Source organism: Pseudomonas sp. LARHCG127, assembly GCF_052871455.1.
This window is the reverse complement of sequence record NZ_JBIXJT010000017.1, coordinates 78037-119686: the sequence shown is the minus strand read 5'-3', so window position 1 is coordinate 119686 and position 41650 is coordinate 78037. Positions and strand designations below refer to the sequence as shown.

Sequence of the window (41650 nt, the reverse complement as noted above, 5' to 3'; positions counted from 1 at the left end):
GGCCGGCCCCCCCGGGCGCCGGCCTCTTCACTTCCAATTACAAGCTGGGGAAAGCGAATTGTGAAGCCTCATGGCTGGCACGCTGCGGCCAACGCTGGGTAATGGCCTTGCGACGGGTATAGAAACGCACGCCGTCCGGGCCATAGGCATGCAGGTCGCCGAATAGCGAACGCTTCCAACCACCAAAGCTGTGATAAGCCACTGGCACCGGCAATGGAACGTTGACGCCCACCATGCCGACTTCGATCTCATCGCAGAACAACCGCGCCACTTCGCCATCGCGGGTGAAGATGCAGGTGCCGTTGCCATACTCGTGATCATTGATCAGTTGCATCGCCTCTTCCAGGCTATTGACCCGGACGATGCACAGCACCGGTCCAAAGATCTCTTCCTTATAGATACGCATCTCGGGGGTCACGCGATCGAACAGGCAACCGCCGAGGAAGAAACCTTCTTCATGCCCGGCCACACTCAAGCCGCGACCATCAACCACCAGTGAAGCGCCTGCTGTCACACCCTCTTCTATATAGCCACTGACCTTGTCCCGATGCTGACCGGTCACCAGCGGCCCCATGTCCAACCCGCAAGACGTACCGGCGCCAATCTTAAGCGCCTTGATTTGCGGCACCAATTTGGACACCAGCGCATCCGCCACTTGGTCGCCGACACACACCGCCACCGAAATTGCCATGCAACGCTCACCGCATGAACCGTATGCCGCGCCCATCAGCGCGCTGACGGCATTGTCCAGGTCGGCATCCGGCATCAGCACCGCATGGTTCTTCGCCCCGCCCAGCGCCTGGACACGTTTGCCACGTCGAGTGCCCTCGGCATAGATGTACTCGGCAATCGGCGTCGAACCGACAAAACTCAGCGCCTTGACTTCCGGCGCTTCGATCAGTGCATCCACCGCAGCCTTGTCGCCATGGACGACGCTCAGTACACCCTTGGGCAAACCCGCTTCCAACAACAACTGGGCGATCAGCAGCGTCGAACTCGGATCACGCTCGGACGGCTTGAGAATGAAGCAGTTGCCGCAGACGATCGCCAGCGGATACATCCACAGCGGCACCATCGCCGGGAAGTTGAACGGGGTGATGCCCGCCACCACGCCTAAAGGTTGAAAGTCTGACCAAGCGTCGATGTTCGGTCCTACGTTACGGCTGTATTCGCCCTTCAGGATCTCCGGCGCTGCACAGGCAAACTCGACGTTTTCGATGCCGCGCTTGAGCTCACCGGCCGCGTCTTCCAAGGTCTTGCCGTGTTCCTCGCTGATCAACTGGGCGATACGCGCCTCGTTCTGCTCCAGCAATTGCTTGAAACGAAACATCACTTGGGCGCGCTTGGCCGCTGGTGTATTGCGCCAGGCCGGAAAAGCCGCCTTGGCGGCATCGATGGCCTGCTGGATAGTCGCGCGATCAGCCAATGGCACCTTATGAATGGCCTGGCCAGTAGACGGGTTGAACACATCGGCGGTGCGAGCGCTGTCGCTCAGCAGTTCGCCATTGATCAAATGCGGGATGAGGCTCATGGGGACTCCAGAATTATCCACAGGCGCCCATGGCCGGGCGCCCGTTGTTAAAGAATGCGTCAGTCGAGTTTGTTCAGCACTTCACCGACTGCATCGAACAGGCGATCCAGGTCCTGTGGCTTGCTGTTGAACGTTGGCCCGAACTGCAGAGTGTCGCCGCCGAACCGCACATAGAACCCGGCTTTCCACAACGCCATGCCGGCTTCGAACGGACGCACGATGGCATCGCCATCGCGCCCGGCGATCTGGATCGCGCCGGCCAGGCCATAGTTGCGGATGTCGATGACGTTCTTCGCGCCCTTCAGACCGTGCAAGGCATTCTCGAAATGCGGGGCTATTTCGGCCACGCTCTGCACCAGGTTTTCCTTCTGCAGCAGGTCCAGCGCCGCCAGGCCCGCCGCGCAGGCCACCGGGTGTGCCGAGTAGGTGTAGCCGTGGGGGAACTCCACTGCGTACTCGGGCGTTGGCTGGTTCATGAAGGTCTGGTAGATCTCCGAGCTGGCAATCACCGCGCCCATGGGGATCGCGCCATTGGTGACTTGCTTGGCGATGCACATCAGGTCCGGGGTCACGCCAAAGCTGTCGGCACCAAACATCGAACCGGTGCGGCCGAAACCGGTGATCACTTCGTCGAACACCAGCAGAATGCTGTGCTGGTCGCAGATTTCCCGCAGGCGCTTGAGATACCCCTCAGGCGGCACCAGTACGCCGGCCGATCCTGCCATCGGCTCGACAAACACCGCAGCGATATTGGACGCATCGTGCAGTTCGATCAGCTTCAACAGCTCATCCGCCAAGGCGATGCCACCCTCTTTCGGCATGCCACGGGAATAGGCGTTGCTGGCCAGCAAGGTGTGGGGCAAGTGATCGACGTCCATCATGGCCTGGCCGAACAGCTTGCGGTTGCCACTGACACCGCCGAGGCTGGTGCCGGCGATGTTCACACCGTGATAACCACGGGCACGGCCAATCATCTTGGTCTTGGTCGCCTGGCCCTTGAGACGCCAGTAGGCGCGGACCATCTTCACTGCGGTATCGGCGCACTCGGAACCGGAATCGGTAAAGAACACATGATTGAGGTTGCCTGGGGTCAGGCTGGTGATCTTTTCCGCCAGTTGGAATGACAGCGGATGGCCGTACTGGAACCCCGGCGAATAATCGAGAGTACCCAGTTGCTTGGCGACCGCTTCCTGGATTTCCTTGCGGGTGTGCCCGGCGCCACATGTCCACAGGCCCGACAGCGAGTCGTAGACCTTGCGCCCCTTGTCATCCACCAACCAGCTGCCTTCGGCAGCGACGATCAGGCGCGGATCGCGCTGGAAATTTCGATTGGCGGTGTAAGGCATCCAGTGGGCATCCAGCTTGAGCTGGCTAGCCAGGGAACCGGCAGCGTGTTCGGGCATGTTCATCGACAAAACCTCGCAGGTCATAAGCGACAGGGGATCGAAAGGCGTTCTTGCAGCTAAGTTGCCACGACGATAAAGTCAATGAAATCCAACTTTTGTAACCTTCAGTCGGCGGATCACTAAACTATGAGCGCTCGTCGTCCCGATCCTCTGGCCCAGGTCAGCGACTTTGATATTCGCCTGCTGCGCATTTTTCGCAGCGTCGTGGAGTGCGGTGGATTCTCCGCCGCGGAAACCGTACTGGGAATCGGTCGCTCAGCCATCAGCCAGCAGATGAGCGACCTTGAACAGCGCCTCGGCCTGCGTCTGTGCCAACGTGGGCGCGCGGGGTTTTCCCTGACCGAAGAAGGGCGCGAGGTCTATCAATCGGCGTTGCAGTTATTGAGCGCACTGGAAAGCTTTCGCACCGAGGTAAACGGGCTGCACCAGCATCTGCGCGGTGAGTTGACCATCGGCCTCACCGACAACCTGGTCACCCTGCCCCACATGCGCATCACCCACGCCCTGGCGCAATTGAAAGAGCGCGGGCCTGACGTGCAGATCCAGATTCGCATGATCGCCCCCAACGAAGTCGAGCAAGGCGTGCTCGACGGTCGCTTGCATGTCGGCGTGGTTCCCCAGGCCAGTGCCCTGTCCGGGCTGGAATATCAACCGCTCTACAGTGAACGTTCGCTGCTGTACTGCGCGGTCGGGCATCCACTGTTTTATGTCGATGACCAACAACTTGAAGACGCACGCCTCAACAGCCAGGACGCCATCGCCCCGACGTTCCGCCTGCCGGCCGAGATCCAGGCCCATTACCAGGCGCTTAATTGCACCGCGAGTGCATCGGACCGCGAAGGCATGGCGTTCCTGATTCTTACCGGGCGCTATATCGGCTACCTGCCCGATCACTACGCCAACCTCTGGGTCCAGCAGGGTCGGTTGCGGGCCCTTAAGCCTGCGGCACGGTTCTATGACTTGAGCCTGGCGTCGGTCACGCGCAAAGGGCGCCGGCCTCACTTGGTGCTGGAGAGTTTTCTCGAGAGCCTGGCGGCCACCCGCTGACCTTTTTACACCCTGTGGGAGCGAGCTTGCTCGCGATGGCGGTGTATCAGTCACACCTAATGCTGAATGACCCTCCGCTATCGCGAGCAAGCTCGCTCCCACAGGTGTTTAGCCGGCTTTTAGTGTGATGACACTTGTCGGATCGATGCCGGTGCGCTATCAACGCATTTGCTTGCCCACAGACCCAGCCCGGAAACGCCCATGACCTTTGAAGTCCCTGCCCACGGTGGCAAGCCCACCAGCCGCATTCGTCAAAAGAACGAAGAGACGATTCTCAAGGCCGCCGAAGATGAATTCGCTCGCCACGGGTTCAAAGGCACCAGCATGAATGCCATCGCCCTCAAGGCCGGGCTGCCCAAGGCGAACCTGCATTATTACTTCACCAATAAACTCGGCCTGTACGTGGCGGTGCTGAGCAACATCATCGAATTGTGGGACAGCACCTTCAACACCCTCACCGCCGAGGATGATCCGGCCGAAGCCTTGACCCGCTACATCCGTGCCAAAATGGAGTTCTCTCGTCGCCAGCCCCAGGCCTCGCGACTGTTCGCCATGGAAGTGATCAGCGGGGGCGAATGCCTGACCGAATATTTCAACCAGGATTACCGTGCCTGGTTCAATGGCCGGGCCGCCGTGTTCCAGGCCTGGATCGACGCTGGCAAGATGGACCCGATCGACCCGGTGCATCTCATCTTTCTGTTGTGGGGCAGCACCCAGCATTACGCCGACTTCGCCACCCAGATCTGTCGCGTGACCGGTCGCAGCAAGTTGACCAAACAAGACATGATCGACGCAGGCGACAACCTGATCCGCATCATTCTCAAGGGCTGCGGCCTGACACCCACTCTCTAAGATCGCCATGCCCTTTACCCTTGCCGGTTTTTGCGAGCACCGCGAAGAAATTCGCAAAAGCCGCTTCATTACCTTCGCCGCGCCCATCACCAGCCCCGCCGATGCCCAGGCTTTTATCGAGCAGCACAGCGACCTGGATGCCACCCACAATTGCTGGGCCTGGAAACTCGGCGACCAGTACCGCAGCAACGACGATGGCGAGCCGGGTGGCACCGCCGGGCGGCCAATCCTGGCCGCGATCGAAGCCCAGGCCTGCGATCAGGTCGTGGTGCTGGTGATTCGCTGGTATGGCGGGATTCAACTGGGCACCGGCGGGCTGGCCCGAGCCTACGGTGGCGGCGCGAACAAATGCCTGCAAAACGCTGAGAAAATCGAATTGATCAGCCGCGTGCCGCTGCACTGTAGTTGCGGGTTCGCCGAACTGCCCCTGGTGAAACTGCGCGTCGCCGAGTGCGGCGGGCTGGTGAATGAAGAACGCTTCACCGCCAATGGCGTGGACCTGCAATTGGCCGTAGGCGAAGCCCACATCGAAACCTTGCAAACGCAACTGGCCGACCTGAGCCGTGGACGGATCCTGTTAGAGCGTTGAGTTCGCAGGCTGCAATCTTTCAGGGCATCGCGCAATCGTTCAACTTGCCCACATCCACTGTGCACCCGACTGTGGATAACCTGAGCACATCCCTCTGTAACCCTTCTGTCATGCGGGTTTCAGCGGGTTGCTCATTTTTCAGCCAAAGTCCTTCCCAAGGGCCAAATCCATCCACAAAACAACCGCTTGCAGCGGTTTATCACCTTTAGAAGAAAGCCCCGTAGTGCTTATGCCCGAGTTTCCGGCTTGCACACAATAACTGTGGAGCAACCTGTGGATAACCCGTTCATGGCTCCTTCCGCCCCGTGAAGGACATAGCTCACAGCCGCTTGTTCAATTTTTGACCACCCATTTCAGGGCAAACCGCTGCCTGGGCCAGACCCGTGCGCGCCAAGGTAGTGCAGAATTTCCCCACTACAGATGCTCAGGCCCGACGCGGAAGGCCTCAGTAACGGGACTCAAGACAATTTCCTGACCTGATGGCCAGGAAATTGCTTTATCCACAGGCATTCCTGTCCATCGGCCCGAGCCTGTCATGTCCAACCCCGACTCCATCGCGCGCCTGCAATTGCGCAAGATCAGCAAACGCTACCCCGGTTGCCTGGCCAACGACGCCATCGACCTGAGCATCCAGCCCGGCGAGATCCACGCCTTGCTGGGGGAAAACGGTGCGGGCAAAAGCACCCTGATGAAGATTATCTACGGCGTCACCGCTGCCGATTCGGGTGAGGTGATCTGGCAGGGCCAGCGCGTCAACCTGCGTAACCCGGCCCAGGCCCGCAGCCTGGGCATCGGCATGGTGTTCCAGCATTTCTCGCTGTTCGAAACCCTCACCGTTGCGCAGAACATTGCCCTGGCGATGGGCGCGGCAGCCGGTACGCCAGCGCAACTGGAGCCCCGGATCCGCGAGGTTTCCCGGCGCTACGGCATGGCCCTGGAACCACAGCGGCTGGTCCACAGCCTGTCGATTGGCGAGCGCCAGCGGGTAGAGATCATTCGCTGCCTGATGCAAGACATTCGGTTGTTGATTCTCGATGAACCGACCTCGGTACTCACGCCCGCAGAAGCCGAAGAACTGTTCGTGACCTTGCGCCGCCTGGCGAGCGAGGGCTGCAGCATTTTGTTTATCAGCCACAAGCTCGGGGAGGTGCGCGCGTTGTGCCACAGCGCCACGGTGCTGCGCGGCGGACGCGTCTCAGGGCATTGCACCCCGGCGCATTGCTCGGACCGAGAGTTGGCGCAACTGATGGTTGGCGAGGCCGCAGGACTGATGACGGATTACCCCAAGGTCAGCGCAGACAAAGCCTTCCTGCACATCAACAAGCTGTCCTGGCACAACCCCGACCCGTTCGGCTGCTCGTTACGGGACATTGACCTTGAGGTTTGCAGCGGCGAAATCGTCGGCATCGCCGGGGTGGCGGGCAATGGCCAGGACGAATGGCTGGCATTGCTCAGTGGGGAAACGCCGCTTCCCCGCCAGCAAGGCGAAACGATTCGATTCGGCGACCAGCCCGTAGCGCACCTGCGCCCCGACGCTCGTCGCCAGCTCGGCCTGGCATTCGTCCCCGCTGAACGCCTGGGCCATGGCGCCGTGCCGCAATTGAGCCTGGCGGATAACGCCCTGCTCAGCGCCTTCCAGCAGGGCCTGGTCAGCCATGGGCTGGTTCGACGCAGCAAGGTCGAACACCTGGCCGAGGAGATCATCCGTCGTTTTGGCGTGAAGACGCCCGACACCAAAACCCCTGCGCGCAGCCTTTCGGGGGGCAACTTGCAAAAATTCATCCTGGGCCGGGAAATCCTGCAACAGCCAAAGCTGCTGGTGGCCGCGCATCCGACCTGGGGCGTGGACGTCGGCGCGGCGGCGACCATCCATCGTGCCCTGATCACCCTGCGCGACGCGGGCGCGGCGATCCTGGTGATCTCCGAAGACCTCGATGAACTGTTCCAGATCAGCGACCGTCTCGGTGCCTTGTGCGGCGGGCGCCTGTCGGCCTTGCGTCCTACCGTCGAGACCCGCCTCAGCGACGTCGGCGCCTGGATGGCCGGCCAGTTCGACGCCCCTCAATCCCCTGCCCCCGCGCCGGTTTAACGGAGTTCCACATGCTGCTTTCTCTCGAACCCCGCGGCCAGCAATCGCGCCTGATGCTCTGGTGCTCGCCGCTCTTGGCCGCCGTGTTGACCCTGGGCAGCGGCTCGCTGCTGTTTATCGCCCTTGGGCATGACCCGTTGCAAACGTTGTACACCCTGTTGATCGCCCCGATCAGCGACCTGTACGGTATGTCCGAATGGCTGGTCAAGACCTTGCCGATCCTGCTCTGCGCCCTCGGCCTGGCAGTGGCCTATCAGGCGCGGATCTGGAACATCGGCGCCGAAGGCCAATTGCTGCTGGGCGCCCTGGCCGGCAGTGCCGTGGCGGTGAACATCATCGACGTGCAAAGTCGCTGGGCATTGGTGTTGATCCTGCTGGCCGGCACCCTGGCCGGGGCGGCTTGGGCCGCGCTCACGGCGTGGCTGCGCACGCGCTTCAACGCCAACGAGATCTTGACCAGCATCATGCTCAACTACATCGCCCTGAACCTGCTGCTCTTTTGCGTCCACGGGCCGTTGAAAGACCCGGCGGGGTTCAACTTCCCCGAGTCGGCGATGTTCGGCGAGGCCAGTCGCCTGCCGTTGCTGCTGGAGGATGGCCGCGTCCATGCCGGGCTGTATTTCGCCCTGCTGGCGCTGGTAGCGGTGTGGGTCTTGCTGCAGAAAAGCTTTGTTGGTTTTCAGATCAAGGTGCTGGGCCTCGATGCCCGCGCCGCTGGTTTTGCCGGCTTTCGCCAGAAGCCGCTGGTGTGGCTGGCGCTGCTGATCAGCGGTGCGCTGGCCGGTCTGGCCGGCGTCTGCGAAGTCGCCGGGCCGATCGGCCAACTGGTGCCGCAGGTGTCGCCGGGCTATGGCTATGCGGCGATTACCGTGGCGTTCCTCGGGCGCCTCAATCCCATCGGCATTCTGTTTGCCAGCCTGTTGATGGCCCTGCTGTACATCGGCGGAGAGAGTGCGCAGATGTCGCTGAACCTGCCCCAGGCAATCACCCAGTTGTTCCAGGGGATGATGCTGTTTTTCCTGTTGGCCTGCGACGTGCTGATTCTCTACCGGCCACGCCTGAATCTGCGCTGGACCCGGCGCGCCCGAACTACCGCGGTACAGGCAGGAGCCTTGTGATGGATATCGACCTGTTGAGCAATATTTTCTATGCCATGGTTCGCTGCGGCACACCGCTGCTGCTGGTGGCCCTGGGTGAGTTGGTTTGCGAAAAAAGCGGCGTCCTGAACCTGGGCCAGGAAGGCATGATGCTGTTCGGCGCGGTGATTGGTTTTATCGTCGCGTTCAACAGCGGCCACCTCTGGCTCGGCGTGCTGTTGGCAATGGCTGCGGGAATGCTGTTGTCGGCATTGTTCGCGCTGGTGGCGCTGGTGTTCAACGCCAATCAGGTCGCCACCGGACTGGCGCTGACGATTTTCGGCGTGGGCCTGTCGAGCTTTGTCGGGGCGGCCTGGGTCGGTAAACCGCTGGCGGGCTTCGAGCCGTTGGCCATTCCCTACCTGAGTGACATCCCCTTGATCGGGCGGATGCTGTTCGCCCAGGACCTGCTGGTGTACCTCTCCTTTGCGCTGTTTGCGCTGGTGGCGTGGGTGATCGTGAAAAGCCGCGCCGGACTGATCATCCAGGCCGTCGGCGAGAACCCCGATGCCGCCAGTGCCATGGGCCTGCCGGTGTTGCGGGTGCGGACCCTGGCGGTGCTGTTTGGCGGCGCCATGGCCGGGTTGGCCGGCGCCTATCTGTCACTGGCCTACACGCCGATGTGGGCCGAGAACATGAGCGCCGGGCGCGGCTGGATCGCCCTGGCGCTGGTGGTGTTCGCCAGTTGGCGGGTGTGGCGCCTGCTGCTGGGCGCCTACCTGTTCGGTCTCGCCAGCATCCTGCACCTGGTAGCCCAGGGATTGGGGTTGGCGATTCCGTCGAGCCTGCTGGCGATGCTGCCCTATGCCGCGACCATTTTGGTGCTGGTGCTGCTGTCCCGGGATGCCGTGCGCACGCGGCTGTACGCGCCGGTGTCCCTGGGGCAGCCTTGGCAGGCGGGGCATTGAGACAGACCGCGGCGGGCCTATCGCGAGCAAGCTCGCTCCCACACTTGACCAGGGTGAACACTGAATTCAGGTTTGACTCAGCTCCCCCTGTGGGAGCGAGCTTGCCCGCGATGAGTCCCGAACAGGCAACACCTGAACCAAGCCCCACACCACCTCGAAAAACAGGAAAACCCACAACACCGCACTGGCTCCATGAAGCAGCGCATACAGCATCCAGGCCGAGAACAGAAACCGCCCCACCGCGTCATAACGCCCGTACAGCGCCTGGGGATCACGAATCCGCAACACCGACCACACGCAGACAATCGAGCCCATCAGATTCACCATCAGCACATGCGCCGGCGCAAACGGTGGCAGGTCCCCAGGCAGGTCAAAGAGCTGAGTCATGCTCACCAATACGCCATGCACCGCCGCAAAGCTCCACGGCGTGGCCAGCGCGGCCGACACGATCAGGTCGTACCAGGCGCTGCCAAGCACCACCCGGCGATATTGCATCGAACTCCACATACACGTTGCTCCAGATAATCGAGGAGCAAAGAGGCTAAAGCCTGGGGTATGCTCCAAGGTCAAGTCCTCTGGAGCTTCGCAATGCGTATCGGTGAATTAGCCCAAGCCTGCGCCGTCAGTCGAGACACGCTGCGTTTCTACGAGCAACGTGGCCTGATCGCAGCATCGCGCAGCGCCAATGGCTATCGCGACTACCCCGCCGACATCGTCCAACTGGTGCTCTATATCAAGACCGCCCAGCGCCTGGGCTTTACCCTGGGCGAGATCGGCGCGAGCGTCGCCGCCCTGTGGAACGCCCCCGACCCGGACTGCGCCGTGACGCAATTGCTGCAAGACAAGCTGAACCTGATCGAAACCCGCATGACCGAACTCGACGCGTTGCGTCAAGAGCTGAAACAACGGCTCGGGCAACGTTGTCCATTAAACCCGTGACCTTTTTCTTTCAAGGATGCCCCTCATGACTTCGGCAAGAAACGCATTGATCATCGGCGCCTCCCGGGGCCTGGGCCTCGGCCTGGTGAAGACGCTGCTCAGCGATGGCTGGAACGTGACCGCCACCGTGCGCAACCCGCAGAACGCCGAGGCTTTGAAGGCGCTGGGCCCGGTGCGGATCGAAAAACTCGACATGGACGACCAGCAAGCCGTCATCGCCTTGAGCCAGCAGCTCAAGGGCGAGACCTTCGACCTGTTGTTCGTCAACGCCGGGGTCAAGGGCCCAGATAACCAGAGCCCGGGCGGCGCGACGCTGGCCGAAGTCGGCCAGCTGTTCTTCACCAACGCCGTGGCGCCGATCAACCTGGCCCAACGCTTCGTCGGCCAGATCCGCGAGGGCAGCGGCGTGCTGGCCTTCATGAGTTCAGTGCTGGGCAGCGTGACCATGCCCGACGCGCCGGAACTGGCGCTGTACAAGGCCAGCAAGGCAGCGCTCAACTCCATGACCAACAGCTTCGTCAGCCAACTGGGCGAACAGTCATTGACGGTATTGTCGCTGCACCCGGGCTGGGTGAAAACCGACATGGGCGGCGAAGGCGCGGACCTCGATGTCGAGACCAGCACCCGTGGGCTGATCGACCAAGTGAATGCCTTCGCCGGCAAGGGTGGGCATCACTTCGTCAATTACAAAGGCGAAACAATCCCCTGGTAACCACCCGATACCCTGTGGAACCCCCTAACCCTGTGGGAGCGAGCTTGCTCGCGATGGCGCCAGATCAGTCGACATTGATGCTGAATGTCAGGCCGCTATCGCGAGCAAGCTCGCTCCCACCAAGCCCTCTCCTACATTGAAACCTGGGTCAGGCACTGGAAATGTGTCCGGCAACCTGAGTAAACTCCGCACCTTGCCCTATCCAATGGGCGACCCTGGATCAGCAGACAGGGCATCACTGAGCTGGCTAACCTGAACCCACTTTCAGAGGAGCCGGCCACCATGCCTGCGACCCGTACCTGGTTAAAAAATCCCCTCGCCATTTTCACGGCTAACGACCTCGATGCCCGTGGCGGTCTCGTCCTGCAGGACGGTGTGATCGTCGAACTGCTGAGCGTCGGCCAACAACCCGCCCAGCCCTGCGACCACGTCTTTGACGCGCGCGAGCATGTGATCCTGCCGGGCTTGATCAACACCCATCATCACTTCTACCAGACCCTGACCCGCGCCTGGGCGCCGGTGGTGAACCAGCCGTTGTTCCCCTGGCTGAAAACCCTCTACCCGGTGTGGGCGCGGCTGACCCCGGAAAAACTCGCCCTGGCGAGCAAAGTGGCCTTGGCCGAGTTGCTGCTGTCGGGCTGCACCACGGCGGCCGACCATCATTACCTGTTTCCCCAGGGCCTGGAAAATGCCATCGACGTGCAAGTGCAAAGTGTCCGTGAGCTGGGCATGCGGGCGATGTTGACCCGTGGCTCCATGAGCCTGGGCGAGGCCGACGGTGGCTTGCCACCGCAACAGACCGTGCAGCAGGGCGAGGTGATTCTTGACGACAGTCAGCGCCTGATCGCCGAATACCACGAGCGCGGCGACGGCGCACAGATCCAGATTGCCCTGGCGCCCTGCTCGCCGTTTTCGGTCACGCCGCAGATCATGAGCGCCAGCGCCGAGCTGGCGGAAACCCTCGACGTTCGCTTGCACACCCACTTGGCCGAAACCCTCGACGAAGAAGCGTTCTGCCTGCAACGCTTCGGCCTGCGCACCGTGGATTACCTGGACAGCGTCGGCTGGCTCGGCCCACGCACTTGGCTGGCCCACGGCATTCACTTCAACCCGGACGAAATCGCCCGACTCGGTGCCGCCGGCACCGGTATCTGCCATTGCCCCAGTTCGAACATGCGCCTGGCCTCGGGTATTTGCCCGACACTGGAGCTGACCGCCGCCGGCGCTCCCGTGGGCCTGGGTGTCGACGGCTCGGCATCCAACGATGCCTCGAACATGATCCTCGAAACCCGCCAGGCGCTGTACATCCAGCGCCTGCGCTACGGCGCGCAAGCGATCACGCCGGAGCGCGTACTGGGCTGGGCGACCCGGGGCTCGGCGCAACTGCTCGGGCGCAGCGATATCGGCGAATTGGCCGTGGGCAAACAGGCCGACCTGGCGCTGTTCAAGCTCGATGAGCTGCGCTTCTCCGGCAGCCATGACCCGGTCTCGGCCCTGCTGCTGTGCGGCGCGGACCGGGCGGACCGGGTGATGATCGGGGGGCAATGGCGGGTGATCGACGGGCAAGTCGAGGGGTTGGACTTGAAGGGCTTGATTGCCGATCACAGCCAGGCGGCGCGGGAATTGATCGCCGACGCCTGACCCCAACCCAAATCCCCTGTGGGAGCGAGCTTGCTTGCGATAGCGGCCTGACATTCAACTTCAATGCTGTTTGTCTGGCGCCATCGCGAGCAAGCTCGCTCCCACAAGGGGGATGGTGCTGGGCTCAGAGGCCCAGCAGGGACAACATGATAAACGTCGCGAACAACACAAAATGCGTCATGCCTTCGATGGCATTGGTTTCACCATCGTTGAGGTTGATCGCGCAGACGATCAGGGTGATGAAAATCATCACCGTCTGCACCGGGGTCATCGCCATCTGGAAAGGCTGGCCGGTGTAGAGGGCCATGGCTTCCATCACCGGCACAGTAAGGATCACGGTGGACAACGACGCCCCCAGCGCGATGTTCACCACCGCCTGCATGCGATTGGCGAGGGCCGCGCGCAGGGCGGTGAGGATTTCCGGCGCGGCGGAGATCGCCGCCACCAGGATCGCCGTGACCACGGGCGGAGCACCCGAGCCTTCCAGCCCCAGGTCGATGGCCTTGGACATCACTTCAGCCAACGCACCGATCACCACCACGCCAAACACCAGCGCACTGATGGAAATCGTCAGGCTGACAGGTTCCGGTTCGTTTTCCACCGGTTCTTTCTTGCGGCGCTTTTCCGGGTAGCTGTAGCTGAAAAAGTAACTGTGGGGCCCGACCTGCATGCGCAGGAACAGCGTGTACAACACGATCATCGCGCCGATGGTGAAGGCAGAATAGGTTTTCCAACTATCCCGGGGGATGAACTCCGGCACCACCATCGACACGCCCATGGCCGTGAGAATCATCACGCTGTAGGTGCGCGCCGAATCGTCGTTGTAGACCTGCTCGCCATGCTTGATCCCGCCCATCAACGCCGCGAGCCCGAGGATGCCATTGATGTCGAGCATCACCGCCGAGTAGATCGTGTCCCGCACCAGCGTCGACGAGGCTTCGTTGTTCATCATGATCGCCAGGATCACCACTTCCACCAGCACCGCCGACAAGGTGAGGATCATGGTGCCGTAAGGATCACCGACCTTTTCCGCCAGCAGCTCGGCGTGATGGGCCACGCGCATGGAGGCCGCGACGATGAAACCGATCAGGACCAGGCCGCCGATCAACGCCACCAACTGCCCGCTGCCCAGCAGCCAGTGCTCCAGCGGATAGGCGACACATACGGCGGCCAGCGCCAGCAACAGCAGTTTTTCTTGCTTGATCAAAGTGAGCATCGCGGGCCTGTCACTGTGAACGGGTCATGAGTTACTGACTGTGGGGGGACGCGAACGTTTCGTCCGATTGTGACGCACCAGGGGGTGGCGAGTGGCTGGCAGGTGCACCTTTATTGTTCTCAAGGGCCTCATCGCGAGCAAGCTCGCTCCCACAGGTTATGCGGATGTAGAACCTGTGGCGAGGGAGCTTGCTCCCGCTCGGTTGCGAAGCAACCGTAAAAAACAGGGCCGCTGCGCAGCCCAGCGGGAGCAAGCTCCCTCGCCACAAGAAGGTCGTGTCGATTAGTTGTCCTGTTGGTCAGCATTTTGCATTGCTGCTGCACAGCCAACCTCACAACAAAATGGAGTTCGAGTTCATGCACAAACGCCCCTTGAAGAAATTGCTTTGCGCCGTCGTCGCGGCCGTCGGCCTGGGCGCCGGCCTGAATGCCAGTGCCGCCGACCCGCTGAAGGTCGGCTTCGTCTACATCGGCCCCATCGGCGACCACGGCTGGACCTATCAGCATGAACAAGGGCGCAAGGAACTGGCGGCGAAGTTCGGCGAGCAGATCACCACCCACTACGTGGAAAACGTACCGGAGGGGGCCGACGCCGAGCGGGTGATCCGTAACATGGCCAAGGACAAGTACGACCTGATCTTCACCACGTCCTTCGGCTACATGAACCCGACGCTGAAGGTCGCCAAGCAGTTTCCCAAGGTCATCTTCGAACACGCCACCGGCTACAAGCAGGACAAGAACCTCGGCACCTACCTGGCTCGCACCTATGAGGGTCGCTACGTCGGCGGCTTCCTCGCGGCCAAGATGACCAAGACCAAGAAGATCGGCTACGTCGCCTCGTTCCCGATCCCGGAAGTCATCCGCGACATCAACGCCATCCAACTGGCCCTGAACAAATACAACCCCGGCACCGAAATCAAAGTGGTGTGGGTCAATTCCTGGTTCGACCCGGGCAAGGAAGCCGACGCCGCCAACGCGCTGATCGACCAGGGCGTCGACGTCGTATTCCAGCACACCGACAGCCCGGCGCCGATCCAGGCCGCCGAACGCCGCGGCGTCTATGCGGTGGGCTACGCTTCGGACATGGCCCATTTCGGGCCCAAGGCGGTGCTGACCTCCATCGTCAATGACTGGGGCCCGCATTACATCCAGGCGACCCAGAGCGTGCTTGACCACAACTGGAAATCCCAGGACTACTGGGGTGGCCTGAAGGAAGGCACGGTGAAACTGCCGATCAGCGACCTGGTGCCGGCAGCGGTCAAGGGCGAAGCCGAGCAGATCATCGCCGACATCGAGAGCGGTGCTTTCCACCCATTCACCGGCCCGATCAAGGACCAGGCCGGCGTCGAGAAAATCCCTGCGGGCGTAAGCGCCACCAACGCGGAACTGGCGTCGATGAATTATTACGTCGAAGGGATGAAGGCTGAGATTCCCAAGTAACTGCCAAGCCCAACCCAATACCCATTGTGGGAGCGAGCTTGCTCGCGATTGCGGACTGACATCCATATCTGTATTGGCTGACACACCGCTATCGCGAGCAAGCTCGCTCCCACAGAGGCCCTTATTTCAAATCTGGAAAGCCGCATGAACAGCCTGCCCATCATCGACATCGGCCCGCTCTACGGCAATGAGCCCGACGCCTGGGAAGGCGTCGCCGAGCAGATCGACCGCGCCTGCCGTCAGTGGGGCTTCTTCTACATCAAGGGCCACCCCATCAGCCCGGCGCGCATCGCCGAGGTGCTGGGCAATGCCCAACGCTTCTTCGCCCTGCCCGTCGAAGAAAAACTCAAGATCGACATCACTCAGACCCGCCACCATCGTGGCTATGGCGCCGTCGCCACGGAACAACTGGACCCGACCAAGCCCAGCGACCTGAAGGAAACCTTCGACATGGGCCTGCATCTGCCGGCCGATCACCCCGAGGTGCTGGTGGAAAAACCGTTGCGCGGCCCCAACCGCCACCCAGACCTGAGCGGCTGGCAAGCCTTGATGGAGCAGCATTACCGTGACATGCAAGCGCTTGCGCAAACCCTGCTGCGGGCCATGACCCTGGCCCTGGGCATCGAACGGGACTTTTTCGACACGCGCTTCAACGAACCGGCGAGCGTGCTGCGCCTGATCCATTACCCGCCCCGCGACACCGCCAGTTGCGCCGAACAGCAAGGTGCTGGCGCCCATACCGACTACGGTTGCATCACCCTGCTCTACCAGGACGCCGCCGGTGGCCTGCAAGTGCGCAACGTCAATGGCCAGTGGATCGATGCGCCGCCCATCGATGGCACGTTCGTGGTCAACCTCGGCGACATGATGGCGCGCTGGAGCAACGACCATTACCTGTCCACGCCGCATCGGGTGATCAGCCCGCTGGGAGTGGACCGCTATTCGATGCCATTCTTTGCCGAGCCGCATCCCGACACGCTGATCCAGTGCCTGCCCGGTTGCCAGGATGACGCCCACCCACCCAAGTACCCAACGACGACCTGCGCCGAATTCCTGCTGTCGCGCTTCGCCGACACCTATGCTTACCGGCGGGAGCCCCAGGCCGTGTAGTGGATCAGCCGGTCAGGTTTTACCCGACAGGGCGGCCAGCCCCCTGTAGAATGGCCGCCATCGATTCGCTGATGAGAAAAGACCATGTACGACTGGCTCAACGCCCTGCCCAAGGCTGAACTGCACCTGCACCTGGAAGGCTCGCTGGAACCCGAGCTGCTGTTCGCCCTGGCCGAACGCAACAAGATCGCCCTGCCGTGGAACGACGTCGATACCCTGCGCAAGGCCTATGCCTTCAACAACCTGCAGGAATTTCTCGACCTCTATTACCAGGGCGCCGATGTGCTGCGCACCTCCCAGGATTTCTACGACCTGACCTGGGCCTACCTGTTGCGGTGCAAGGCGCAGAATGTGATCCACACCGAACCGTTCTTCGACCCGCAGACCCACACCGACCGTGGCGTCCCATTCGAAGTGGTGCTCAACGGCATCGCCGCCGCCCTCAAGGACGGTGAGCAACAACTGGGCATCACCAGCGGCCTGATCCTGAGCTTCCTGCGTCACCTGAGCGAAGAACAAGCCGAGAAAACCCTCGACCAGGCGCTGCCGTTCCGCGACGCCTTCGTGGCCGTGGGCCTGGACAGTTCGGAGATGGGCCATCCACCGAGCAAGTTCCAGCGCGTATTCGACCGCGCACGCAACGAGGGTTTCCTGACCGTTGCCCACGCCGGCGAAGAAGGCCCGCCCGAGTACATTTGGCAAGCCCTGGACCTGCTGAAGATCCAGCGCATCGACCATGGTGTGCGGGCCATCGAAGATGAGCGGCTGATGCAGCGGATCATCGACGAACAGATTCCATTGACCGTGTGCCCGCTGTCAAACACCAAGCTGTGCGTGTTCGACGACATGTCGCAACACAACATCCTCGACATGCTCGAGCGCGGCGTGAAGGTGACGGTGAACTCCGATGACCCGGCGTACTTCGGCGGCTACGTCACCGAAAACTTCCACGCCCTGCACACCCACCTGGGCATGACCCAGGACCAGGCCAAGCGCCTGGCGCAGAACAGCCTGGATGCGCGACTGGTAAAACCCTAACCCCAACGATCAACCCCGGTGGGAGTCAGCTTGCTCGCGAAGACGGCGGTACATTCAACATCGATGTTGACTGACACTCCGCCTTCGCGAGCAAGCTCGCTCCCACAGGTTTTTTGATCGCCTGCAAGTTCACGGTTGGACGCAGATCCAATTGTGGGAGCGAGCTTGCTCGCGATGGCGGTCAATCAGGCGACATCGATATTGAATGCCGAACCGCTATCGCGAGCAAGCTCGCTCCCACAGGGGATTGTGTTTAGTCAGTGGCGTTCGCTTCGCTCAGCTCTTCCAGCGTCTTGCCCCGGGTTTCCATCCCGAACAACCAGACCACCCCCGCCGCCACGGCGAAGCACAGCGCGCCCAGGGCGAATACGCCGCCCTGGCCGGTGATGGGAAACACCAAGCCGGTCACCAAGGGGCCGAGCAGCGAACCGATACGCCCCACCGCCGAAGCAAAACCCGAGCCGGTGGCCCGGGCGGAGGTCGGGTACAACTCAGGCGTGTAGGTGTAGAGCACCGCCCACATGCCGAACAGGAAAAACTGCATCAGCAACCCGGTGCCGATCAGCAGCCCGACGTTGCCGCCAAACACCGCGCTCTGCCCATACAGAAACGCCATCACCCCGCCGCCCAGCAACGTGATGATGCACACCGGCTTGCGTCCCCAACGCTCCACCAGCCAGGCCGCCATCAGGAAGCCGGGAATCCCGCCCAGGGAAATCAGCACGGTGTAATACACCGACTGGGTCACGGCGAACCCCGACTGCTGCAACAGTGCGCTGAGCCAGGACGTCAGGCCATAAAAACCGAGCAAGGCAAAGAACCAGACGCTCCAGATCATCATCGTGCGCTGGCGATACAGCGGCGACCAGATCTGCGCCAGGGCCGAAAAGAAATTGCCCGGCACACTCTCCACCCTTGGCAGGCGGATCGGCTCCGGCAGATCGCGACGTCCCAGCGAGGTCCGGACCTTGTCTTCGATCCGCTTGAGCACCGCGTCCGCTTCGTCACCCCGACCGGCCTGTTCCAGCCAGCGCGGCGACTCGGGAATGAAAAAGCGAATCGCCAGGACAAACACTGCCGGCACCGCCAGCACCAGGAAGATGTCGCGCCAGCCGATCACCGGCAGCAGGAAATACGACAGCACCCCCGCCGCCACGAAGCCCAGGGGCCAAAAGCCGTCCATCAAGGCGATGTAGCGCCCTCGACGCTTGGCCGGGATCAACTCCGACAGCATCGACTGGGCAATCGGAAACTCCATGCCCATGCCGATACCCAGCAGGACGCGAAACAGCGTCAAGGTCTCGACATCCTGGGCGGTGGAGCACAGGTAACTGGCAATGCCCCACAACACGATGCTCCACTGGAACACCGGCTTGCGCCCGAACCGGTCGGCCAGCATGCCCGACAGCGACGCCCCCAGCACCATGCCGAAGAAGCTGGAGCTGGCGAGCAAACCGGCCTGGGCGGTGCTCAGGCCGAACTCGGTTTTGATCGAGCCCAGCAGGAACGTCATCATCGCCAGGTCCATCGAGTCGAAGAAAAACGCCAGGGCGATGATGATGAAAATCACCCGGTGATACCCACTGATGGGTAACCGCTCCAGGCGTTCCGCCGCGCTGTAACCGTGAGTGTCCATGCTGCCTCCCCAATCCGAAAATTCCCCGGACCGAGTGTGCGCGAACCTTGTGAGCGGCTATTGCTGAATACGACCTGTCGACAGCCCTGAACGACGCGCCAGGCAGTTCCCTAGAACGCCATCTCCATGGCATCCTGCCGGGCGAACCGGTGGATTTCCTGCTGGCCGAGCGTCGTCACCTGCAAGGCCCGCGAATCGTTGGGCAAGACCAGCCAACCTGACTGCATGAACAGTTGCAGCAACGCCGCCCCCAGCGCGCCCCCCAGGTGCGGACGACGCTCGCTCCAGTCCGGGCAGGGGCACGCGATACGGGCATTGCGATAAGCCAGGGCCTGGACGAACAAGCCCCGCTCGGCCAGTTGATTGGCACCCTTGTGCGTGACGATCACCCGTTGTTCGAACTGCTCGATCCATCCGGCGTCCAGCAGGCGCTGGTAGAGGTCGGCCGCCAGGGTTCCCCCCAGGTGGTCGTCGCACAGCCTGGCCCGCATCAACGAAGCAGGGGCCGACGGGGTCTTGGTCGGCATGACCCGGCGCTTGAAGACCTCCGGAATCTGCCGTGGCGTACTGACCAGGGTCGCGCTGGCCAGCGCTTCGACGGCGGCGCCGATTTCAGGCGCGGCCAGGCGGAAAAACCGCTTGCGACCCCGAGCTTCGACTTTCAACAGACCTCCCGCGGACAAGCGCCCCAGGTGCGCATTGGCCGAGGACGGCGACAATCCGGCGAGCAACGCCAGCTCCTCGGCCTGGCGGGCCGTGCCGTCCATCAAGGCCCACATCATTGCGCTGCGCTTGGGGTCAGCCAGCAGCGTGGCGATCTGGCTGATGCAAGGTGCATGTTCCATGTATTCACTCCCTGTTGAATCATTCGTCTACTGCTCTGGCGCAGGCGGTCGCTAGTATAAGCGCGGTGACCGCGCTTTCCTGTCCTCCGGAAACCTTTGGAGGCGATTGTTCATGAGGGAAAAGTCTCTATTTGCGTGCGACTAATGGCCCGCCCCCGCCGGGAGTGGAAATCGAGCCGTCAACTCACCGCAGCGGTCCCGGAGCATGTCCCGCAAAAGGTTGATGGGTTTGCTCAATTGCGCCCGGTGGGCACACAGCAGATTGAGGGGCGCACGCTCGCATTGCAGGTGCGGCAAGAGGATTTTCAAGCGCCCGGCCAGTACGTCGGTGGACACATCCAGCCACGATTTGTAGGCAATCCCGGCCCCCGCCACCGCCCAGCGGCGCACCACATCGGCGTCATCACTGAAGCGATCGCCGCTGACGGTGAGGCTCACCTCCCGTTTGCCGTCATGAAAAACCCATCGGTCATGGACCCGGCTGCCCAGCATGTACAACAGGCAGTTGTGCTGGGCCAGTTGCTCCAACTGATAAGGTTCACCCTGGCGCGCCAGATAGTCTGGCGACGCACACAGCACTCGACGGTTATCCGGGGCGACGGGCAAGGCCACCAGGCTTGAATCTTCCGGCTCGCCATAACGCAGGGCGATGTCCACCGGCTGCTTGAACAGGTCGGCCATGCGATCGCCCAGCAGCAGCCGCACCGTCAGCCCGGGATGCTCGCGCTGGAACCCATCCAGCCAGGGCAACAGCACGTTGCGCCCCAGGTCCGAGGGCGCGGACAACTGCAATACCCCGCTGACTTGGTCCTGGCCGCTGGTCAATAAGCGCCGGCCTTCGTCGAGACTGCTCAACGCGGCACGGGCGTATTCGAGAAACCCCTCGCCTTCAGCCGTCAGGCGCAGGCTGCGGGTGGAACGGGCCAACAGCCGCGCACCGAGGTGCTGCTCGATCCGTTTCAACGCGGCACTGGCCACCGCCGCCGACAGGTCCATGACCCTGGCTGCCGCCGAGAGACTGCCCAGGTCCGCCGCCCGGACAAACAATTGCAAGTCATCGAAGCGAAGCATGACGACTCCATTATCAAAATATTATTGAAAGAGCCTGTTGTTTTAGCCGGTTTTATCTCGGTGATAAATAGCTAAACATGGCCTTCATCGAAACTCACCTCACGGAGCCGCTTCATGAAAGCCATCGCCTACTACCATTCGTTGCCCATCACCGACCCGCAATCGCTCCAGGACATCGAGCTGCCGGAACCGGTCGCAGGTCCCCGGGACCTGCTGGTGGAGGTCAAGGCCATTTCGGTCAATCCGGTGGACACCAAGGTCCGCCAGAACGTCCAGCCCGAAAGTGGCGCCGCCAAGGTGCTGGGCTGGGACGTGGCCGGCGTGGTCAAGGCAGTCGGCAGCGAGGTCACGCTGTTCAAGGCCGGGGACATGGTGTTCTACGCCGGTTCCATCGCCCGGGCCGGTGGCAACAGCGAGCGGCATGTGGTGGATGAACGCATCGTCGGCCACATGCCCAAGACCCTTGGTTTCGCCGACGCCGCGGCGCTGCCGCTGACGGCCATCACCGCTTGGGAATTGTTGTTCGAGCGCCTGCGCATCCAGGAAGGCCAGGATGACCAGGGCCAGAGCCTGTTGATCGTCGGTGCGGCGGGAGGCGTGGGTTCGATCCTGACGCAACTGGCCCACCAACTCACCGGGTTGAAGGTGATTGGCACCGCGTCCCGTGCGCAAACCCAGGAATGGGTACGCAGCCTGGGTGCCGACCTGGTGATCGACCACAGCCGCCCCTTGAGCGAAGTGTTGAAAGAAGCGGGCCAGCCCCAGGTGACTCACGTCGCCAGCCTGACCCAGACCGACCAGCATCTGGACCAACTGGTCGAAGCCCTCGCGCCCCAGGGCAAGCTGGCGCTGATCGACGACCCCAAGGCGCTGGACGTGACCAAGCTCAAGCGCAAGAGCCTGTCGCTGCATTGGGAATTCATGTACACCCGCTCGCTGTTCGAAACGGCCGACATGCTTGAACAGCACAAGCTGCTCAACCGCGTGGCCGCCCTGATCGACGCCGGCACGCTGAAGAGCACGGTGGGCGAGCATTTCGGCACCATCAACGCCGAAAACCTGCGCCGGGCCCATGCCTTGCTGGAAAGCGGCCAGGCCAAGGGCAAGATTGTGCTCGAAGGCTTCTGACCGAACACGGCGGTCGCCCCGCTGACAATCCCGTGGCGAGGGAGCTTGCTCCCGCTGGGTTGCGTAGCGGCCCCTGGTTTTTGCGGTTGCTGCGCAACCGAGCGGGAGCAAGCCCCCTCGCCACAGTGATTGCCTCATTAGCCGGCGACTAACCGTCAGTCCGAGAATTGACCGTTGTCACAAATGCGATCGCATTCGGGTCTACACTCGAGGCCTTTGCAACGCAATCTTTTCGTGAGGAGGTCAGCAATGAAGATCCTGATAAAAGAAGTGGCAAAATCCCAATGGCAAGTGCGTCTTGACCAGCACGTCGTCACCTTCCGTACCGAGACCGAAGCTCAGGCTTTTGCCACGACCTTGCAGGCGCGGATCCACGCGCCCCATCGCTTCCCCGAACAACAGCAGCGCGCAGCCGGCTGAGTCAGCCTTCGCGACTGGCCTGGACCAGTGCCCGGGCGTTTTGCAGGCGACGAGTCAGCATCGCTGCGCTCACCACCAACAGCCCGCAAAGGCTAATGACCAGCGCCATTGGCACCGCGGTGCCGTCATGCAGCGCCGCCACCAACGCGGCTGCCCCGGCGGCCACGGAAAACTGCAGGCATCCCAGCATCGCCGAGGCACTGCCGGCCCGGGCGCCCTGCCCGTTCATGGCGCAGGCCGAGGCATTGGGAAGGATGCAACCCAGGCTGGCGATGCAGATAAACAGTGGGACCAGCAGCGGCCACAACTGCGCCGGCTGCAATGAACTGACCGCCAGCAGGCTCAGCCCCGCCCCCAGGTAGACCCATACCGCGCGGTTCAACAGGAACGCCGGGCCGCGCTTGGACAGCAACCGGGCGTTGACCTGGGCAACCAGGATGAAGCCCGCCGCGTTGGTGCCGAACAGCCAACCGAAATGTTCGGCCGGTACACCGTAGAGCTTGATGAAGACGAAAGGCGAACCGGCGATGTAGGCAAACATCCCAGCGATAGCGATGCCCCCCGTCAGCGCATGGCCGAGGTAGACGGCGTCGGTCAATAACCGGCCGTACTGGCGCAACGCTCCCGACAACGGTTGCCGAGGTACATCGTCCGGCAGGCTTTCCGGCAGCCACAAGGCCACCGCCGTCGACGCCAATGCGCTGAACACGGTCAGGGCAATGAAGATCGACTGCCAGCCATGCAGGTTCACCAGCAACCCACCCAGCATCGGCGCGAGAATCGGCGCCAGGCCCATCACCAGCATCAATTGCGAAAACACCTTCGCCGAGCCCACCGCGTCGCATTTGTCACTGACCACCGCTCGGGAAATCACCATCCCGGCGCAGCCGCCCAAGGCCTGGACGAAGCGAGCGCCAATCAGCCATTCGAGGTTCGGCGCATAGGCGCAGGCCAGGGACGCCAGGGTGAACAAGCCGACGCCCATCAGCAACGGAATGCGCCGTCCGAAGCGGTCCGCCACCGGTCCATAGGCCAGTTGCCCGATGGACAAGCCGAGGAAATAGGCCGCCAGGGTCAGCTGGATGTGTTTTTCGTCAGTACCGAAGGCCGTGGCCATCGCCGGAAAGGCGGGCAGGTAGAAATCGATCGCCAAGGGACCGAAAGCGCTCAAGGCGCCAAGAATTAGAATCGTACGGAGGTTCATCGGGCGTCCAGCTCAGGCGTCGTTCGACAGCCCGACAGTCTAGCCGTGCCGGGCGCACTTGAACATTCCGATAGGTCGCTAACGATTAAAAAAACTCAAGCCACACTGATCCCATATCCCTCTTCCTTGATGGCCGCGACCACGGCATCGGCCGGCAACGAACTCTGGACCTGGACGGTCTTGGTGCCCAGGTCGATGCGCACGTCAGCCGCCGGATCCTTGGCCTGGACCGCCTGGGTGATGGCCTTGACGCAGTGACCGCAGGACATGCCCTCGACATTAAAAATTTGCATGGGATGACTCCTTGGGATTGAGGTTGCCGCCAGTCTCAAGCTTGCCACGATGGAAAGGTCAAGTTCTGACAAAAACTGCCGGGCTGGCAATCGGCATCGCCCTCAGCCAAGCTGCACACATTAAGGATTTCACACCGGAGGTTCAGCCATGCGCTGGTCAGCGTTCAGCCTGTTTTGCATGCTCGGTCTTTCAGCGGTGGCCTCCCAGGCCTCGGCCGCCGGCGAAGACTATGGCGTGTTGATCATTTCCCGCGAGCGCCTGGAGGTGTCGACCAATTGCGAAATCGGCATCTATATCCAGGACCAACTCTCGGCCCGGCTGTTCCAGGAGCAAAGCACCTCGTTCAACCTGCCGCCGGGTCAATTCTCCTTGCGCCTGAAATTGCTGCCCGGACAAGCGCCGGGGTGCAACCCGGGCATGCTCGCGCCAGGGTCTCAGAACATCACCCTCAAGGCCGGTGACATCTTGAAGTTCCGCATCGCCATGAATGAACAAGGCATGTACCTCAAGCAGGCTGGGCTCGGTTACTGACACCCCCATCTTGTGGTTGCCAGCCCCTGTGGAGCTTTGTGGGAGCAAAGCTTGCTCGCGATCCAGGCGCTGCGGTCCCTCAAGAGACTGCGGTGCTTTCATCGCGGGCAAGCCTTGCTCCCACAGAGCCAACTCCCCAGATCAGGGATCGGCAACGCTGTTTTGGATTGGCGCTTGACCTTGCCAGCATGGCAAGGTTGATCCTGTAGTCATTCACTACAGGGAGCCTGCCCCATGCCCGAATCCACCACGTTCGATCTACCCATTGCCGGGATGACCTGTGCCAGTTGCGCCGGGCGGGTCGAGCGAGCCTTGAGCAAAGTCGCCGGTACCCGTGCTGTCAGCGTCAACCTGGCGACGGAACTGGCCCGAGTCGAGGCCCCCGAAGGCAGCCTGCCGGCCTTGAAGCAGGCCGTCGAACAGGCCGGCTATAGCGTTCCCGTGCAGACCCTGGAGTTGTACATCGAAGGGATGACCTGCGCCTCCTGTGTCGGTCGGGTCGAACGCGCCCTGGGCAAGGTCGATGGCGTGAACAACGTCAACGTCAATCTGGCCAACGAGCGGGCTCACCTCGAACTGCTCGGCCACGTGGATGCACAAACCCTGATCGATGCGGTCAAGCGTGCTGGCTACGACGCCACGGTCTGGCAGGCCGAGCAGGCCGCCGATACCCAGGGCAACCGCCTGAATCGTGAACGCCTGACGCTGGTGCTGGCGATCCTGCTATCCGTGCCGTTGGTGCTGCCCATGTTGCTGCAGCCGTTCGGCGTGCATTGGATGCTTCCGGCCTGGGTGCAGTTCGCCCTGGCAACGCCGGTGCAATTCATCTTTGGCGCGCGGTTCTACGTCGCCGCCTTCAAGGCCGTGCGGGCCGGTGCCGGGAACATGGACCTGCTGGTGGCCCTGGGTACCAGCGCCGGCTATGGCTTGAGCGTGTATGAATGGGCGATCGCCCGTCCCGGCAGCATGCCGCACCTGTATTTCGAGGCCTCGGCGGTGGTGATTGCCCTGGTGCTGCTCGGCAAATACCTGGAAAGCCGCGCCAAGCGCCAGACCGCCAGCGCCATCCGCGCCCTCGAAGCCTTGCGCCCGGAGCGGGCGATCCAGGTGATCGATGGCCAGGAGCGGGACGTTGCTATCAGCGCCCTGCGCTTGAATGACCGGGTGCTGGTCAAGCCCGGCGAACGCTTCCCGGTGGACGGTGAAGTGCTGGAAGGCCAGAGCCATGCCGACGAAGCGCTGATCAGCGGCGAAAGCCTGCCGGTGCCCAAGCAGCCCGGCGACAAAGTCACTGGTGGCGCTATCAATGGCGAAGGCCGGTTGCTGATCCGCACGCAAGCCTTGGGCGCCGAAACCGTTCTGGCGCGCATCATCCGCCTGGTGGAAGACGCCCAGGCCACCAAGGCGCCGATTCAGAAACTGGTGGATAAAGTCAGCCAGGTCTTCGTGCCGGTGGTGCTGGTGCTGGCCCTGGCGACATTGATCGGCTGGTGGCTGTACGGAGCCCCACTGGAAACCGCACTGATCAACGCCGTTGCGGTGCTGGTAATCGCCTGCCCCTGCGCCTTGGGCCTGGCGACCCCCACGGCGATCATGGCTGGCACCGGTGTGGCTGCGCGCCACGGGATTCTGATCAAGGACGCCGAGGCCTTGGAGCGCGCCCATGAAGTCACGACCGTGGTGTTCGACAAGACCGGCACCCTGACCTCCGGCACGCCCCGCATCGCCCACCTGACCGCCCTCGACGGCGACGAGGACGCGCTGCTGAAAATGGCCGGGGCGCTGCAACGCGGCAGCGAACATCCGCTGGCCAAAGCGGTACTGGATGCCTGCGCCGAGCGCGACCTGCACGTGCCGGATGTCAGCGACAGCCAGTCCCTGGCCGGACGCGGCATTGCCGGTAGCCTCGACGGGCGCCGCCTGGCCTTGGGCAATCGTCGCCTGCTTGAAGAACGGGGCCTGAACCCCGGTTCGCTGGCCGAATCCGCACAGGTTTGGGAAACCGAAGGGCGCACGTTGTCCTGGCTGATCGAACAAGGCGCAGTGCCGCGGGTGCTAGGCCTGTTTGCCTTCGGTGACACCCTCAAGCCTGGTGCCCTGGCAGCCGTACAGGCCTTGGATGAACAGCATATCGCCAGCCACCTGCTCACCGGCGACAACCAAGGCAGCGCCCGAGTAGTGGCCCAGGCGCTGGAGATTTCCAATGTCCACGCCGAGGTACTGCCGGCGGATAAATCCGCCATCGTCCAACAATTGAAGCGCCATTCGGTGGTGGCGATGGTGGGCGACGGCATCAACGACGCACCGGCCCTGGCCGCCGCCGACATTGGCATTGCCATGGGCGGCGGCACCGATGTGGCGATGCATGCCGCGGGTATCACCCTCATGCGCGGCGATCCGCGCCTGGTGCCGGCGGCGCTGGACATCAGCCGCAAGACCTACGCCAAGATCCGCCAGAACCTGTTCTGGGCGTTTATCTATAACCTGATCGGCATCCCCCTGGCGGCGTTCGGTTTTCTCAACCCGGTGCTGGCCGGCGCGGCCATGGCGCTGTCGAGCGTCAGCGTGGTGAGCAATGCGTTACTGTTGAAGTTCTGGACACCCAAGCCATTGGAGGACAAGCGATGAACATCGGCCAAGCGGCCCGACAGAGCGGCCTGAGCGCGAAGATGATCCGTTATTACGAATCCATCGGCCTGCTCAAGGCTGCACATCGTACCGACAGCGGTTACCGGATCTACGGCACCGATGACCTGCACACCCTGGCGTTCATCAAGCGCTCCCGCGACTTGGGATTTTCCCTGGAAGAGGTCGGCAAGCTGCTGACCCTCTGGCAAGACCGCCAACGCGCCAGCGCCGACGTCAAGGCCCTGGCCCGGCAACACATCGATGAGCTGAACCAGAAAATCCGCGAGTTGGCCGAACTGCGCGACACCCTGCAAGACCTGGTCGAACACTGCCACGGCGACCACCGGCCGGATTGTCCGATCCTCAAGGAACTGGCGTCGGGGTGCTGCAAAAGTTGATGCCACCGCTCCTATAATGAATCAGTGGTAGACATTGATCCTGCGACCACCCCGAATAACTGTGGGAGCGAGCCTGCTCGCGAAGACGGCGGCACATTCATCATCAATGCAAGCTGACCCACCGCTATCGCGAGCAGGCTCGCTCCCACAGAGGGTTAGCGGTGGGGCTGAGCTTTTTCCGGCCACAAAAAACCCGGCCATTGGCCGGGTTTTTGTTCAACCGATCATTGCATCCATGGCGGCGGTGGTTCTTCGGTCTTTCCGGGTGGTGCATCGTCGGCGGCGCGGACCGCCTGGCGGCGTTCTTCGTCCAGGCGTGCAGCCTCGATTTCACGCATGATCCCGCCGACATCCGCCAGTTCTTCCGGCTCGTCGAACTCGCCGGTCAGCACGCTGGCCGGGTGCAGGGTGCCGGCTTCGTACAGTGCCCACATTTCCTTCGCGTACTTGGTGCGCTTGAGCTCCGGGGCGAACCGGCCGAAGTAGGACGCCATATTGCCCACGTCCCGCTCCAACATGCTGAAGGCATGGTTGTTACCCGCGGCATCCACGGCTTGTGGCAGGTCGATGATCACCGGCCCCGTTGGCGTGAGCAGGACGTTGAACTCCGACAGGTCACCATGCACCAGACCGGTACACAGCATCAACACGATCTGGGAAATCAGATAGGCGTGATATTCACGGGCCTGGTCAGGCTCCAGCACCACATCGTTCAGACGCGGTGCCGCATCGCCATACTCGTCGGCCACCAGTTCCATCAGCAGCACGCCTTCGAGGAAGTCGTACGGCTTGGGCACACGCACACCAGCGCTCGCCAGGCGAAACAGGGCCGCCACTTCGGCGTTCTGCCAGGCGTCCTCGGTTTCCTTGCGCCCGAACTTCGAGCCCTTGGCCATGGCCCGGGCCTGACGGCTGTTGCGCACCTTGCGGCCTTCCTGATATTCGGCCGCCTGACGAAAACTTCGCTTGTTCGCCTCCTTGTAGACCTTCGCGCAACGTAGCTCGTTGCCGCAGCGCACCACATAAACAGCTGCTTCTTTACCACTCATGAGTGGGCGCAGCACCTCGTCGACCAGACCGTCCTCGATCAGGGGTTCAATGCGTTTTGGAGTCTTCATCAGCTTTTATTGTGGGTCCTTTATTACCAAACACGCGAATGACAGTCGTTATACGGCAATCCTTGCTCCACGGGGAGGGGTTGCCGACCTATGAACCGGTGATGCACACACTGTGCCGGATTATCGACCGCGCCAAATCATAGCCGAGACCGGACCTGGCGTTGGCAACTGAATGCCCAGGTATTTGCGACAAGAGCTGACAGCCTTGTCTACAGCCGCCGTAGGCCAGTGCGGCGACTCAATGCTTGAACAACTCCCCCGGGGTAAACCCGAACATCCCCTTGAACGCGGCAATGAACGCGGACGTTGAATCATACCCACAGGACAACGCGGCGCTGGTAACGCTGTCGCCTTTCTCCAACGAGCCCAGGGACGACAACAAACGCATGCGCTGACGCCAGGCCCGAAAGCTCAGGCCGGTCTCGCGCTGGAACAGGCGCATCAGGGTTTTTTCCGACGTGCCCAGACGCTCGGACCAAACATGCAAGGTGACGTTCTGTTCGGGCTGTTCGATCAATTCGTTGCACAGCGCCAGCAAGCGGGCATGTCGCGGCAGCGGCAGGGAAAATCCCACCTCCGGCAGCGTCGCCAACTGATCCAGCAGCACCTGCACCAGCCGTTCTTCCTGGGTATCACCCTGGGGATAATCGACCGGCAGCTGACAGAACACCTTGATCAGTTCACGGGCCAGCGGCGTGACCTCCAGCACCCGACAGCGCTCATCGGCCCAGGGGCAAGCGTGGCGATGGACGTACAGGCTGCGCATTTCCGCCCGGGTGGAGGTCACCACCTGGTGCTCCAGGTCCGCCGGAATCCAGATGCCCCGTTGTGGCGGGGCAAAAAAACTGCCGGCGGCGGTGTGTACGCCAAGAACCCCGCTAATGGCGTAGGAAAATTGCACCCAATCATGACGATGGGCTTGGGTCCAGGAACCGGCACTCAGGCTTTCGACACGGGCGTACAGCGGCCTCGGCAATTGCGCCAGGTCGGGGATATGGCGTTCCAGTTGCTGATGTCCGTTAGTCGGCATTGATTGGCCTTATGTCGCAAGACGACTGATGGTGACGACGTTAGGCTAAGTCGACTTTTCCTACAACTTGCGGTGCCCTATGCATATCGTCAGACACCTCAAACGCCTGGTGACCGACTGGTTCCTGTGCGGCATGTTGCTCGCCACGCTGTTGGCGTATTTCTTCCCGACCTTTGGCGCCACGGGCGGTGCCATGCATGCCGAATGGGTGGTCAACATCGGCATCTTCGTGGTGTTCTTCCTGCACGGGGTCAACCTGTCCGGCGAGCAGATCCGCCACGGCCTGAAGAACATCCGGCTGCATGCGATGGTGCAGGGCTTCACCTTTGGCGTGTTCCCATTGATCTGGCTACTCAGCAACTGGCTGCTGGGCAGCCATGTGCCGGCGCTGCTGATGCTGGGGTTCTTCTACCTCTGCGCCCTGCCCTCGACGATCTCTTCCTCGGTGGCCCTGACCGGCAGTGCGAAAGGTAACGTGCCAGCGGCGATTCTCAACGCGAGCCTGTCCAGCGTACTGGGGATTTTCCTGACACCGTTGCTGGTCAGTTTCGTCGTCGGCAGTGGCGCCGGGGGCATCGACCTGGGGTCAACCTTGCTCGACCTGTGCCTGATGTTGCTGCTGCCGCTGGTACTGGGGCAGTTCCTGCGGCGTTGGCTGGCCGGCTTTTTCGGACGATACAAACGCTACACCAGCATCATCGACAAGTTGGTCATCCTGTTGCTGGTCTACGCGGCGTTCTGCAATTCGATGGTGTCCGGCATCTGGCGCCAGCAAGGCAACGGCGTGTTGCTCAGCGCACTGGTGGGCAGTGCCGTGCTACTGGCAATCATCCTGTGGGCGACCACCCGTACCGCCCGCGCCCTGAAATTCAACAGCGCCGATGAAGTCGCCGCGGTGTTTTGCGCCAGCAAGAAATCCCTTGCCGCCGGGGTGCCGATGGCGGCGTTGATTTTCGGCAACCATCCGGGCCTGGGGCTGATTCTGCTGCCGATCATGATCTATCACCCGCTGCAGTTGATCGTCTGCTCGATCCTGGCCGAGCGCTACGCTAGCCAGCACAAGGCGCTGACATCCGGCCAGGACGGCGCCCTCGTCAACGCTCGATGATCGCCGTCACGCCCTGGCCGGCGGCGGCACAGATGGAGATCAACCCTCGACCTCGCCCGGCGGCGTCCAGCAACTTGGCGAGGTTGGCGACAATGCGCCCGCCCGTGGCGGCAAACGGATGCCCGGCGGCCAGGGAACTGCCCTTCACGTTCAGCCGGCTGCGGTCGATGGACCCCAGCGGCGCGTCGAGGCCCAGGCGGGTGTTGCAGTAGTCCGGGTCTTCCCAGGCCTTGAGCGTGCACAGCACTTGGGCGGCGAACGCTTCGTGGATTTCGTAGTAATCGAAGTCTTGCAAGGTCAGGCCGTTGCGCGCCAACAATCGCGGCACGGCGTAGACCGGGGCCATCAGCAGCCCTTCGGCACCGTTGACGAAATCCACCGCCGCCGTTTCACCGTCACGCAGGTACGCCAGGATCGGCAGGCCCCGGGCCTTGGCCCATTCTTCGCTGCCCAGCAGCACCAACGACGCACCGTCGGTCAGTGGCGTGGAGTTGCCGGCAGTCATCGTGCCCTTGGCGCTTTTTTCGAAGGCCGGCTTGAGGGACGCGAGTTTTTCCAGGGTCAGGTCCGGGCGCAGGTTGTTGTCTCGGGTCAGGCCGAGAAACGGCGTCATCAAGTCGTTCTGCCAACCTTCGGCGTAGGACGCGGCCATCTTCTGATGGCTCTCCAGGGCCAACTGGTCTTGCGCCTCCCGAGGGATCTGCCAGGTCTGGGCCATCAATTCACAGTGCTCGCCCATGCTCAGGCCAGTGCGCGGTTCGTTGATGCGCGGCAGATCCGGCATCAGGTGTTGGGGGCGCAATTGCAGGAAAGTCTTGATTTTCTCGGCGGTGGTCTTGGCGCGATTGGCTTGCAGCAGGATCCTGCGCAACCCCTCGTTGACGGCGATCGGCGCGTCCGATGTGGTGTCTACGCCGCCGGCAATACCGCTGTCGATCTGGCCCAGGGCGATCTTGTTGGCCACCAGCAGCACCGTCTCCAGCCCCGTACCGCAGGCCTGCTGCACGTCATAGGCCGGCGTCATTGGTGACAACCGCGAACCGAGCACGCATTCGCGGGTCAGGTTCATATCCCGGGAGTGCTTGAGCACCGCACCGGCCGCCACTTCGCCGATGTGCAAGCCATGCAGGTTGTAGCGTTCGATCAGCCCCTCGAGGGCAGCCGTCAACATCGCCTTGTTGCTGGCGGTGGCATAGAGCCCGTTGGAGCGGGCGAAGGGAATGCGGTTACCGCCGATGATCGCGACGCGACGTAGTTGTGTCATGAAAGAACTCCCTGTGTAGGTCTGAATGCACTCGCTGAAACAACCGAACGTCTGTGGGAGCGAGCTTGCTCGCGATGAACGATGACGCGCTATCCCTGAAAAATTGCGGCACCTGCATCGCGAGCAAGCTCGCTTCCACAGGTATCCGGTGCCTTGGACAAGACGCTCCGGCACAAGCTTAGGCTTTATCTCACCGATCGAACGACTGATTGCCAATCATGGTCCACACTTGGAACCTCATCAGCCGGAGTGTGTTCCATGTCTGACCGTTATATCGACTTCGCCAATTCGCCCATCGGCCGGCGCATGGTCGGGTCCCTCGGCCTGCCCTCGCCGGTACGCCTGGAACGCTGGCAGGCTGGGCGGCTGCGGCCGATCGAAGGCGCGCTGCTGCTGGGCGGTGGGCCGTTGACCGAACAGATCGGCACCTTTGCCAAGCGCCTGACCGACAGCATTTTCATCTACGGCGGCGAACCGACCCTGGCCACGGAATGGATCCCCGGCCACGGCCCGAAAATCAAGGCGGTGGTGTACGACGCCAGCCATTTGGTCCAGGCCGACCAGCTCAAGCAGCTGCGGGAATTTTTCCAGCCGCTGATGAAAAACCTCGACCACAGCGCCCATGTCGTCATCCTCGGGCGTGCGCCGGAAAGTCTTGGCGACCCGTTCGCCGCCAGTGCCCAGCGGGCGTTGGAGGGTTTCAGCCGGTCCCTGGCCAAAGAGCTGCGCCACGGCGGGACGCTGCAATTGCTGTACGTCGGCGACGGTGCCGAAACCCAGCTGGAAGGTGCGCTGCGGTTTTTCCTGTCGCCCAAAAGCGCCTTCATTTCCGGGCAGGTCATTCGTCTTAACACCTGCGACAACCAAGTCCAGGACTGGACCCGGCCGCTCACGGGGCTCAAGGCGCTGGTCACTGGCGCAGCCCGCGGGATCGGCGCCGCCATCGCCGAAACCCTGGCCCGCGATGGCGCCGACGTGATCCTGCTGGACGTCCCCCAGGCCAAGACCGACCTCGACGCCCTGGCGGCACGCTTGAGCGGGCGCAGCGTCACGCTGGATATCTGCGCCGAGGATGCCGCCACCCAGTTGATCGAGCACTTGCCCGACGGCGTCGACATCGTGGTGCACAACGCCGGCATCACCCGGGACAAGACCCTCGCCAACATGACCCCGGAATTCTGGGACGCCGTGCTGGCCGTCAACCTCAACGCCCCGCAAGTACTGACCAAGGCCCTGCTCGACAGCGGCACCCTGCGCGACAATGGCCGGGTGGTTCTGCTGGCGTCCATCAGCGGCATTGCCGGCAACCGGGGGCAGACCAATTATGCGGCGAGCAAGGCCGGGCTGATCGGACTGGCCCAGGCGTGGGCACCGCAGTTGCAGACACGCGGGATCAGCATCAATGCCGTGGCGCCGGGCTTCATTGAAACCCGCATGACCGCCGAGATCCCCTTCGCCTTGCGCGAGGCCGGACGGCGCATGAGTTCCCTTGGCCAGGGCGGTTTGCCCCAGGACGTCGCCGAAGCCGTGGCCTGGCTCGCACAACCGGGCACCGGCGCCGTGACCGGGCAGGCCTTGCGGGTGTGCGGTCAAAGCCTATTGGGAGCGTGACCATGACGATCCAATGGCATGACGTCAGCAGCCCGCCATCCATGTCCGGGCTTTATTCGAAAGCGGCGACACGGCGCAAAGTCACCGGAACAACCTTGCCCGAGGAAGGGTTGCGCCAAGTGCTCCAGGTCGACCCGCAACGGCTGGCGGCTTATCGCAAGGTTTGCGGTTTCGTCGATAACGGACTGCTGCCGCCGACCTATCCCCACGTCTTGGCGTTCGCCCTGCAAATGCAATTGCTCACAGGGCGGGACTTTCCCTTTCCGTTGTTGGGGCTGATCCACTTGAGCAACCGCATTCGTGTATTGCGGCCCATGGGCGGGGTCGGCCAGGTGCGGACCAGCGTCCATGTCGAGAACCTGCAAGCCCACGCCAAGGGCGCAGCCTTCGACCTGATGACCCGCCTCGATGATCAATTGGGGCCGCTGTGGGAGGCCCGGAGCCAGATGCTGTGCAAAGGCGTCCAGCTTGACGGCGCACTCGTGGACGACTCGCCCGAGGCCAGCTTGCCCTTGATTGAAGTCGCGCGTTGGGCCGCACCGGCTGACATCGGTCGGCAGTACGCCAAGGTCTCCGGCGACTACAACCCGATCCACCTGAGTGGTATTAGCGCTCGGCTGTTCGGCTTCCCCACCGCCATCGCCCATGGTCTGTGGAACAAGGCCAGGACCCTGGCGGCGCTGGATGACCACCTGGCCGAGGCCAACATCGAGATTGACGTGACCTTCAAAAAACCAGTGCGCCTGCCCAGCGAAGTGACCCTGCTGGCCAGCGCGGCGGGCTCCAGTGGGCAACTGCAACTGGTGGGCGCCGGGGCGCTGGAGCATATGGTGGGAGCGTGGCGGCCGGTGGCCTGAGCACCATGAGGGTCTCCACACCCATCCACTGTGGGAGCGAGCCTGCTCGCGATAGCGGTGGGTCAGCTTGCACCCAAGTTGGATGTGCCGCCGTCATCGCGAGCAGGCTCGCTCCCACAGTTATTCCGGGGTGTTCACAGAGCGGGTGTCCGCCATAAAATCCTTGTGGGAGCGAGCTTGCTCGCGATGGCGGTGGGTCAGCTTGCATCCATCTTGAATCACCCCACTCAGCGCGGCGGGTAGTTGGACAGGATCCGCCCGACCGTCTCGCGCACAGCCGTGTTGCGGTCGGTCGGGTTGGGGGAGTTGCTGAGCAATTGCTCATCACTGCCACGCCACACCAGCTTGCCGTCCTTGCCATCGAGCAGGTCGATCTGCACGGTGGCGACCTTGTAGCTGATGTTGCGGGTTTCGTTGTACATCGGCCCGCCCCAATACCCGTTCCAAGGGCCGCCCCAACCGCCGCCATAGTTGGTCGTGACCTGCTGCTGGCGGTCCTCGACAATCAAATAGGCCTGGACCAGCACATCGCCGCGCCCACCTGCCGCGGCCGGGCGCAGGCCTCGCTGGTCGAGTTGATCGGCCACCGCCTGGCGGATCCGCTGTTCGGTCAGGTCGCTCTTGATTCGGGGGTCATCAGGACGATATTGCAGCGCCGGGTCTTTCCAGCTCCAACTGCGATACGCCGCGAAATCACGGCTGGTGTCGAAGTCATGATTGACCTGGTTAGAAGCACAGGCCCCCAGCAGCAAGGTGAAGGCCAGTAGAGCAAGACGGCGAAACATGGTTTTTCTCCGTTGCGTAATCAACTTGGCGGATACGCCGACAGGGCTTTTTCCACCGCTTCACGAATGGCATCGGTGCGCTCGGTCTGGCTGCCCCGCTGGCCAGTCTCGGCGCTGGCGCTCCACACCGGCTGACCGGTGCGGGCATCGAACAGGTCCACCCGAACCACCACGACTTGTTCCTGATACGTGCGCACCATCGGCATCGGACGGTACACGCCATAACCCGGACCGTAGCGGTCGTAACGGTTGTAGCCTCCGTAGTACCCCGCATCATAGTCGTCCCGAACCTGACGCACGCGGGTTTCCAGGCGCAGGTCGGCGCTGACGAACAGGTCGGCGGGGCGGTTGTCATGCAGTGGCCGCAGGCCTCGCTGGTCGAGGGCATTGCTCACCGCTTCGGCCACTTGGGCCGAATCCGCCCAGGCAGTGCCCGGTGGCAAACGCCCGTCACGCCAGGCCCAACTGCGATAGCGCCCGTAATCACGGGGCGGCGCCGGATAGGCGCTACGGTCCAATACCGTGGCGGCCTCGGGCGGCGCCGGCGGCAGCGGGTTGGAAGTGGCGACATAGGGGTTGCTGCCCTGGCAGGCCACCAGCCCCAGGCACAGCACCAACAACCCTGAACGACCTTTCATTTCGCGCTCCGATTGCACGTTCAGATCAGAGAGGACGACATACCCAGTGCAGATAACGCCCCAACCCGGCAAACGCCGGATGACGACGGTGGGCCAGTTCCATTTCCAGCAACTGCGCTAGCTCCACCCGCCCCTGGAATTCTACGGGCATGTAGTCATGGAAAACCCGCACGCCACTCTGGCTTTCGACCTGCCACAGGCCTTCAAGTTGCGCCGCCAATTCGCGCGGATCAAGGGGTTGTTGTGGTGTCAGGCTCTGTTTTTCGCCGGCCATGTCGTTTTTGCGCAACTTGCGAAAATGCCCCTTGAGCAGGTTGCGATAGACCAACGCGTCGCGGTTGTAGAACGCCAGGGACAACCAACCGCCCGGGACCGTGAGTTGGTGCAACACCGGCAGGATCGCGTGGGGCTCGGCCAGCCACTCCAGCACCGCGTGACACAGCACCAGGTCGTAAGGCTCGGTCAACTGGCCGAGCAGGTCCTGCCACGGTGCCTGGATAAACGTGGCCTGCTGGCCGGCCTCGGCAAAGCGTTGGCGGGCACCTTCGAGCATGGGTTCGGCCGGCTCGGCCAGGGTCACCTGGTGGCCGCGCTCGGCCAGCCACAACGACATGTGGCCCAGGCCGGCGCCGATGTCCAGCACGCGCAACGGGCGTTGCGGCAAGGTTTCCAGCAGGTCGGCCTGAAGCACTGCCAGGCGGATCGCGCCCTTGGCCCCGCCGTAGATTTTCTCCGCGAAACGCGTGGCGAGCTGATCGAAATGACGGTCGCTCATTGGCCGAACCGCCGTTCGCTGTCCGCCAGCTTGCTGCGCACCACGGCGTCCATGTCCAGGCCCAGCTCGCTGCACAGCAGCAACAGGTACAACACGATGTCACCGACTTCCTGCCCGGCGTGGGCCAGTTTGTCCGCCGGCAACTGGCGGGACTGGTCCTCGGTCAGCCACTGGAAAATCTCCACCAACTCGGCCATTTCCACGCTGGCGGCCATGGCGAGGTTTTTCGGGCTGTGAAATTGCCGCCAATCGTTACGGTCGCGAATGGCATGCAGGCGTTCGGTCAGTTCAACAAGGTTCATCGGGTTCTCCTGAATGCGCATAGCTTCAGGGGGATGACTGGGGAAGGCAAGAGTCCTCGGTACGAAGCGGCGGTTTGCCCCATAATCGAACCAACTCGGCCGCCACAGTTCCTACAATCAGGAGCCAACGGCTCAACGCAGATTCCCTCCCATCAGGATGCACATATGCAGGCAGAAAGCTTTTTCGAATGGCTCGGCCAAGCGCTCGGTTCGGTGATCCGGTTCATCGTCGACCTGCTCAGCGGCCTCTTCAACACCCTGGCCAACGCCGGCGGTAACTTCGTCGACGGGCTGTCACGCACCCTGGGCATGGACACTTCGATCATCAGCATCATCGCCCTGATCCTCGGGCTGATGCTGCTGTACTCGGCCATTCGCGCATTTATGCGGGCCTCGATCGTCATGGGCATCATCTGGCTGGTGCTGGGGTTGTGGTTGTTGAGCTGGATCATTCACTAAAGCCTCCAGCGTCCCCTCGCCACAATGAATCCAAGTTCCGCAGGGAACGAGCAGGCAAGAACCCGCTACAATCGCGCTCCATCAAGGAGCCCGCATGCCCAACCTGATCACCGACTGGCGCGACCGCCTCACCCATCGCCGGGTCTGGGCGTTGGCTGCGCCGATGATTCTCTCGAACATTTCCGTGCCGCTGGTGGCGCTGGTGGACAGCACGGTCATCGGCCACTTGCCCCATGCCCATCAGTTGGGCGCGGTGGCGGTCGGGGCGAGTTTGTATACGGTGCTGGCGTGGGCCATGGGTTTCTTGCGCATGGGCACCACCGGGTTCGCCGCACAGGCCGCCGGGCGTGGCGACGGCGCGGCGTTGCGGCAAGTATTGCTGCAAGGCCTGCTGTTGGCGATGGGGTTGGCGGTGCTGCTCGGTGCCGTCGGCGTGCCGTTGAGCAACGTGGCCTTGCACTTCATGCAGCCGTCCGCTGAGCTCAACCAGTTGACCCGCGACTTCTTCCATACCCGGCTCTTCGGCTTGCCGGCGGCGCTGGCCAGCTATGCGCTGGTGGGCTGGTTCCTTGGCGCCCAGAATGCCCGGGCGCCGTTGGCGATCCTGCTGGTGACCAACCTGGTCAACATCGCCCTGAACCTGTGGTTCGTGATCGGCCTGGACTGGGGCGTGACCGGCTCGGCCCGGGCCTCGGTGATTGCCGAGTGGACCGGTGCGCTGGTTGGCCTGGCCCTGGCTCGCAAGACCCTGCGGGCCTGGCCCGGACAAATCGCCTGGGCAGCCCTGGGCGTGTGGCAGAACTGGCGTCCGCTGCTGGCGGTGAACCGGGACATTTTCATTCGCAGCCTGGCCCTGCAAGCGGTGTTTTTCCTGATCACGGTGCAAGGCGCGCGCCTGGGGGACGCGACCGTGGCGGCCAATGCCCTGTTGCTCAATGGCCTGCTGCTGACCGCCCATGCCCTGGACGGCCTCGCCCACGCCGTGGAGGCGCTGTGCGGCCATGCCATTGGCGCTCGCGACCGCCTCGCCCTGCGTCGCTCGCTGGTGGTAGCCGGCGGTTGGTCGCTGATTGCCAGCCTTGGCTTTGCCCTGCTGTTCCTGCTCGCCGGCCACGTGTTCATCGACATGCAGACCGACATCCCCGAGGTGCGCGCCACCGCTTATGGCTACCTGCCCTACCTGGCGACCTTGCCGCTGATCGCGGTCTGGAGCTACCTGCTCGACGGCCTATTCATCGGTGCCACCCGCGCCCGGGAAATGCGCAACGGCATGGTCTTGACCCTGCTGCTGGTGGCGCCAATCGCCTGGATGCTGCTGGGGTTGGGCAACCACGGACTGTGGATCACCTTCCTGCTGTTCATGGCCTTGCGCAGCCTGACCCTCGGTGCGTTCGCCTGGCACTTGCAGCGACACGACCGTTGGCTCGGCGCGCCGACGCAATAACCCTCAACCCTGACGGCCCTGCCAGCGTCGCCGCAGGTGATCGAGCCGCTCGCGCTGCGAACCACCCTCCGGCCCCGGCAAGAGTCGGGCATTGGGGTATTGCAGCCGCAGCCAGAGCCAGTCGTCGAGCACCGTCCGCTCGGTAAAACCCAGCGCCAGCCCCTGCTGCACATCATCCCAGAGCCGGCGGTAATCACAGCCGGTGGAAAGGGACCATTGCCACGCGTGACGCTCCAGCAGGCAGCGCTGCAACTGGCCCTGCTGTCGGTCGCTGAGGCCGTGCTCCTTCTCCAGCGCCGCCACCGGCAATCCGGGGTTGGACAGTTGCTGCCAGCCCTGACTGCCGATCGCCCGGTCGGCCCATGTGCCGCCGAACCAGCGCAACAGGCTGATCGGACCCAGCCAGCAACTGAGTTCATGGGAGTCGCAACCGTCGAAGAAATAGCTGGCGGTGTGCGAGTTGTAGTAATTCAACAAGGCTTTGTGATGCAGGCCCAGCGTCACCGTCAGCATGCGGCGCAGATGCGCCAGTAATTGCACCGCAGGCTGTGGACAGGCCAACAACAGCCCTGGCCAGGCGCGCGGGGCCAGGTGGCAAAGACTCGTCAACGCTGGCGATTGGCGCAGATCCACCAACAGCGGGCCGTGGTCGCGAAGCCCATGCAACTCGGTGCCTTCGAACAGGGCAAAGCGCTGGGCGTCGGCGAACTGCGCGTGAACACGCTGCACCGCCTCAGGCGCACTCGGTGCGTCCAGCAACAACCACTGCGGCGTCGATCCAGGCACGGCCACGGCGCTCATCGAGCAACGCCCGAGCCGCGGCCCATGAGCATGCGGCAGGTGCACAGGGGTTGGGTGCAAGGGTTGAAAGGCCCGCCTTCGGGCAACAGGCACAACAAGACCAGCGGCTCGGCCTCCCGCATCGCCGACAACAGCACCGGATCGACCCCAGATGGCCCAAGTGTTTCGCCCGAGAATGACTCATCCGCGCCCTCTACCAAGGCAGGCTCGCTCAGAAATGCACTGATCAACGGCCGATCCGGATCGCCTTCGATAAAGCTCACCAGCACCTCGGTACCGTCACCCATCGCGTCCACCCCGCCAGCAGCCAGCTCGGGCGCCAAAGGCAACCAGCAATGGCTGGGACTGGAACCTTCGCCCTGATAGACCCAGTCGAACTCCACCGCCACGCGCCCTGCCCCGAGCATTGGAGGTTCGTCAACCGCCACGACCCAACCGCGTTGCCGGCTTGCCATGCGGGGCTTGGCCGGGACGTTGTCCGGCATGAACAGCACGCCCCGGGGAATGGCCTTGAAATGATTGCCATACACGCCCGCCTGGGCGCGATGCTCGACCTTGGTCAACAGCCAGCGCCGGTTCCAGTTGGCAAACGGATGGGCCATCAGCGTCAGTATCTGGCCGGCGTGCAGGTTCGTCAGGTCGCTACGACCCTGGGCGACTTGCTGCCCCGCCACAGCGGTTTGCACGCTGAAGGTCCGCACCGCGGCAGTCGGCCCCTCGTCCGCATAGACCGCCTGGCCGGCAGGGGGAAAACTGTGCGGGTTGTCCGCGAACACCACGCAATGCCCGTCGCGGGCGTGTTCGAAATGAAAGTGGATACCCGCTTGGGCGCACACGCGCTGGAGGAACTGCAGGTCCGATTCCCGATACTGGGTACAAAAATCCTGCGGTGGGTAATCGCCACTCAGGTCCAGGCACAGGCTGCGCCCGCTGATGCCATGGGCCTTGAGCACCTGGCGAATGATCTGCGGCACCGAGCGGGCGCTGAACACTCGCTGGTTGAAGCGCTGAGCCAGACAGGCCAGCCTGGGGCTGATACGCACCCGGCAGCCGGCGCCATGGGAGTGCTGGACCCACTCATGGATCTGCCCATGAATGCCTCGGTCTGGCGCTCCGAAACTCAACCAGACGCTGCGGTACAGCAGGCCCGTCAAGTCCAGGCTCGGGTCGAGCGACGGCAGCTCCGCTTCATAGACGAAGGGTTCGCTGATCGCTTCACTGCCCGTAAAAGCGACCACGTCAACGGGCTCGGGCAGACCGGCTATCTCCAGACGAAAAGCTGGCTCGCAGGCTGGATCGGACATCGGCGTTTCTCTACAGGAAGGGCGGCCGGGGATTCTCGCCGACCGCCATGGCCGCGTAGAGGGGCCAAGTACAAGTTAGGAAAGGGACTACATGAAATAAGGACATCGCCGATTAAATGAACCGGTGTGAAGAAATAACCGTGGCATAAACAAAAATGTCCTCCGGGACTGTCCGAAAAAAACCGCAATGTACGGTGTTTTTTCTGACAGCCCCGGCGGGCAGTGTCGATCAGCCAAGCGTTGGATCTGATGCAATCCTGTGGCGGGGGGGGGGGGGGGCGCGGGGGGGGGGGGGCGGCCCCCCGGGGGGGGGTTGGGGGGGGCCCCCGCGGCGGGACCCGCCACC

The 41650-nt window shown here is 62.8% G+C and carries 40 protein-coding genes; 22 read left to right on the top strand and 18 right to left on the bottom strand.

What is annotated here, in order from left to right; all coding sequences use genetic code 11:
* Positions 1–37 precede the first annotated feature (37 nt).
* Together ACIPQ1_RS24695 and ACIPQ1_RS24690 are read right to left on the bottom strand one after the other, a co-directional pair.
* Positions 38–1531: a CoA-acylating methylmalonate-semialdehyde dehydrogenase gene (locus tag ACIPQ1_RS24695; protein ID WP_446534950.1), complete on the bottom strand. Its 1494-nt coding sequence runs from the start codon at positions 1529–1531 to the stop codon at positions 38–40.
* Positions 1532–1590: 59 nt separating this feature from the next.
* Complete coding sequence (locus tag ACIPQ1_RS24690; RefSeq protein ID WP_060739305.1) at positions 1591–2940, bottom strand: aspartate aminotransferase family protein; 1350 nt, start codon at positions 2938–2940, stop codon at positions 1591–1593.
* 123 nt (positions 2941–3063) lie between these two features.
* Between ACIPQ1_RS24690 and ACIPQ1_RS24685 the strand changes: the two genes are divergently transcribed.
* The 6 genes from ACIPQ1_RS24685 to ACIPQ1_RS24660 all read left to right on the top strand — a co-directional run bounded on the left by ACIPQ1_RS24685 (position 3064) and on the right by ACIPQ1_RS24660 (position 9558).
* Positions 3064–3984, top strand: coding sequence for a LysR family transcriptional regulator (locus ACIPQ1_RS24685; RefSeq protein WP_072410356.1), 921 nt, complete (start codon positions 3064–3066; stop codon positions 3982–3984).
* A gap of 201 nt (positions 3985–4185) precedes the next feature.
* Complete coding sequence (locus ACIPQ1_RS24680; protein WP_186707970.1) at positions 4186–4836, top strand: TetR/AcrR family transcriptional regulator; 651 nt, start codon at positions 4186–4188, stop codon at positions 4834–4836.
* Between the two features lie 7 nt (positions 4837–4843).
* Positions 4844–5425 carry an IMPACT family protein gene (locus ACIPQ1_RS24675; protein ID WP_186707968.1) on the top strand — a complete coding sequence of 194 codons (582 nt, stop codon included), beginning with the start codon at positions 4844–4846 and terminating at the stop codon, positions 5423–5425.
* Between the two features lie 535 nt (positions 5426–5960).
* Positions 5961–7514 (top strand): ABC transporter ATP-binding protein, encoded by a 1554-nt coding sequence (locus ACIPQ1_RS24670; RefSeq protein ID WP_250964934.1) that lies wholly within the window; start codon positions 5961–5963, stop codon positions 7512–7514.
* A gap of 11 nt (positions 7515–7525) precedes the next feature.
* The gene (locus ACIPQ1_RS24665) at positions 7526–8632 is read left to right on the top strand and encodes an ABC transporter permease (RefSeq protein ID WP_446534949.1); all 1107 of its coding nucleotides are present in this window, start codon (positions 7526–7528) and stop codon (positions 8630–8632) included.
* The gene (locus tag ACIPQ1_RS24660; RefSeq protein WP_411386420.1) at positions 8632–9558 is read left to right on the top strand and encodes an ABC transporter permease; all 927 of its coding nucleotides are present in this window, start codon (positions 8632–8634) and stop codon (positions 9556–9558) included. Before ACIPQ1_RS24665 ends, ACIPQ1_RS24660 begins: the two co-directional genes overlap by 1 nt.
* Positions 9559–9624: 66 nt before the next feature.
* On the opposite strand, the gene ACIPQ1_RS24655 is transcribed toward ACIPQ1_RS24660, so the two are convergent.
* Entirely contained in the window at positions 9625–10065 is a 441-nt protein-coding gene (locus ACIPQ1_RS24655; RefSeq protein ID WP_446534952.1) for a hypothetical protein, read from the bottom strand.
* A gap of 81 nt (positions 10066–10146) precedes the next feature.
* Here ACIPQ1_RS24655 and ACIPQ1_RS24650 point away from each other — a divergent pair, with 81 nt between their 5' ends.
* The 3 genes from ACIPQ1_RS24650 to ACIPQ1_RS24640 all read left to right on the top strand — a co-directional run bounded on the left by ACIPQ1_RS24650 (position 10147) and on the right by ACIPQ1_RS24640 (position 12850).
* Complete coding sequence (locus ACIPQ1_RS24650; RefSeq protein WP_186707958.1) at positions 10147–10497, top strand: MerR family transcriptional regulator; 351 nt, start codon at positions 10147–10149, stop codon at positions 10495–10497.
* Positions 10498–10522: 25 nt separating this feature from the next.
* Positions 10523–11209: an SDR family oxidoreductase gene (locus tag ACIPQ1_RS24645; protein WP_411386418.1), complete on the top strand. Its 687-nt coding sequence runs from the start codon at positions 10523–10525 to the stop codon at positions 11207–11209.
* A gap of 282 nt (positions 11210–11491) precedes the next feature.
* Entirely contained in the window at positions 11492–12850 is a 1359-nt protein-coding gene (locus tag ACIPQ1_RS24640) for an 8-oxoguanine deaminase (RefSeq protein ID WP_446534948.1), read from the top strand.
* A 124-nt stretch (positions 12851–12974) separates the two neighbouring features.
* On the opposite strand, the gene ACIPQ1_RS24635 is transcribed toward ACIPQ1_RS24640, so the two are convergent.
* The gene (locus tag ACIPQ1_RS24635; RefSeq protein ID WP_446534947.1) at positions 12975–14066 is read right to left on the bottom strand and encodes a calcium:proton antiporter; all 1092 of its coding nucleotides are present in this window, start codon (positions 14064–14066) and stop codon (positions 12975–12977) included.
* Between the two features lie 356 nt (positions 14067–14422).
* Here ACIPQ1_RS24635 and ACIPQ1_RS24630 point away from each other — a divergent pair, with 356 nt between their 5' ends.
* The 3 genes from ACIPQ1_RS24630 to ACIPQ1_RS24620 all read left to right on the top strand — a co-directional run bounded on the left by ACIPQ1_RS24630 (position 14423) and on the right by ACIPQ1_RS24620 (position 17653).
* Positions 14423–15505 (top strand): BMP family ABC transporter substrate-binding protein, encoded by a 1083-nt coding sequence (locus tag ACIPQ1_RS24630; RefSeq protein ID WP_411386415.1) that lies wholly within the window; start codon positions 14423–14425, stop codon positions 15503–15505.
* Between the two features lie 144 nt (positions 15506–15649).
* Positions 15650–16615 (top strand): 2-oxoglutarate and iron-dependent oxygenase domain-containing protein, encoded by a 966-nt coding sequence (locus ACIPQ1_RS24625; protein WP_446534946.1) that lies wholly within the window; start codon positions 15650–15652, stop codon positions 16613–16615.
* Positions 16616–16699: 84 nt separating this feature from the next.
* Entirely contained in the window at positions 16700–17653 is a 954-nt protein-coding gene (locus ACIPQ1_RS24620; RefSeq protein WP_186707946.1) for an adenosine deaminase, read from the top strand.
* Positions 17654–17906: 253 nt separating this feature from the next.
* On the opposite strand, the gene ACIPQ1_RS24615 is transcribed toward ACIPQ1_RS24620, so the two are convergent.
* The 3 genes from ACIPQ1_RS24615 to ACIPQ1_RS24605 form a co-directional block, all read right to left on the bottom strand.
* The gene (locus ACIPQ1_RS24615) at positions 17907–19289 is read right to left on the bottom strand and encodes an MFS transporter (protein WP_446534945.1); all 1383 of its coding nucleotides are present in this window, start codon (positions 19287–19289) and stop codon (positions 17907–17909) included.
* A gap of 110 nt (positions 19290–19399) precedes the next feature.
* Entirely contained in the window at positions 19400–20134 is a 735-nt protein-coding gene (locus tag ACIPQ1_RS24610; RefSeq protein WP_446534944.1) for an ArsR/SmtB family transcription factor, read from the bottom strand.
* A gap of 141 nt (positions 20135–20275) precedes the next feature.
* Positions 20276–21205: a LysR family transcriptional regulator gene (locus ACIPQ1_RS24605; RefSeq protein ID WP_446534943.1), complete on the bottom strand. Its 930-nt coding sequence runs from the start codon at positions 21203–21205 to the stop codon at positions 20276–20278.
* A gap of 114 nt (positions 21206–21319) precedes the next feature.
* Here ACIPQ1_RS24605 and ACIPQ1_RS24600 point away from each other — a divergent pair, with 114 nt between their 5' ends.
* Together ACIPQ1_RS24600 and ACIPQ1_RS24595 are read left to right on the top strand one after the other, a co-directional pair.
* Positions 21320–22333 (top strand): zinc-binding alcohol dehydrogenase family protein, encoded by a 1014-nt coding sequence (locus ACIPQ1_RS24600; RefSeq protein ID WP_411386411.1) that lies wholly within the window; start codon positions 21320–21322, stop codon positions 22331–22333.
* A 249-nt stretch (positions 22334–22582) separates the two neighbouring features.
* Positions 22583–22753 carry a hypothetical protein gene (locus tag ACIPQ1_RS24595; protein WP_250964920.1) on the top strand — a complete coding sequence of 57 codons (171 nt, stop codon included), beginning with the start codon at positions 22583–22585 and terminating at the stop codon, positions 22751–22753.
* 1 nt (position 22754) lies between these two features.
* Here ACIPQ1_RS24595 and ACIPQ1_RS24590 read toward each other — a convergent pair whose 3' ends face one another.
* Both ACIPQ1_RS24590 and ACIPQ1_RS24585 read right to left on the bottom strand, forming a co-directional pair.
* Complete coding sequence (locus ACIPQ1_RS24590; RefSeq protein WP_411386410.1) at positions 22755–23957, bottom strand: multidrug effflux MFS transporter; 1203 nt, start codon at positions 23955–23957, stop codon at positions 22755–22757.
* A 95-nt stretch (positions 23958–24052) separates the two neighbouring features.
* Positions 24053–24250 (bottom strand): heavy-metal-associated domain-containing protein, encoded by a 198-nt coding sequence (locus ACIPQ1_RS24585; RefSeq protein WP_250964918.1) that lies wholly within the window; start codon positions 24248–24250, stop codon positions 24053–24055.
* A gap of 148 nt (positions 24251–24398) precedes the next feature.
* On the opposite strand from ACIPQ1_RS24585, the gene ACIPQ1_RS24580 reads away from it, so the two are divergent.
* The 3 genes from ACIPQ1_RS24580 to cueR all read left to right on the top strand — a co-directional run bounded on the left by ACIPQ1_RS24580 (position 24399) and on the right by cueR (position 27808).
* Entirely contained in the window at positions 24399–24782 is a 384-nt protein-coding gene (locus ACIPQ1_RS24580; protein WP_446534942.1) for a hypothetical protein, read from the top strand.
* Positions 24783–25016: 234 nt separating this feature from the next.
* Positions 25017–27410 (top strand): heavy metal translocating P-type ATPase, encoded by a 2394-nt coding sequence (locus tag ACIPQ1_RS24575; RefSeq protein ID WP_446534941.1) that lies wholly within the window; start codon positions 25017–25019, stop codon positions 27408–27410.
* Positions 27407–27808, top strand: a complete 402-nt coding sequence (gene cueR / locus ACIPQ1_RS24570) for a Cu(I)-responsive transcriptional regulator (protein ID WP_446534940.1) — start codon at positions 27407–27409, stop codon at positions 27806–27808. The genes ACIPQ1_RS24575 and cueR overlap by 4 nt, the downstream gene beginning before the upstream one ends.
* 224 nt (positions 27809–28032) lie before the next feature.
* Here cueR and ACIPQ1_RS24565 read toward each other — a convergent pair whose 3' ends face one another.
* Both ACIPQ1_RS24565 and ACIPQ1_RS24560 read right to left on the bottom strand, forming a co-directional pair.
* Positions 28033–28926, bottom strand: a complete 894-nt coding sequence (locus tag ACIPQ1_RS24565; RefSeq protein ID WP_014336406.1) for a PA4780 family RIO1-like protein kinase — start codon at positions 28924–28926, stop codon at positions 28033–28035.
* Between the two features lie 238 nt (positions 28927–29164).
* Complete coding sequence (locus ACIPQ1_RS24560) at positions 29165–29956, bottom strand: AraC family transcriptional regulator (protein ID WP_411386406.1); 792 nt, start codon at positions 29954–29956, stop codon at positions 29165–29167.
* A gap of 79 nt (positions 29957–30035) precedes the next feature.
* Between ACIPQ1_RS24560 and ACIPQ1_RS24555 the strand changes: the two genes are divergently transcribed.
* Positions 30036–31064: a bile acid:sodium symporter family protein gene (locus tag ACIPQ1_RS24555; RefSeq protein ID WP_446534939.1), complete on the top strand. Its 1029-nt coding sequence runs from the start codon at positions 30036–30038 to the stop codon at positions 31062–31064.
* Here ACIPQ1_RS24555 and ACIPQ1_RS24550 read toward each other — a convergent pair.
* On the bottom strand, positions 31051–32328 hold the full coding sequence (locus tag ACIPQ1_RS24550) for an acetyl-CoA C-acetyltransferase (RefSeq protein ID WP_411386404.1): 1278 nt from the start codon (positions 32326–32328) through the stop codon (positions 31051–31053). The two genes, ACIPQ1_RS24555 and ACIPQ1_RS24550, sit on opposite strands and share 14 nt — an antisense overlap.
* A 258-nt stretch (positions 32329–32586) precedes the next feature.
* Here ACIPQ1_RS24550 and ACIPQ1_RS24545 point away from each other — a divergent pair, with 258 nt between their 5' ends.
* Together ACIPQ1_RS24545 and ACIPQ1_RS24540 are read left to right on the top strand one after the other, a co-directional pair.
* Positions 32587–33939, top strand: coding sequence for a 3-oxoacyl-ACP reductase (locus ACIPQ1_RS24545; protein ID WP_446534938.1), 1353 nt, complete (start codon positions 32587–32589; stop codon positions 33937–33939).
* 2 nt (positions 33940–33941) lie between these two features.
* Positions 33942–34796, top strand: coding sequence for a MaoC family dehydratase (locus ACIPQ1_RS24540; RefSeq protein WP_446534937.1), 855 nt, complete (start codon positions 33942–33944; stop codon positions 34794–34796).
* A 227-nt stretch (positions 34797–35023) separates the two neighbouring features.
* Here ACIPQ1_RS24540 and ACIPQ1_RS24535 read toward each other — a convergent pair whose 3' ends face one another.
* From ACIPQ1_RS24535 to ACIPQ1_RS24520, 4 genes are read right to left on the bottom strand one after another with little or no spacing between them, the layout of a single operon-like run.
* Complete coding sequence (locus tag ACIPQ1_RS24535) at positions 35024–35581, bottom strand: DUF4136 domain-containing protein (RefSeq protein ID WP_186707916.1); 558 nt, start codon at positions 35579–35581, stop codon at positions 35024–35026.
* Between the two features lie 20 nt (positions 35582–35601).
* On the bottom strand, positions 35602–36219 hold the full coding sequence (locus ACIPQ1_RS24530) for a DUF4136 domain-containing protein (RefSeq protein WP_250964119.1): 618 nt from the start codon (positions 36217–36219) through the stop codon (positions 35602–35604).
* Positions 36220–36244: 25 nt separating this feature from the next.
* Complete coding sequence (locus ACIPQ1_RS24525) at positions 36245–36994, bottom strand: methyltransferase (RefSeq protein WP_446534936.1); 750 nt, start codon at positions 36992–36994, stop codon at positions 36245–36247.
* Positions 36991–37296, bottom strand: coding sequence for a MazG-like family protein (locus ACIPQ1_RS24520; RefSeq protein WP_003186192.1), 306 nt, complete (start codon positions 37294–37296; stop codon positions 36991–36993). Before ACIPQ1_RS24520 ends, ACIPQ1_RS24525 begins: the two co-directional genes overlap by 4 nt.
* A 165-nt stretch (positions 37297–37461) precedes the next feature.
* On the opposite strand from ACIPQ1_RS24520, the gene ACIPQ1_RS24515 reads away from it, so the two are divergent.
* Both ACIPQ1_RS24515 and ACIPQ1_RS24510 read left to right on the top strand, forming a co-directional pair.
* Positions 37462–37755, top strand: a complete 294-nt coding sequence (locus tag ACIPQ1_RS24515; RefSeq protein ID WP_018607618.1) for a hypothetical protein — start codon at positions 37462–37464, stop codon at positions 37753–37755.
* A gap of 94 nt (positions 37756–37849) precedes the next feature.
* Complete coding sequence (locus ACIPQ1_RS24510) at positions 37850–39199, top strand: MATE family efflux transporter (RefSeq protein ID WP_446534935.1); 1350 nt, start codon at positions 37850–37852, stop codon at positions 39197–39199.
* A gap of 3 nt (positions 39200–39202) precedes the next feature.
* Here the strand turns inward: ACIPQ1_RS24510 and ACIPQ1_RS24505 are convergent, their stop codons facing one another.
* Together ACIPQ1_RS24505 and ACIPQ1_RS24500 are read right to left on the bottom strand one after the other, a co-directional pair.
* Positions 39203–40000 (bottom strand): DUF4123 domain-containing protein, encoded by a 798-nt coding sequence (locus tag ACIPQ1_RS24505; RefSeq protein WP_250964114.1) that lies wholly within the window; start codon positions 39998–40000, stop codon positions 39203–39205.
* Positions 39997–41304, bottom strand: a complete 1308-nt coding sequence (locus ACIPQ1_RS24500; protein ID WP_250964113.1) for a type VI secretion system Vgr family protein — start codon at positions 41302–41304, stop codon at positions 39997–39999. Before ACIPQ1_RS24500 ends, ACIPQ1_RS24505 begins: the two co-directional genes overlap by 4 nt.
* Between the last annotated feature and the right edge of the window lie 346 nt (positions 41305–41650).

Coding starts and splice junctions, on each gene's coding strand:
- ACIPQ1_RS24695 (WP_446534950.1), bottom strand. CDS start 1,531: ATGAGCCTCATCCCGCATTTGATCAATGGCGAACTGCTGAGCGACAGC.
- ACIPQ1_RS24690 (WP_060739305.1), bottom strand. CDS start 2,940: ATGAACATGCCCGAACACGCTGCCGGTTCCCTGGCTAGCCAGCTCAAG.
- ACIPQ1_RS24685 (WP_072410356.1), top strand. CDS start 3,064: ATGAGCGCTCGTCGTCCCGATCCTCTGGCCCAGGTCAGCGACTTTGAT.
- ACIPQ1_RS24680 (WP_186707970.1), top strand. CDS start 4,186: ATGACCTTTGAAGTCCCTGCCCACGGTGGCAAGCCCACCAGCCGCATT.
- ACIPQ1_RS24675 (WP_186707968.1), top strand. CDS start 4,844: ATGCCCTTTACCCTTGCCGGTTTTTGCGAGCACCGCGAAGAAATTCGC.
- ACIPQ1_RS24670 (WP_250964934.1), top strand. CDS start 5,961: ATGTCCAACCCCGACTCCATCGCGCGCCTGCAATTGCGCAAGATCAGC.
- ACIPQ1_RS24665 (WP_446534949.1), top strand. CDS start 7,526: ATGCTGCTTTCTCTCGAACCCCGCGGCCAGCAATCGCGCCTGATGCTC.
- ACIPQ1_RS24660 (WP_411386420.1), top strand. CDS start 8,632: ATGGATATCGACCTGTTGAGCAATATTTTCTATGCCATGGTTCGCTGC.
- ACIPQ1_RS24655 (WP_446534952.1), bottom strand. CDS start 10,065: ATGTGGAGTTCGATGCAATATCGCCGGGTGGTGCTTGGCAGCGCCTGG.
- ACIPQ1_RS24650 (WP_186707958.1), top strand. CDS start 10,147: ATGCGTATCGGTGAATTAGCCCAAGCCTGCGCCGTCAGTCGAGACACG.
- ACIPQ1_RS24645 (WP_411386418.1), top strand. CDS start 10,523: ATGACTTCGGCAAGAAACGCATTGATCATCGGCGCCTCCCGGGGCCTG.
- ACIPQ1_RS24640 (WP_446534948.1), top strand. CDS start 11,492: ATGCCTGCGACCCGTACCTGGTTAAAAAATCCCCTCGCCATTTTCACG.
- ACIPQ1_RS24635 (WP_446534947.1), bottom strand. CDS start 14,066: ATGCTCACTTTGATCAAGCAAGAAAAACTGCTGTTGCTGGCGCTGGCC.
- ACIPQ1_RS24630 (WP_411386415.1), top strand. CDS start 14,423: ATGCACAAACGCCCCTTGAAGAAATTGCTTTGCGCCGTCGTCGCGGCC.
- ACIPQ1_RS24625 (WP_446534946.1), top strand. CDS start 15,650: ATGAACAGCCTGCCCATCATCGACATCGGCCCGCTCTACGGCAATGAG.
- ACIPQ1_RS24620 (WP_186707946.1), top strand. CDS start 16,700: ATGTACGACTGGCTCAACGCCCTGCCCAAGGCTGAACTGCACCTGCAC.
- ACIPQ1_RS24615 (WP_446534945.1), bottom strand. CDS start 19,289: ATGGACACTCACGGTTACAGCGCGGCGGAACGCCTGGAGCGGTTACCC.
- ACIPQ1_RS24610 (WP_446534944.1), bottom strand. CDS start 20,134: ATGGAACATGCACCTTGCATCAGCCAGATCGCCACGCTGCTGGCTGAC.
- ACIPQ1_RS24605 (WP_446534943.1), bottom strand. CDS start 21,205: ATGCTTCGCTTCGATGACTTGCAATTGTTTGTCCGGGCGGCGGACCTG.
- ACIPQ1_RS24600 (WP_411386411.1), top strand. CDS start 21,320: ATGAAAGCCATCGCCTACTACCATTCGTTGCCCATCACCGACCCGCAA.
- ACIPQ1_RS24595 (WP_250964920.1), top strand. CDS start 22,583: ATGAAGATCCTGATAAAAGAAGTGGCAAAATCCCAATGGCAAGTGCGT.
- ACIPQ1_RS24590 (WP_411386410.1), bottom strand. CDS start 23,957: ATGAACCTCCGTACGATTCTAATTCTTGGCGCCTTGAGCGCTTTCGGT.
- ACIPQ1_RS24585 (WP_250964918.1), bottom strand. CDS start 24,250: ATGCAAATTTTTAATGTCGAGGGCATGTCCTGCGGTCACTGCGTCAAG.
- ACIPQ1_RS24580 (WP_446534942.1), top strand. CDS start 24,399: ATGCGCTGGTCAGCGTTCAGCCTGTTTTGCATGCTCGGTCTTTCAGCG.
- ACIPQ1_RS24575 (WP_446534941.1), top strand. CDS start 25,017: ATGCCCGAATCCACCACGTTCGATCTACCCATTGCCGGGATGACCTGT.
- cueR (WP_446534940.1), top strand. CDS start 27,407: ATGAACATCGGCCAAGCGGCCCGACAGAGCGGCCTGAGCGCGAAGATG.
- ACIPQ1_RS24565 (WP_014336406.1), bottom strand. CDS start 28,926: ATGAAGACTCCAAAACGCATTGAACCCCTGATCGAGGACGGTCTGGTC.
- ACIPQ1_RS24560 (WP_411386406.1), bottom strand. CDS start 29,956: ATGCCGACTAACGGACATCAGCAACTGGAACGCCATATCCCCGACCTG.
- ACIPQ1_RS24555 (WP_446534939.1), top strand. CDS start 30,036: ATGCATATCGTCAGACACCTCAAACGCCTGGTGACCGACTGGTTCCTG.
- ACIPQ1_RS24550 (WP_411386404.1), bottom strand. CDS start 32,328: ATGACACAACTACGTCGCGTCGCGATCATCGGCGGTAACCGCATTCCC.
- ACIPQ1_RS24545 (WP_446534938.1), top strand. CDS start 32,587: ATGTCTGACCGTTATATCGACTTCGCCAATTCGCCCATCGGCCGGCGC.
- ACIPQ1_RS24540 (WP_446534937.1), top strand. CDS start 33,942: ATGACGATCCAATGGCATGACGTCAGCAGCCCGCCATCCATGTCCGGG.
- ACIPQ1_RS24535 (WP_186707916.1), bottom strand. CDS start 35,581: ATGTTTCGCCGTCTTGCTCTACTGGCCTTCACCTTGCTGCTGGGGGCC.
- ACIPQ1_RS24530 (WP_250964119.1), bottom strand. CDS start 36,219: ATGAAAGGTCGTTCAGGGTTGTTGGTGCTGTGCCTGGGGCTGGTGGCC.
- ACIPQ1_RS24525 (WP_446534936.1), bottom strand. CDS start 36,994: ATGAGCGACCGTCATTTCGATCAGCTCGCCACGCGTTTCGCGGAGAAA.
- ACIPQ1_RS24520 (WP_003186192.1), bottom strand. CDS start 37,296: ATGAACCTTGTTGAACTGACCGAACGCCTGCATGCCATTCGCGACCGT.
- ACIPQ1_RS24515 (WP_018607618.1), top strand. CDS start 37,462: ATGCAGGCAGAAAGCTTTTTCGAATGGCTCGGCCAAGCGCTCGGTTCG.
- ACIPQ1_RS24510 (WP_446534935.1), top strand. CDS start 37,850: ATGCCCAACCTGATCACCGACTGGCGCGACCGCCTCACCCATCGCCGG.
- ACIPQ1_RS24505 (WP_250964114.1), bottom strand. CDS start 40,000: ATGAGCGCCGTGGCCGTGCCTGGATCGACGCCGCAGTGGTTGTTGCTG.
- ACIPQ1_RS24500 (WP_250964113.1), bottom strand. CDS start 41,304: ATGTCCGATCCAGCCTGCGAGCCAGCTTTTCGTCTGGAGATAGCCGGT.